This is a genomic window from Verticiella sediminum, from assembly GCF_007558815.1.
GTDB lineage: Bacteria > Pseudomonadota > Gammaproteobacteria > Burkholderiales > Burkholderiaceae_B > Verticiella > Verticiella sediminum.
Genome location: NZ_VLTJ01000005.1, coordinates 55,596 through 111,499 on the forward strand (window position 1 = coordinate 55,596; position 55,904 = coordinate 111,499).

General features: G+C 69.4%; 51 protein-coding genes (2 of these 51 cut by a window edge). 31 read left to right on the top strand and 20 right to left on the bottom strand.

What is annotated here, in order from left to right; translation table 11 throughout:
- The 8 genes from rng to FOZ76_RS03075 all read right to left on the bottom strand — a co-directional run.
- Positions 1-1,238, bottom strand: the 5' portion of a protein-coding gene (rng, locus tag FOZ76_RS03040) for a ribonuclease G (RefSeq protein ID WP_143946656.1). Its footprint begins 226 nt before the window's first position; only the first 1,238 of its 1,464 coding nucleotides appear in the window; its start codon is at positions 1,236-1,238; the stop codon falls past the left edge of the window.
- Positions 1,235-1,831 (bottom strand): Maf family protein, encoded by a 597-nt coding sequence (locus FOZ76_RS03045; RefSeq protein WP_143946657.1) that lies wholly within the window; start codon positions 1,829-1,831, stop codon positions 1,235-1,237. Before FOZ76_RS03045 ends, rng begins: the two co-directional genes overlap by 4 nt.
- 8 nt (positions 1,832-1,839) lie before the next feature.
- The gene (gene rlmH / locus FOZ76_RS03050; RefSeq protein WP_143946658.1) at positions 1,840-2,310 is read right to left on the bottom strand and encodes a 23S rRNA (pseudouridine(1915)-N(3))-methyltransferase RlmH; all 471 of its coding nucleotides are present in this window, start codon (positions 2,308-2,310) and stop codon (positions 1,840-1,842) included.
- Positions 2,311-2,313: 3 nt separating this feature from the next.
- The gene (rsfS, locus tag FOZ76_RS03055) at positions 2,314-2,661 is read right to left on the bottom strand and encodes a ribosome silencing factor (protein WP_143946659.1); all 348 of its coding nucleotides are present in this window, start codon (positions 2,659-2,661) and stop codon (positions 2,314-2,316) included.
- A 10-nt stretch (positions 2,662-2,671) separates the two neighbouring features.
- A complete protein-coding gene (gene nadD / locus FOZ76_RS03060) occupies positions 2,672-3,301 on the bottom strand; it encodes a nicotinate (nicotinamide) nucleotide adenylyltransferase (RefSeq protein ID WP_246129264.1) in 630 nt (209 codons plus the stop codon).
- Entirely contained in the window at positions 3,298-4,191 is an 894-nt protein-coding gene (gene hemF, locus FOZ76_RS03065; protein ID WP_143946661.1) for an oxygen-dependent coproporphyrinogen oxidase, read from the bottom strand. Before hemF ends, nadD begins: the two co-directional genes overlap by 4 nt.
- A 14-nt stretch (positions 4,192-4,205) precedes the next feature.
- Positions 4,206-5,510, bottom strand: coding sequence for a phosphoribosylamine--glycine ligase (purD, locus tag FOZ76_RS03070; RefSeq protein ID WP_143946662.1), 1,305 nt, complete (start codon positions 5,508-5,510; stop codon positions 4,206-4,208).
- A gap of 73 nt (positions 5,511-5,583) precedes the next feature.
- On the bottom strand, positions 5,584-6,315 hold the full coding sequence (locus FOZ76_RS03075; protein ID WP_143946663.1) for a YebC/PmpR family DNA-binding transcriptional regulator: 732 nt from the start codon (positions 6,313-6,315) through the stop codon (positions 5,584-5,586).
- A 179-nt stretch (positions 6,316-6,494) separates the two neighbouring features.
- Here FOZ76_RS03075 and FOZ76_RS03080 point away from each other — a divergent pair, with 179 nt between their 5' ends.
- The 11 genes from FOZ76_RS03080 (at position 6,495) to FOZ76_RS03130 (ending at position 19,763) form a co-directional block, all read left to right on the top strand.
- A complete protein-coding gene (locus FOZ76_RS03080; RefSeq protein WP_246129265.1) occupies positions 6,495-8,912 on the top strand; it encodes a DNA internalization-related competence protein ComEC/Rec2 in 2,418 nt (805 codons plus the stop codon).
- A gap of 66 nt (positions 8,913-8,978) precedes the next feature.
- A complete protein-coding gene (locus tag FOZ76_RS03085) occupies positions 8,979-9,803 on the top strand; it encodes an alpha/beta fold hydrolase (RefSeq protein ID WP_246129266.1) in 825 nt (274 codons plus the stop codon).
- Positions 9,804-9,876: 73 nt separating this feature from the next.
- Entirely contained in the window at positions 9,877-10,794 is a 918-nt protein-coding gene (locus FOZ76_RS03090) for an alpha/beta fold hydrolase (protein WP_342781858.1), read from the top strand.
- 240 nt (positions 10,795-11,034) lie between these two features.
- Positions 11,035-12,444 (top strand): 3-isopropylmalate dehydratase large subunit, encoded by a 1,410-nt coding sequence (gene leuC / locus FOZ76_RS03095; protein ID WP_143946665.1) that lies wholly within the window; start codon positions 11,035-11,037, stop codon positions 12,442-12,444.
- Positions 12,445-12,457: 13 nt separating this feature from the next.
- On the top strand, positions 12,458-13,111 hold the full coding sequence (gene leuD, locus FOZ76_RS03100) for a 3-isopropylmalate dehydratase small subunit (protein WP_143946666.1): 654 nt from the start codon (positions 12,458-12,460) through the stop codon (positions 13,109-13,111).
- Positions 13,112-13,241: 130 nt separating this feature from the next.
- Complete coding sequence (gene leuB / locus FOZ76_RS03105) at positions 13,242-14,324, top strand: 3-isopropylmalate dehydrogenase (protein ID WP_143946667.1); 1,083 nt, start codon at positions 13,242-13,244, stop codon at positions 14,322-14,324.
- A 3-nt stretch (positions 14,325-14,327) separates the two neighbouring features.
- The gene (asd, locus tag FOZ76_RS03110) at positions 14,328-15,449 is read left to right on the top strand and encodes an aspartate-semialdehyde dehydrogenase (protein ID WP_143946668.1); all 1,122 of its coding nucleotides are present in this window, start codon (positions 14,328-14,330) and stop codon (positions 15,447-15,449) included.
- Positions 15,450-15,459: 10 nt separating this feature from the next.
- Positions 15,460-16,014: a YaeQ family protein gene (locus FOZ76_RS03115; RefSeq protein ID WP_143946669.1), complete on the top strand. Its 555-nt coding sequence runs from the start codon at positions 15,460-15,462 to the stop codon at positions 16,012-16,014.
- A 326-nt stretch (positions 16,015-16,340) separates the two neighbouring features.
- The gene (locus FOZ76_RS27820; protein ID WP_143946670.1) at positions 16,341-16,727 is read left to right on the top strand and encodes a Rid family detoxifying hydrolase; all 387 of its coding nucleotides are present in this window, start codon (positions 16,341-16,343) and stop codon (positions 16,725-16,727) included.
- A gap of 16 nt (positions 16,728-16,743) precedes the next feature.
- Entirely contained in the window at positions 16,744-18,786 is a 2,043-nt protein-coding gene (recG, locus tag FOZ76_RS03125; RefSeq protein WP_246129267.1) for an ATP-dependent DNA helicase RecG, read from the top strand.
- A gap of 14 nt (positions 18,787-18,800) precedes the next feature.
- Positions 18,801-19,763 (top strand): LysR substrate-binding domain-containing protein, encoded by a 963-nt coding sequence (locus FOZ76_RS03130; RefSeq protein ID WP_143946672.1) that lies wholly within the window; start codon positions 18,801-18,803, stop codon positions 19,761-19,763.
- Positions 19,764-19,904: 141 nt separating this feature from the next.
- Here the strand turns inward: FOZ76_RS03130 and FOZ76_RS03135 are convergent, their stop codons facing one another.
- Together FOZ76_RS03135 and FOZ76_RS03140 are read right to left on the bottom strand one after the other, a co-directional pair.
- The gene (locus FOZ76_RS03135) at positions 19,905-20,798 is read right to left on the bottom strand and encodes an HpcH/HpaI aldolase/citrate lyase family protein (protein WP_143946673.1); all 894 of its coding nucleotides are present in this window, start codon (positions 20,796-20,798) and stop codon (positions 19,905-19,907) included.
- Positions 20,785-21,807 carry a Bug family tripartite tricarboxylate transporter substrate binding protein gene (locus FOZ76_RS03140; RefSeq protein WP_143946674.1) on the bottom strand — a complete coding sequence of 341 codons (1,023 nt, stop codon included), beginning with the start codon at positions 21,805-21,807 and terminating at the stop codon, positions 20,785-20,787. Before FOZ76_RS03140 ends, FOZ76_RS03135 begins: the two co-directional genes overlap by 14 nt.
- Positions 21,808-21,952: 145 nt before the next feature.
- Here FOZ76_RS03140 and FOZ76_RS03145 point away from each other — a divergent pair, with 145 nt between their 5' ends.
- From FOZ76_RS03145 to FOZ76_RS03160, 4 genes are read left to right on the top strand one after another with little or no spacing between them, the layout of a single operon-like run.
- Entirely contained in the window at positions 21,953-23,224 is a 1,272-nt protein-coding gene (locus tag FOZ76_RS03145) for a CaiB/BaiF CoA transferase family protein (protein WP_143946675.1), read from the top strand.
- A gap of 26 nt (positions 23,225-23,250) precedes the next feature.
- Positions 23,251-23,721 carry a MaoC family dehydratase gene (locus FOZ76_RS03150; protein WP_143946676.1) on the top strand — a complete coding sequence of 157 codons (471 nt, stop codon included), beginning with the start codon at positions 23,251-23,253 and terminating at the stop codon, positions 23,719-23,721.
- Positions 23,718-24,998: an acetyl-CoA hydrolase/transferase family protein gene (locus FOZ76_RS03155; RefSeq protein ID WP_143946677.1), complete on the top strand. Its 1,281-nt coding sequence runs from the start codon at positions 23,718-23,720 to the stop codon at positions 24,996-24,998. Before FOZ76_RS03150 ends, FOZ76_RS03155 begins: the two co-directional genes overlap by 4 nt.
- On the top strand, positions 24,995-26,125 hold the full coding sequence (locus FOZ76_RS03160; protein WP_143946678.1) for a CaiB/BaiF CoA transferase family protein: 1,131 nt from the start codon (positions 24,995-24,997) through the stop codon (positions 26,123-26,125). Before FOZ76_RS03155 ends, FOZ76_RS03160 begins: the two co-directional genes overlap by 4 nt.
- A gap of 48 nt (positions 26,126-26,173) precedes the next feature.
- Here the strand turns inward: FOZ76_RS03160 and FOZ76_RS03165 are convergent, their stop codons facing one another.
- A complete protein-coding gene (locus tag FOZ76_RS03165) occupies positions 26,174-26,953 on the bottom strand; it encodes an IclR family transcriptional regulator (protein WP_143946679.1) in 780 nt (259 codons plus the stop codon).
- Positions 26,954-27,349: 396 nt separating this feature from the next.
- Between FOZ76_RS03165 and FOZ76_RS03170 the strand changes: the two genes are divergently transcribed.
- Both FOZ76_RS03170 and FOZ76_RS03175 read left to right on the top strand, forming a co-directional pair.
- On the top strand, positions 27,350-28,516 hold the full coding sequence (locus FOZ76_RS03170) for an acyl-CoA dehydrogenase family protein (protein ID WP_143946680.1): 1,167 nt from the start codon (positions 27,350-27,352) through the stop codon (positions 28,514-28,516).
- 126 nt (positions 28,517-28,642) lie between these two features.
- Positions 28,643-29,596, top strand: coding sequence for a Bug family tripartite tricarboxylate transporter substrate binding protein (locus FOZ76_RS03175; protein ID WP_143946681.1), 954 nt, complete (start codon positions 28,643-28,645; stop codon positions 29,594-29,596).
- 45 nt (positions 29,597-29,641) lie between these two features.
- Here FOZ76_RS03175 and FOZ76_RS03180 read toward each other — a convergent pair whose 3' ends face one another.
- Entirely contained in the window at positions 29,642-30,514 is an 873-nt protein-coding gene (locus tag FOZ76_RS03180) for a M90 family metallopeptidase (protein ID WP_143946682.1), read from the bottom strand.
- A gap of 113 nt (positions 30,515-30,627) precedes the next feature.
- On the opposite strand from FOZ76_RS03180, the gene FOZ76_RS03185 reads away from it, so the two are divergent.
- Entirely contained in the window at positions 30,628-32,847 is a 2,220-nt protein-coding gene (locus tag FOZ76_RS03185; RefSeq protein ID WP_143946683.1) for a RelA/SpoT family protein, read from the top strand.
- 100 nt (positions 32,848-32,947) lie between these two features.
- Here the strand turns inward: FOZ76_RS03185 and FOZ76_RS03190 are convergent, their stop codons facing one another.
- Positions 32,948-34,255: an SAM-dependent methyltransferase gene (locus FOZ76_RS03190; RefSeq protein WP_170235274.1), complete on the bottom strand. Its 1,308-nt coding sequence runs from the start codon at positions 34,253-34,255 to the stop codon at positions 32,948-32,950.
- A 263-nt stretch (positions 34,256-34,518) separates the two neighbouring features.
- On the opposite strand from FOZ76_RS03190, the gene FOZ76_RS03195 reads away from it, so the two are divergent.
- Entirely contained in the window at positions 34,519-35,724 is a 1,206-nt protein-coding gene (locus FOZ76_RS03195; protein WP_211365978.1) for a multidrug effflux MFS transporter, read from the top strand.
- A 493-nt stretch (positions 35,725-36,217) separates the two neighbouring features.
- Here the strand turns inward: FOZ76_RS03195 and FOZ76_RS03200 are convergent, their stop codons facing one another.
- Both FOZ76_RS03200 and FOZ76_RS03205 read right to left on the bottom strand, forming a co-directional pair.
- Positions 36,218-37,099 (bottom strand): SDR family NAD(P)-dependent oxidoreductase, encoded by an 882-nt coding sequence (locus FOZ76_RS03200; RefSeq protein WP_342781859.1) that lies wholly within the window; start codon positions 37,097-37,099, stop codon positions 36,218-36,220.
- A 48-nt stretch (positions 37,100-37,147) separates the two neighbouring features.
- Positions 37,148-38,626, bottom strand: a complete 1,479-nt coding sequence (locus FOZ76_RS03205) for a flavin-containing monooxygenase (protein ID WP_143946684.1) — start codon at positions 38,624-38,626, stop codon at positions 37,148-37,150.
- Positions 38,627-38,864: 238 nt separating this feature from the next.
- Between FOZ76_RS03205 and FOZ76_RS03210 the strand changes: the two genes are divergently transcribed.
- The 5 genes from FOZ76_RS03210 to FOZ76_RS03230 all read left to right on the top strand — a co-directional run bounded on the left by FOZ76_RS03210 (position 38,865) and on the right by FOZ76_RS03230 (position 43,567).
- Positions 38,865-40,007, top strand: a complete 1,143-nt coding sequence (locus tag FOZ76_RS03210) for an AraC family transcriptional regulator (RefSeq protein WP_143946685.1) — start codon at positions 38,865-38,867, stop codon at positions 40,005-40,007.
- Between the two features lie 145 nt (positions 40,008-40,152).
- Complete coding sequence (locus FOZ76_RS03215; RefSeq protein WP_246129269.1) at positions 40,153-40,926, top strand: YoaK family protein; 774 nt, start codon at positions 40,153-40,155, stop codon at positions 40,924-40,926.
- A 50-nt stretch (positions 40,927-40,976) separates the two neighbouring features.
- On the top strand, positions 40,977-41,420 hold the full coding sequence (locus FOZ76_RS03220) for a DUF1178 family protein (RefSeq protein ID WP_143946686.1): 444 nt from the start codon (positions 40,977-40,979) through the stop codon (positions 41,418-41,420).
- Between the two features lie 74 nt (positions 41,421-41,494).
- A complete protein-coding gene (gene rlmB, locus FOZ76_RS03225; RefSeq protein ID WP_143946687.1) occupies positions 41,495-42,241 on the top strand; it encodes a 23S rRNA (guanosine(2251)-2'-O)-methyltransferase RlmB in 747 nt (248 codons plus the stop codon).
- A gap of 39 nt (positions 42,242-42,280) precedes the next feature.
- On the top strand, positions 42,281-43,567 hold the full coding sequence (locus FOZ76_RS03230) for a cystathionine gamma-synthase family protein (RefSeq protein ID WP_425473227.1): 1,287 nt from the start codon (positions 42,281-42,283) through the stop codon (positions 43,565-43,567).
- On the opposite strand, the gene FOZ76_RS03235 is transcribed toward FOZ76_RS03230, so the two are convergent.
- Positions 43,548-44,591: a sensor histidine kinase gene (locus FOZ76_RS03235; RefSeq protein ID WP_143946688.1), complete on the bottom strand. Its 1,044-nt coding sequence runs from the start codon at positions 44,589-44,591 to the stop codon at positions 43,548-43,550. The two genes, FOZ76_RS03230 and FOZ76_RS03235, sit on opposite strands and share 20 nt — an antisense overlap.
- A gap of 127 nt (positions 44,592-44,718) precedes the next feature.
- On the opposite strand from FOZ76_RS03235, the gene FOZ76_RS03240 reads away from it, so the two are divergent.
- The 6 genes from FOZ76_RS03240 to FOZ76_RS03265 all read left to right on the top strand — a co-directional run bounded on the left by FOZ76_RS03240 (position 44,719) and on the right by FOZ76_RS03265 (position 49,859).
- Complete coding sequence (locus FOZ76_RS03240) at positions 44,719-45,486, top strand: response regulator transcription factor (protein WP_246129270.1); 768 nt, start codon at positions 44,719-44,721, stop codon at positions 45,484-45,486.
- Positions 45,483-46,544 (top strand): threonine aldolase family protein, encoded by a 1,062-nt coding sequence (locus FOZ76_RS03245; protein WP_143946689.1) that lies wholly within the window; start codon positions 45,483-45,485, stop codon positions 46,542-46,544. The genes FOZ76_RS03240 and FOZ76_RS03245 overlap by 4 nt, the downstream gene beginning before the upstream one ends.
- Positions 46,545-46,571: 27 nt before the next feature.
- On the top strand, positions 46,572-47,273 hold the full coding sequence (locus FOZ76_RS03250; RefSeq protein ID WP_143946690.1) for an alpha/beta fold hydrolase: 702 nt from the start codon (positions 46,572-46,574) through the stop codon (positions 47,271-47,273).
- A complete protein-coding gene (locus FOZ76_RS03255; protein ID WP_143946691.1) occupies positions 47,270-47,851 on the top strand; it encodes a DUF924 family protein in 582 nt (193 codons plus the stop codon). Before FOZ76_RS03250 ends, FOZ76_RS03255 begins: the two co-directional genes overlap by 4 nt.
- Positions 47,852-47,969: 118 nt before the next feature.
- Positions 47,970-48,947 carry a quinone oxidoreductase family protein gene (locus FOZ76_RS03260; RefSeq protein ID WP_143946692.1) on the top strand — a complete coding sequence of 326 codons (978 nt, stop codon included), beginning with the start codon at positions 47,970-47,972 and terminating at the stop codon, positions 48,945-48,947.
- 6 nt (positions 48,948-48,953) lie between these two features.
- A complete protein-coding gene (locus FOZ76_RS03265) occupies positions 48,954-49,859 on the top strand; it encodes an aspartyl/asparaginyl beta-hydroxylase domain-containing protein (RefSeq protein ID WP_143946693.1) in 906 nt (301 codons plus the stop codon).
- Between the two features lie 155 nt (positions 49,860-50,014).
- Here FOZ76_RS03265 and FOZ76_RS03270 read toward each other — a convergent pair whose 3' ends face one another.
- Positions 50,015-51,025: a class 1 fructose-bisphosphatase gene (locus tag FOZ76_RS03270; RefSeq protein ID WP_143946694.1), complete on the bottom strand. Its 1,011-nt coding sequence runs from the start codon at positions 51,023-51,025 to the stop codon at positions 50,015-50,017.
- Positions 51,022-53,745, bottom strand: a complete 2,724-nt coding sequence (gene pepN / locus FOZ76_RS03275; RefSeq protein ID WP_143946695.1) for an aminopeptidase N — start codon at positions 53,743-53,745, stop codon at positions 51,022-51,024. Before pepN ends, FOZ76_RS03270 begins: the two co-directional genes overlap by 4 nt.
- A gap of 256 nt (positions 53,746-54,001) precedes the next feature.
- On the opposite strand from pepN, the gene FOZ76_RS03280 reads away from it, so the two are divergent.
- Entirely contained in the window at positions 54,002-54,646 is a 645-nt protein-coding gene (locus FOZ76_RS03280) for a DUF4136 domain-containing protein (RefSeq protein WP_246129271.1), read from the top strand.
- Positions 54,647-54,661: 15 nt separating this feature from the next.
- On the opposite strand, the gene FOZ76_RS03285 is transcribed toward FOZ76_RS03280, so the two are convergent.
- On the bottom strand, positions 54,662-55,672 hold the full coding sequence (locus tag FOZ76_RS03285; RefSeq protein WP_170235273.1) for a porin: 1,011 nt from the start codon (positions 55,670-55,672) through the stop codon (positions 54,662-54,664).
- A 102-nt stretch (positions 55,673-55,774) separates the two neighbouring features.
- Positions 55,775-55,904 carry the 3' end of a cytosine deaminase gene (locus FOZ76_RS03290; protein ID WP_143946698.1) on the bottom strand. 1,229 nt of this gene lie beyond the right edge of the window, so 130 of the gene's 1,359 nt are visible here — the last part of the coding sequence; its start codon lies off the right edge, out of view; its stop codon occupies positions 55,775-55,777.

Genomic DNA, 55,904 nt, shown 5'->3' on the forward strand with positions numbered 1-55,904 from the left:
CGGATGTTGCCGCGCGCCTGGCAGACGGGGCAGGGCTCCGTCATCATGTGGGCCAGGGACTCGCGCGTGCGCTTGCGCGTCATCTCGACCAGGCCCAACTGGGTGAAGCCGTTGACGGTGACGCGCGTGCGGTCGCGTGCGAGGGCCTTCTTGAGCTCCACCAGGACCGCATCGCGGTGCTCGTGGTTCTCCATGTCGATGAAGTCGAGGATGATGATGCCGCCGAGGTTGCGCAGGCGCAGTTGGCGCGCGATGGCCTGGGTGGCTTCGAGGTTGGTCTTGAAGATGGTGTCGTCGAAGTTGCGGCCGCCGACGAAGCCGCCGGTATTGACGTCGATGGTGGTCAGCGCTTCGGTCTGGTCGATGATGAGGTAGCCGCCGGACTTCAGGTCGACCCGGCGCGACAGGGCGCGCGCGATTTCCTCGTCGACGTTGTAGAGGTCGAAGAGCGGGCGTTCGCCGCTGTAGTGGGCCAGGCGCGCGAGCACCTGCGGGGTGTACTCGCCGGCCCATCCGCGCAGCGCGGCCACGGTGGCGCGCGAATCCACCTGGATGGTCTGCGTCTCGGCGCTCACCACGTCGCGCAGCACGCGCTGGGCGAGGGTGAGGTCTTCGTGCAGCAGGGTGGGCGGGGCGCTGGTGCGGCTGCGCTGCTGTACGGAGCTCCAGAGCTTGGCGAGGTAGTCGATGTCGGCGGCGATCTCCTCCTCGCTGGCGTCCTCGGCCTGGGTGCGCACGATGTAGCCGCCGGCTTCGTCTTCGGGGGTGAGGCGCTGCACGAGCTCGCGCAGGCGGTTGCGCTCGGTCTCGGATTCGATGCGTTGCGAGATGCCGATGTGCGGGTCGTAGGGCAGGTAGACGAGCAGCCGACCGGCCAGGCTGATCTGCGTGGACAGGCGAGCGCCCTTGGTGCCGATCGGGTCCTTGATGACCTGGACCTTGATCGACTGGCCTTCGAACAGCAGCTTCTCGATGGGCGTGGGGGTCTGTCCGTTGGCGCGCTCGAGCCGGTTCTCGCGGATGTCGGCGATGTGCAGGAAGGCCGCGCGCTCCAGCCCGATCGCCACGAAGGCGCTCTGCATGCCGGGCAGCACCCGTGCGACCTTGCCCAGGTAGACGTTGCCGACGTAGCCCTTGTGCGCGCTGCGCTCCAGGTGCAGTTCCTGGACGGCGCCTTGGGAAACGACGGCCACGCGCGTCTCGAACGGAGACACGTTGACGAGGATGTCTTCGCTCATGGGAGGGTGATGCCGACGTGGTTGAGCAGGCGTGCGGTCTCGAACAGGGGCAGGCCCATGACGCCGGTATAGCTGCCTTCGATGCGTTCGACGAAGATGCCGGCCAGGCCCTGGATGCCGTAGGCGCCGGCCTTGTCGTAGGGTTCGCCGCTGTCGCAGTAGCGCGCGATGTCGCGCGCGGACAGGGGGCGGAACTGGACGGTGGTGATCGACACGTCTTCGTGCAGACGGCCGTCCAGGGCGGCCAGGGCGAGCGCGGTGCGCACTTCGTGGCGGGTGCCCGAGAGGCGGCCCAGCATGGCCGCCGCCTCGTCGCGGTCGGCGGGCTTGCCGAGCACGTCGTCGCCCAGGATCACCGTGGTGTCGGCGGCAAGGACCGGGCGCACCGCGAGCCCGCGCTTGCGGATCGTGACGACCCCGCGCTGCGCCTTCTCGCGCGCGGTGCGTACGACATAATCGGCGGGCGACTCGCCCGGCAGGCGTGGCTCGTCGTCCTCGGTCGCGGCGAGCACGAGTACGTCGTGGGGAACCCGCATGTGGGAGAGCAGCTCGCGGCGGCGCGGGCTGCGTGATGCAAGATAGATGGCCGTCATACCCCGGATTATGCCCGGTGGTAGGGGTGGTTGTGCAGTATGGCCCACGCGCGGTAGAGCTGTTCGGCCAGCAGCACGCGCACCATCGGGTGGGGCAGGGTGAGGGAGGACAGGCGCACCAGGCGGTCGCAGCGCTGCTTGAAGCCGGCGTCCAGCCCGTCCGGGCCGCCGATCACGAAGGCTACGTCGCGCCCGTCGTTGCGCCATTGCCCGAGATGGGTCGCCAGGTCCATGGTGGTGAGGTCGCGGCCGCGTTCGTCCAGGGCGATGCGTAGCGCGCCGGCCGGCAGCGCGGCGTCGATGCGCTGGGCTTCGGCGGCCATCATCTGCGCGGGCGTGCGGCCGCTGGTGCGCGGCTCGGGCTTGATCTCGCGCAGTTCGATCGGGCAGTCCGCCGGCATGCGCTTGGCGTACTCGGCGTAGGCCTCGGCGACCCAGCCGGGCATGCGGTTGCCGACGGCGGCGATGATGAGCTTCATGCCTTACTGGCCGAGCTTGACCCGCACCGGCTTGCCGCCCCAGACTTCTTCCAGCGCGTAGTACTGGCGGATGGCCGGTTGCATGATGTGCACGACGATGTCGCCCAGGTCGACCAGCACCCACTCGCCGGTTTCCTCGCCTTCGGTGGCGACGATGGGCACCTCGAGCGCCTTGGCCTTCTCGCGCACGCTGTTGGCGAGCGCGCGCGTCTGCCGGTTGGAGGTCGCGCTGGCGATCACCACGCGGTCGAACAGGCCCGTCAGATGGGTGGTGTTGAAGACCTTGATGTCCTGCGCCTTGACGTCTTCCAGGGCGTCGACGACGGCGCGTTGCAGTTTTCTGAGATCCATGTAGAAGTCGTCAGGTCCGATAGAGATGGTGAGTGCGGATGTAGTCGGCGACGGCTGGGGGTGTGAGTCCGTCGATGGGTTGGCCGCGGCGCAGGCGCTCGCGGATGTCGGTGGCCGAGGCGTTGCGCGGCGCGAAAGGCACGTGCAGTACGCTGCGGCCGTGCGCGTCCAGCCATTGCTTGAGCGCGGCGGGTGCCTCGGGCGGATGGCCGGGGCGCTCGGCGACGGCCAGTTGCACGCGGGCGGCGATCTCCTGCCAATCGCGCCAGGTGTCGAAGTTGCGTAGCTGGTCGCTGCCCATGAGCCAGAACAGCGTTTGGCCGGGGTCTTCGCCCGCCTTCAGTTCGCGCAGGGTCTGCACCGTGTAGGTCGGCCCGCCGCGGCGGATCTCGCCGTCGTTGATGGTCAGGCCGTCGCGGCCCTGGATCGCCAGCGCGAGCATGGCCAGACGCTGGTCCGCGCTGGCGCCCAGGGCGCCGCGCTGCCATGGCTGCGCGGCCGGCAGCAACTGCACTTCGTCCAGCGCGAGCGCGCAGCGCGCGCTCTGCGCGAGATCCAGGTGGGTGCAATGAATCGGGTCGAAGCTGCCGCCGAGCAGCCCGACGCGCCGGGCATCGGCCGCATGCACGGGCTGGCTCAAACCCATTCGCGGGGAACGAGGAATTCGGCGAGCCCGGCCTCGGCGCTGCCGGCCTCGGGATGGTAGTCGTAGCGCCAGGCGGCGCCGGGCGGCATGGACATCAGGATCGATTCGGTGCGTCCGCCGGACTGCAGGCCGAACAGGGTGCCGCGATCGTAGACGAGGTTGAACTCGACGTAGCGGCCGCGCCGGTAGGCCTGGAAAGCGCGCTCGCGCTCGCCGTAGGCCAAGCCGCGCCGACGCTCGACGATGGGCAGGTAGGCGGCCAGGAAGGCGTCGCCCACCGCGCGGGTGATCGCGAACGATGCGTCGAAGCCGGGCTCGTTGAGGTCGTCGAAGAACACCCCGCCCACGCCGCGCGTCTCGTTGCGGTGCTTCAGGAAGAAATACTCGTCGCACCAGGCCTTGTAGCGGACATACCATTCGGCGCCGTGCGGCGCGAGGGCGTCGGCGCACACCTGGTGGAAGTGCCGCGCGTCTTCCTCGAACGGATAGTAGGGTGTGAGATCCATGCCGCCGCCGAACCAGAACACGTCGCCCGCCACGAAGGCGCGCACGTTCATGTGCGTGGTCGGGATGTACGGATTGCGCGGATGCAGCACCATCGACACGCCCATGGCCTCCCACGGGCGGCCGGCGAGTTCGGGACGCCGCGCGGTGGCCGACGGGGGCAGGGTGCTGCCGCGCACGTCGCTGAAGAGCACGCCCGCGCGCTCGAACAGCTCGCCGCCCTCGATGAGGCGCGAGATGCCGCCGCCGCCCTCGGCGCGTTCCCAGGTGTCGGTGAGAAAGGCGGCCTGGCCGGCCTCCTCCAGCGCACCGACGATGCTCGCCTGCAGGCCGGTGAAGTAGTTGCGCAGCGCGTTCTTGCGCTCGTCCTCAAGACTCATGCTGCCCTCCCGTGTCAGGACCGGGCCTGGCCCGGCTTGGCGTTGATGGCGCGCCAGCCGATGTCGCGGCGCACCTGCGAGCCCGCGAAATGGATGCGGTCGACGGCCTGGTAGGCGCGCTGCTGCGCGAGCTTGACCGAGTCGCCCAGCGCCGTCACACAGAGCACCCGGCCGCCCGAGGTGACGACCTTGTCGCCGTCCTGGCGGGTGCCGGCGTGGAACACCATGCAGTCCTGGGCCTCGGCGGGCAGGCCGTCGATGGCGTCGCCGGCGCGCGGCGTGGCGGGGTAGTTCGCCGCGGCCATGACCACGCCCAGCGCGGTGCGGCGATCCCAATCGATCTCGGCCTGGTCGAGCGTGCCGTTGACCGCGTGCTCGAACACCCTGGTGAGATCGCTCTTGATGCGCATCATGATCGGCTGGGTTTCCGGATCGCCCATGCGGCAATTGAACTCCAGCACCTTGATGGTGGCGGGCTGGGTGTCCGTGGCCGGCGCGATCATGAGGCCGGCGTAGAGAAAGCCGGTGAAGGGCGTGCCGTCGTGGGTCATGCCGTGGATGGTGGGCAGGATCACCTCGCGCATGATGCGGTTGTGCAACTGCGGGGTGACGATGGGCGCGGGCGAGTAGGCGCCCATGCCGCCGGTGTTGGGGCCCTGGTCGCCGGTGAGCAGCCGCTTGTGGTCCTGGCTGGTGGCCAGCGGCAGTACGTGCTGGCCGTCACAGAGGACGATGAAGCTGGCTTCCTCGCCGAGCAGGCACTCCTCGATCACCACGCGCGCGCCGGCCGCGCCCAGCGAGCCGTCGCCCAGCATGGCGTCGATCGCCTGATGCGCTTCGTCCGCCGTCTGGGCCACGACCACGCCCTTGCCGGCGGCCAGGCCGTCGGCCTTGATGACGATGGGCGCGCCCTGTTCGTCCACGTAGGCATGGGCGGCGGCCGGATCGGTGAAGGTCTGGTAGCGCGCGGTGGGGATGTTGTGGCGCACCATGAACTGCTTGGCGAAGTCCTTGGAGCTTTCAAGCTGCGCGGCGGCCTGGGTGGGACCGAAGATCTTGAGCCCGCGCGCGCGGAACACGTCGACCACGCCGGCGGCCAGCGGCGCTTCGGGGCCGACCACGGTGAATGCGACCTGGTTGGCCTGCGCGAAGTCGGCGAGGGCTTCGAGGTCCGTGATCTCGACATTCTGCAGGCGGTCGTCGCGGGCCGTGCCCCCGTTGCCGGGAGCGACGTAGACCGTCTCGACGCGATTGGACTGGGCCAGGCGCCAGGCCAGGGCGTGTTCGCGGCCGCCGGAGCCGATGATCAGGATACGCATGATATTTCGGGTTACAGACACGTTGAAGCCGCCGCCCCGGGTGGGACAGCGGCGGGATGCAGCGGGGCGGCGCTCAGTTCTGCTCGTCGAGCACGGCCGTGGTGTACACCTCCTGGACATCGTCCAGGGCCTCGAGAGCGTCCAGCAGCTTCTGCATGCGGACGGCGTCCTCGCCGGTGAGTTCGGTTTCGTTCAATGCCTTCATGACGATGCCGTCGACTTCGGCCTTCAGGCCGGCGGCGTCGAAGGCCTTCTTGACGGCGGGGTAGTCGCCGGGCGCGCAGATCACTTCGATCACGCCTTCGTCGTCGGTCTGGATGTCCTCGGCGCCGGCTTCCAGGCCGGCCTCCATCACCGCGTCCTCGGAAGTGCCGGGGGCGAAGATGAACTGGCCGCAGTGCTTGAACATGAAGGCCACCGAGCCTTCCTGGCCCAGGTTGCCGCCGTTCTTGGCGAAGGCGTGGCGGACTTCGGCCACGGTGCGGGTGCGGTTGTCGGTCATGCAGTCGACGATGACCGCGGCCCCGCCGATGCCATAGCCTTCGTAGCGGATTTCGTCGTAGTTGACGCCGTCGGCGCCGCCCGTGCCGCGCGCGATGGCGCGCTGGACGTTGTCCTTGGGCATGTTGGCGTCGGTGGCCTTGTCCCAGGCCAGGCGCAGGCGCGGATTGGCATCCGGGTCGGGCCCGCCCGCGCGCGCCGCCACCGTGATTTCACGGATGATCTTGGTCCAGAGTTTGCCGCGCTTGGCGTCTTGACGCCCTTTGCGATGCTGGATGTTCGCCCACTTCGAATGCCCTGCCATGAGTCGCCGTATTGCCTCGTTCACGTTTGGTGATTGGCGCGTATTTTACCGTGTGCGGGGCAGGGCGCGCGCAGGTGCCCGGTCCGTCGGGGTGCAGTGTGTGGGAATGCACGCACGTCCTGCGCGCAGCCCCGGGCGCGTCGCTAGGATGGGTTCCTCGTGGTAAAGCCGGGGGACGCATGTGGCGATGGATGGCGCTGGCCTGGGTAGCGGCAACGGGTTGTGTGCAGGTGCTGCCCGCGCTGCCGGGTGCTTTGGTTCGCACCATGCTCGCGGGCGGGGCGGTCGTGCTCGTGCTTGCCTGGCTGGGCCTGGTCCGGCCCCGCGCGCAGGGACGGGCGGCGCGGACGGCGGGGCGGGCGCGCGTTTTCGCCTGCGCGTTGCCCGTGCTCGCCGCCGGCCTGATGGCCGCTGCGCTGGCGCTGCAGCGCGCCGAGCTGCGCCTGCAGGAGGCGTTGGCTCCGGCTCACGAGAATCTGGTCACCCGGCTGGAGATCCTCGTTACCGGGCTCTCGACCCGGCTGGATGGCGGCCAGCGCTTCGAAGCCGGGGTGCTGGCCTCGCCGGTGGCCGGTGTGCCGGGGCGCCTGATGGTGAGCTGGTACGACAGCCGCGAGCCCGGAGCGCCGGCGGCGGCGCTGGTGCGGCCAGGCGAACGCTACAGCGCCGCCCTGGTGCTGCGCCGCCCGCATGGGCTTGCCAACCCGCATGCCTTCGACGCCGAGGCCTGGTTCTTCGAGCGCGGCCTGCGCGCGGTCGGCACCGTGCGCGGCACGCCCGAATGGTTGGGCGACGAACCCTGGGCGCGCGTCGGCACGGCGATCGAGCGCGTGCGCCATCGGCTGCGCGAGGCTATGCAGGCGCGCCTGGGCGAGCGCCGCCATGGCGGCGTCGTGCTCGCCCTGGCAGTGGGCGACCAGTCGGCCGTGCCCGCGCCAGACTGGGAGGCTTTCAACCGGATCGGCATCACGCATCTGGTCTCGATCAGCGGGCTGCACGTCACGCTGCTTGCCAGTATCTTCGCCTTGGCCACGCGCTGGCTGTGGCCAAGGCTGCGCTGGCGCGGGGTGGCCTGCGCCGAGCGCGTGCCGGCCCAGGTGCCCGCCGCACTGGTCGGCCTCGTCGTGGCCGGGCTCTATTGCCTGATCGCTGGCTGGGGCGTGCCGGCACGGCGCACGTTCTTCATGCTGGCCTGCGTCGCGGGCGCGGCGGTATCAGGCCTGCCCTGGCTGCCGTCGGCCGTGCTCGCCCTGGCCGCGGTGGCCGTCACGGCCATGGACCCTTGGGCGGTGCTGGCGCCCGGCTTCTGGCTTTCGTTCGGGGCGGTGGCCCTGCTCATGCTGGCAGCGGCCGGCCGCTGGCGCCCGGCGCGCGGCCCGCATGGGTGGCGCGGCCTGTGCCTGGCCGCGCGCGCGCAGCTTGCCATCTCGCTCGCGCTCGCGCCCCTGCTGGCCTGGCAGTTCCAGGTCGTCAGCCTGGCCGGGCCGCTGGCCAACGCGCTGGCCATACCCCTGGTGAGTTTCGTCGTCACACCGCTGGCGCTGGCCGGCATGCTGGCGGCGCCCGGGCCCTGGGCAGGCCTGGCCGATGGGATGCTGCTGACGGCGGAATGGCTGTTCGGCCTCCTGATGCGGGTGCTGCAGCCGCTGGCCGACGCGCCATGGTCGGCGTGGTCGGTCGCGGCCCCGGGCGTGGGCGCGCTGGCCTTGGGCCTGGCGGCCGTGCTCTGGCACCTGCTCCCGGCCGGCGCGCCCGGCCGCCTGGCTGGCCTGATCGCGCTGGCGCCCCTGGTGCTGCCGCGGTCTGCGGAGCTGGCGCCGGGCGAGTGGCGGCTGGCCGCGCTCGACGTGGGCCAGGGCGGCGGCGTGGTGATCGAGACCCGGCATCACGTGGTCGTGTTCGACCCGGGGCCGAGCTATGGGCCGGGCCGCGACGCCGGCGAGCGCGTGCTCTGGCCGTATCTGCGCGCGCGCGGCTGGCGCGAGCTCGACGAGGTGGTCGTGTCGCACGCGGACACGGATCATGTCGGCGGGCTGGCCTCGCTGCTGGCGCGCCTGCCGGTCCGCCGCGTGCGCGCGTCGGACGCCGGCGCGGCCGCCGACCGGCCGAGCGCGCCCTGTCGCGCCGGCCAGGGCTGGTGGGCCGATGGCGTGGCGTTCCGCTTTCTGCATCCCGGCGGCAGCGCGCCGGCGCCTGCCTCCGACAGGAACGCACGCAGTTGTGTGCTGATGGTGCAGGGCCTGCATCATGCGGCGCTGCTGCCGGGCGACATCCACGCTGCGCAGGAGCGCGCGCTCGCCGATGCGCACGACGGCGCGGTACGCGCCGACCTGGTGCTCATGGCGCACCACGGCTCGCGTACGTCCTCGGCACCCGCCTTCGTCGCGGGCACCGCGGCGGCGCACGCAGTGGCGCAGGCCGGCCATCACAGCCGCTTCGGCCATCCGCATGCCGACGTGCTCGGGCGCTGGGAGCGCGCCGGCGCCCGCGTCCACCGCAGCGACCGCGACGGCGCGGTCGTGGCCCATTCGCGCGCCGGCGGCCTGCGCGTCGAGCGCCAGCGCGAGCAAGGCCGCCGCTACTGGCATGGGCAGTAGGGGGTTTGGCCGATATACTCGGCATTCCCACGGCTTTCCCTGTCCATCGTCGTGCCGCCACGTCCCTTGCTCTTCTTTTCGCACGCCAACGGGTTTCCCGCGGGCACCTATCGCAAGCTCTTCGCGCAGCTCGAGCCTCACTACCGGGTCGCGGCCCCCGACTGCTACGGCCACGACCCGCTCTTTCCCGTGACCGACGGCTGGCGGCACCTGGTGCGCCAGGCGGCACACGAACTGGCCCTGGTGCGCCAGGGCGACGAGCCGGTCATTCTGGTCGGCCATTCGCTGGGCGGTTTTCTCTCGCTGATGCTGGCGGCGAGCGAACCGGCGGCGGTGCGCGCCGTCGTCATGCTCGATTCGCCCGTGCTGCACGGCTGGAAGGCCGGGGTCATCCGGGCCGCCAAGCGGGTCGGCCTGGCCGCGCGGGTGCCGCCGGCCAGCGTGGCGTGGCGGCGGCGCGACCGCTTTGCCTCGCCCGACGATGCGCTGACGCATTTCGCGAGCAAGCCGGTGTTCGCGCGCTGGGACGCCGACGTGCTGCGCGACTATGTCGGCTGCGGCGTGTGCCGGCGCGAGGACGGCGCCGGGCTGCGATTCGCTCGCGATGTCGAGGCGCGCATCTACCAGACCTTGCCGCACGATCTGGGCCGGGTGGCCAGCCGCTTGCGCCAGCGCGTACCGGGCCTGCCCGTGGGCTTCATCCGTGGCACCCGCTCGCAGGAGGTGCGGCAGGTTGGCCTGGCGGCCACGCGCCGGCTGGTCGGCGAGCACATGCGCCAGATCGAAGGCGGCCATCTGTTCCCGATGGAGCGTCCCGCCCAGACGGCGGGCGAGTTGTTGGGCCTGCTTGCGGCCATGGGCGTGGCCCCGAGTCTGCCGCGCGCGGCCTGAGGCCCGCCGACCAGGCTCGTGCCAGGCCGCAGGCATCCCGCGCGCATCCATCAACATCCCGGAGGTTTGCACCGTGTCCCAGTCTCTCGAAGAACCGCGCCTGCTCCACGTCTCCTGCCTCAGCCCCGCCGGCCTGCATCGCATGGCCTACTGGGAATGGGGCGACCCGCAAAACGACCGCGTGCTGCTGTGCGTGCATGGCCTGACGCGCACCGGACGCGACTTCGATCGGCTCGCCCGGCGCCTGGCGGGCCGCTATCGCGTGGTCTGCCCCGATGTGGTGGGCCGCGGACGCTCGGACTGGCTGGGCGAGCCGGCGTACTACACGGTGCCGCAGTACGTGGCCGACATGGTGACGCTGATCGGCCGCCTGGATGCTCGGGTACTGCACTGGTTCGGCACTTCGATGGGCGGCCTGATCGGCATGGGGCTGGGCGGGCTGCCGGGCGCCTCGGTGGCGGCCGACGGCGACGCCGGTAAGCTGTCGCCGCCGATCTCGCGCATGATCCTGAACGATGTCGGGCCGCAGATCGCGCCCGAGGCGGCCGCGCGCATCGGCAGCTATGTCGGACTGACTTCGTCGTTCGCCAGTTTCGACGAAGGGGTGGCCTACATCCGTCAGGTCGCGGAGACCTTCGGCGAGCACAGCGACGACGAGTGGCGCGAGCTGGCGCGCCACGTCATCGTGCAGCGCGACGGCCAGTGGGTGCGGCACTACGATCCGGGCCTGGCCATGGCGCTGCTGAACACCACGCCGCAAGCCATGGCGGCGGGTACGGCGCTTACCTGGCAGTTCTACGCTGCGCTGCAATGCCCGGTCCTGGTGGTGCGCGGCGCCGAGTCGGATCTGCTCACCCCGGACACGCTCGAGCGGATGCGCGCGGGCAACCCGCGCACGCAGACGGTCGAGATCGCCGGCGTCGGCCACGCGCCCACTTTCATGAGCGACGACCAGATCGACATTGCCGAGCGGTTCCTGTCGGCTTGCTGAGCGCGCTCGCGGCGTGCGGATCACAGGGCCGTGCGCCGCAGTGGGGCACGGGCGCACCAGCGCCAGGCGAGATGCCCGGGAAATCAACGACTTTGCCCCTCTCTGTGGCATAATTGGAAGCTTCCCCCTTTGATACAGGCGGGCCGTACAGGCTTTCCTCTGCCAGGAGCCGCTCGCACAGCGCGCGATCGGCGGCTTCGGCATAGTCCGCATGACAGGCCCGCCACGCAGGCGAGCGCCATGGCACAGACTCTGTACGACAAGTTGTGGAACGATCACATCGTTCACCAGGAAGAAGACGGCACCTGTTTGCTCTACATCGACCGGCACCTGGTGCATGAGGTCACGAGTCCCCAGGCCTTCGAAGGTCTGCGCATCGCCGGGCGCAAGCCCTGGCGCATCAGCGCCAATCTGGCCGTTGCCGATCACAACGTACCCACGCTCGCCGCCGACCGCGCGAGCGGCATCGCCGATCCCGTCTCCAAGCTGCAGGTCGACACGCTCGACGAGAATTGCGAGACCTTCGGCATCACCGAATTCCGCATGAACGACCTGCGCCAGGGCATCGTGCACGTGGTCGGCCCCGAGCAGGGCGCCACGCTGCCCGGCATGACGGTGGTCTGTGGCGATTCGCACACCAGCACCCACGGCGCCGTGGGCGCGCTGGCCTTCGGCATCGGCACCTCCGAGGTCGAGCACGTGCTCGCCACCCAGACGCTGCTCATGAAGAAGAGCCGCAACATGCTGGTACGCGTCGAGGGCAGGCTGCCGGAGGGCACTACGGCCAAGGATCTGGTCCTGCACGTGATTGGCGTGATCGGCACGGCCGGCGGCACCGGCTGCGCGATCGAATTTGCCGGCAGCGCCATCCGCGACCTTTCCGTCGAAGGCCGCATGACGGTGTGCAACATGGCCATCGAGGCCGGTGCGCGTTCGGGCATGGTGGCGGTCGACGACAAGACCATCGAATACTTCCGCGACCGTCCCTTCGCGCCCAAGGGCGCGGCCTGGGACCAGGCCGTCGAATACTGGCGCACGCTGCATTCCGACGAAGGCGCGCAGTTCGACCTCGTGGTGGAAGTCGACGCGGCCGACATCCGGCCGCAGGTGACCTGGGGCACCTCGCCCGAAATGGTGCTGCCGGTGGATGCCGCCGTGCCGGACCCGGCCAGCGAGGCCGACGAGGTCAAGCGCTCGGGCATGGAGCGCGCGCTGGAGTACATGGGGCTGCAAGCCAACACGCCGCTCACCGAGATCGCCATCGACCGCGTGTTCATCGGTTCGTGCACGAATTCGCGCATCGAGGATCTGCGCGCCGCCGCCGAGGTCGCGCGCGGGCGCCGCGTGGCGGGCAGCGTGCGCCAGGCGATGGTGGTGCCGGGCTCGGGGCTGGTCAAGGCCCAGGCCGAGGCCGAGGGGCTGGACAAGGTCTTCCTCGAAGCGGGCTTCGAATGGCGCGAGCCGGGCTGCTCGATGTGCCTGGCCATGAACGCCGACCGCCTGGAACCGGGCGAGCGCTGCGCCTCGACCTCCAACCGCAACTTCGAAGGCCGCCAGGGGCAGGGCGGACGCACGCATCTGGTAAGCCCGGCCATGGCCGCGGCCGCCGCGATCGCCGGCCATTTCGTCGACGTGCGCACGTTCAACTGATCCGGGAGCTCACATGCAGGCATTTACCGTACACGAAGGCTTGGTGGCCCCGCTGGACCGGTCCAACGTCGACACCGATCTGATCATTCCCAAGCAGTTCCTGAAGTCGATCAAGCGCACGGGCTTCGGCCCCAACCTGTTCGACGAGTTGCGCTATCTGGATCATGGCGAGCCGGGCATGGACAACAGCCAGCGCCCGCTGAACCCGGATTTCGTGCTCAACCAGCCGCGCTACCAGGGCGCGAGCATCCTGCTCGCGCGCAAGAACTTCGGCTGCGGCTCGAGCCGCGAGCATGCGCCCTGGGCGCTGGAGCAGTACGGTTTTCGCGCGATCATTGCGCCGTCGTTCGCCGACATCTTCTTCAACAACAGCTACAAGAACGGCCTGCTGCCGGTGATTCTGCCGGAAGGGGACGTCGCCGCGCTGTTCGAGGCGGTCGAGGCCAGGGAAGGCTACACCCTCACCATCGATCTCGAGCGGCAGGTCGTGCTCACGCCCGAGGGCAAGGAACTGGCCTTCGAGATCACCGCGTTCCGCAAGTACTGCCTGTTGAACGGGCTGGACGACATCGGCCTGACCCTGCGCCACGCGGACAAGATCCGCGAGTTCGAGGCCAAGCGCCTGGCCACCCGCGGCTGGCTCGCCACGCAACCCGCCGGCCTGTAATTCCCATCTCGCAACGACGCTAGCCGCGAACACCCCCGGGCCGGCGCCGGGGCGAGGTCCAAGACCCCTATCTGCGCCGGCCCCGCTCGTGAGGGCGGGCGCCGCGGCAGCAGAGACTCCCAGGACCATCATGACCAAGAAAATCGCGGTTCTTCCCGGTGACGGCATCGGGCCCGAAATCGTCGAACAGGCCGTGCGCGTGCTGCGCGCCCTGGACCTGAACCTGGAGCTGACCGAGGCCGCCGTCGGTGGCGCGGCCTTCGACCAGTTCGAGCATCCGCTGCCGCCCCTCACGCTGGAACTCGCGCAAGCGTCCGACGCCGTGCTGTTCGGCGCCGTGGGCGACTGGAAGTACGACGAACTGCCGCGCGAGTTCCGTCCCGAGCAGGCCATCCTCGGGCTGCGCAAGTCGCTGGGCCTGTTCGCCAACCTGCGTCCGGCGATCCTGTATCCCGAGCTGGCCAATGCGTCCACGCTCAAGCCGGAAGTGGTGGCCGGGCTGGACATCATGATCATCCGCGAGCTTACCGGCGACATCTATTTCGGCACGCCGCGCGGCGTGCGCAGCGCGCCGGACGGCAGGTTCGCCGGCGAGCGCGAGGGCTACGACACGATGCGCTACGCCGAATCCGAGGTACGCCGCATCGCGCGCATCGGCTTCGAGACTGCGATGAAGCGCAGCCGCAAGCTGTGCAGCGTGGACAAGGCCAACGTGCTCGAGACCTCGCAGTTCTGGAAGGACATCGTGATCGAGGTGGCGCGTGACTTCCCGGAGGTGGAGCTGTCGCACATGTACGTGGACAACGCCGCCATGCAGCTCGTCAAGGCGCCGCGCCAGTTCGACGTGATCGTCACCGGCAACCTGTTCGGCGACATCCTGTCGGACGAGGCGGCGATGCTCACCGGCTCGATCGGCATGCTGCCCTCGGCCTCGCTCAACGAGAAGGGCCAGGGCCTGTACGAGCCCAGCCACGGTTCGGCCCCCGACATCGCGGGCCAGAACGTGGCCAACCCGCTCGCCACGATCCTGTCGGCGGCAATGCTGCTGCGCTACTCGCTGGGCTGCGCGAGCGAGGCCGAGCGCGTCGAAGCCGCGGTCAAGGCCGTGCTCGCGCAAGGCCTGCGCACGCCGGACATCCACGAGCCGGGCACCACCCGCGTCGGCACGGCCGAGATGGGCGACGCGGTTCTGAACGCACTTCAAAGGAGTTAATACATGGCACAAGCCGTTGGCCTGGTCGGCTGGCGCGGCATGGTGGGATCGGTCCTCATGCAGCGCATGCGCGACGAAGGCGATTTCAACCTGATCGAACCCGTTTTCTTCTCCACCAGCAACGCGGGCGGCAATGCCCCCGAGTGGGCGCCGGGCGCCGGCAAGCTGCAGAACGCCTTCGACATCGAAGCGCTCAGGAAGCTGCCGATCATCGTCACCGCCCAGGGCGGCGACTACACCACCGAGGTGTACGGCAAGCTGCGCGAAGCCGGCTGGGACGGTATCTGGATCGACGCGGCCAGCACGCTGCGCATGAAGGATGACGCCATCATCATCCTCGACCCGGTCAACCGCAACGTGATCGACGCCGGCCTGAAGAACGGCATCAAGACCTTCGCCGGCGGCAACTGCACGGTGAGCTGCATGCTGATGGGCCTGGGCGGCCTGTTCCAGAACGGCCTGGTCGAGTGGATGACCGCCATGACCTACCAGGCGGCCTCGGGCGGCGGCGCGCAGCACATGCGCGAACTGCTCACCCAGTTCGGCCTCATCAACGGCCAGGTCAGGACGCTGCTGGACGATCCGTCCTCGGCCATCCTCGACATCGATCGCGGCGTGCTCGCGCTGCAGCAGGGCGGCACACTGCCCACCGAGCACTTCGGCGTGCCCCTGGCCGGCAACCTGATCCCCTGGATCGACAAGGACCTGGGCGACGGCATGTCGCGCGAAGAGTGGAAGGGCGGCGCCGAGACCAACAAGATCCTCGGCCGTACCGGCGCGGACATCATCCCCATCGACAGCCTGTGCGTGCGCATCGGCGCGATGCGCTGCCACAGCCAGGCGCTCACCATCAAGTTGAAGCGCGACGTGCCGCTCGACGAGATCGAGGACATGCTGCGCGCCGCCAACCCCTGGGCCAAGGTGGTGCCGAACACGCGCGAAGCTTCCATGCGGGATCTCACGCCGGTGGCCGTCACCGGCACGCTGCAGATCCCGGTCGGCCGCCTGCGCAAGCTGGCGATGGGCCCCGAGTATCTGTCGGCCTTCACCGTGGGCGACCAACTGCTGTGGGGCGCGGCCGAGCCGCTGCGCCGCATGCTGCGCATCGCCCTGGGCGAAGCCTGAGGAGCGGAGCATGGCGCTGCCTTCCACGGTCTTCAAGGCGCAACTGCAGGTGGCGGACATGGATCGCCACTACTACGCCGAGCACGCGCTCACCGTGGCGCGCCATCCTTCCGAGACCGACGAGCGGATGATGGTCCGCGTGCTGGCCTACGCCCTGCACGCGGACGAGGCGCTCGCCTTCGGCCCCGGCCTGTCGTCCGAGGGCGAACCGGACCTGGTCCTGCGCGACCTGACCGGCGCCATCTCTCTGTGGATCGACGTCGGCCTGCCGGACGAAAAGGCCCTGCGCAAGGCCTGCGGGCGTGCCGAGCGGGTGGTGCTGTACGTCTACGGCCGCGGCGCGGACGTCTGGTGGCAGAACCAGCGCAAGGGCGTGCTCAAGCTCGACAACCTCACCGTCGTGCAACTGCCCGCGGAGGCCACGCGCGCCCTGGGCGAGATGGCGGCGCGCAGCATGCAACTGCAATGCAACGTGCAGGATGGCGCCATCTGGTTCGGCGACGGCGAGAGAAACGTGGACATCCATCGCGAAGTCCTGCACGCGCCGGCTTCCACGCGCGCCTGAACGGGGACGCGACGCGCCCTCAGCCGGCAGGGCCGCCGGCGGCGGCCCGCAAGCAGGCAAGCCCTCGCGTTCTTGCGCAGGACGACGCCAGTGGAAGCTGACCGCGCCGTTTCGCGGCCGCGCAAGCCGCGCCGCCGGCGCGCTTCGCCGAGACCTCCGGTAGCGTTGCCGGCACCCGTTGCCGGCATCCGCTGTCTGCTCGCGCCGCCGCACGCCGCGTGTATCGGTTATGCTGCTTATTCGGCTATCGAAACAGCCGATGTGATAGTTTTCCGACGCATATCGCGTGGCCCGGCGCATGCCGGCCCACGCCGCCGAGAGGATTCATGAAAGACATCATCCATACCGAGCAGGCGCCCGCCGCCGTCGGTCCGTATTCGCAAGCCGTTGCCGCGCCTGCCGGCGCCCGCACGGTCTACCTGTCGGGCCAGATCGGCCTCGATCCGGCCACCGGCGAGCTGGTCAGCGATACCTTCGATCACGAAGTGCGCCAGGCTTTCGCCAACATGAGCGCGGTCGTCGCGGCCGCCGGCGGCAAGCTGGAGAACGTGGTCAAGCTCACGCTGTTCCTCACCGATCTGGGCAACTTCGCCCAGGCCAACGCCATCATGGCCGAGCTCATCCCGCAGCCGTTCCCGGCACGCTCGACGGTCGGCGTGGCCGCGCTGCCCAAGGGCGCCCGGTTCGAGGTCGAAGCCATCCTGGCGCTCTGACCGCAGCGAGGCAGTCGTGTCGGCCGTGGTGGACCCGGGCAGCCAGATCGAGCGCAAGCTGCACAAGCTCGGCCTGCGCACGCCCGCCGACTGCCTGCTGCACCTGCCGCTGCGCTACGAGGACGAAACCCGCGTCACCGACATCGGGCGCCTGCTGCCGGGCGTGTTCGCGCAGGTCGAGGGCGAGGTGACGCGCTGCGAGGTGCAGATGCGTCCGCGCCGCCAGCTCGTCGCCGCCGTGGCCGACGAGACGGGCGAACTGGCGCTGCGCTTTCTCAACTTCTATCCCAGCCAGCAGCGCCAGCTTGCGGTGGGCAGTCGCGTGCGCGTGCGCGGCGAGCCGCGCGGCGGGCTGTTCGGCCTGGAGATGGTGCATCCGCGCGTGGGTGGGGCGGATGCGCAACTGCCGCAGCGCCTGACGCCCGTCTATCCCACGACGCAGGGGCTGGCGCAGAGCATTCTGCGCCGGCAAATCGCCGCCGCGCTGGCCCAGGCCGACCTGTCCGACTCGCTGCCGGACGTTGTGCGCGAACGCTGGGGGCTGTGCGGCTTCGCCGACGCCTTGCGCGAATTGCACACGCCGGCGGCCGATGCGACGGTCGAGGATCTTGCCCAGCATACGCATCCGGCCTGGCGCCGCGTGAAGTTCGACGAATTGCTGGCGCAGCAGCTTTCGCTTGCCCTGGCGCGGGCGGAACGCCGTTCGCGGCGCGCGCCGGCGATGCCTCGGGCGGCGGGAGCCGACACGCTGTTCGAGCGGCTGCTCGCGCAACTGCCGTTCCGCCTGAGCAAGGCCCAGCAACGCGTGGTCGCCGAGATTTCGGCGGACCTCGGCCGCGCCCATCCCATGCAGCGCCTGCTCCAGGGTGACGTGGGCGCGGGCAAGACCGTGGTGGCGGCGCTGGCCGCCGCCCAGGCCATCGACCATGGCTACCAGGTGGCGCTGATGGCGCCCACCGAGATCCTCGCCGAGCAGCATCTGCGCAAGTTCGGCGAGTGGCTGGCGCCGCTGGGCGTGAACATCGCGTGGCTCTCGGGCAGCCTGAGCGCCAAGGCGCGCCGCGAGCCCCTGGCCGCCCTGGCGAGCGGCGAGGCCCAGTTGATCGTCGGCACGCAGGCGCTGATCCAGGAGCATGTGCAGTTCCACCGCCTGGGGCTGGCGATCACCGACGAGCAGCACCGTTTCGGGGTCGGCCAGCGCCTGGCCTTGCGCGAGAAGGGCGTCGCCGGGGCCGATGGCATCCACCAGTTGATGATGTCGGCCACGCCCATTCCGCGCACGCTGGCGATGACGGTGTATGCGGATCTGGACGTGTCCGAGATCGATGAATTGCCGCCCGGGCGCACGCCGGTGCTCACCAAGCTCGTCAACGACGTGCGGCGCGACGAGGTCGTCGCGCGCATCCACGTGGCCGTCGAAGCGGGCCGCCAGGCCTACTGGGTCTGTCCGCTGGTCGAGGAGAGCGAGGCGCTCGAGCTGCAGACCGCGGTCGACACCTTCGAGACGCTGCGCGCGGCCTTGCCCCAACTGCGCGTGGGGCTGGTGCACGGCAAGCTGCCCACGGCCGAGAAGGCCGAGGTCATGCGCGCCTTCAAGGCCGGCGAGCTCGACCTGCTGGTCGCGACCACGGTGATCGAGGTGGGCGTGGACGTGCCCAACGCCTCGCTGATGGTCATCGAGCATGCCGAGCGCTTCGGCCTGGCCCAGTTGCACCAGCTACGCGGGCGCGTGGGCCGCGGTTCGGCCGAGTCGATCTGCGTGCTGATGTACCAGGCGCCGCTGTCGCGGGTGGCCAAGCAGCGCCTGCGCACCATGCACGAGACCACCGACGGGTTCCTGATCGCGCAGCGCGATCTCGCGCTGCGCGGGCCCGGCGAGTTCCTGGGCGTGCGCCAGTCGGGCGAGGCCTTGCTGCGTTTTGCCGACCTGCGCGAGGACGGCGGGCTGGTCGACGAGGCGCGCGAGGCGGCTGCCTGGATGCTCGCCGAGTATCCCGATGCGGTTCATGCACACCTGGCGCGCTGGCTGCGTGGCCGGGAGAATTTCCTGAAGGCCTGACCGATGGAGCAGCCATGACCCTGACTGAACTCAAGTACATCGTCGCCGTCGCGCGCGAGCGTCACTTCGGACGCGCGGCCGAAGCCTGCTTCGTGAGCCAGCCGACGCTGTCGGTCGCGATCCGCAAGCTCGAGGACGAGCTGGGCGTCGTGCTGTTCGAGCGCGGCGGCGCCGAAGTCGGCGTCACGCCGATCGGCGAGCGCATCGTCGCCCAGGCCCAGAAGGTGCTCGAAGAGAGCGCCAACCTGAAGGAGATCGCGCGCCAGGGCCACGACCCGCTCTCCGGGCCGCTGCGCGTGGGCGTGATCTACACCGTCGGCCCGTACCTGCTGCCGCGTCTGATGCCGGTGCTGATCGAGCGCGCACCGCAGATGCCGCTGCTGCTGCAGGAGAATTTCACGGTCAAGCTGCTGGAGCTGCTGCGCCAGGGCGAGATCGATTGTGCCGTCATGGCGCTGCCCCTGCCCGACACCGGCCTGACGGTGCACGAGCTGTATGACGAGCCCTTCGTGGCTGCCGTGCCGCGCGAGCATCGCTGGGCCGGGCGCAAATCGATCAGCGCTGCCGAGCTCAAGGAAGAAACCATGCTGCTGCTCGGCGCCGGCCACTGTTTTCGCGACCAGGTGCTGGAAGTCTGTCCCGAGTTCGCGCGGTTCTCGCCCTCGAACGACGGCATCCAGCGCACCTTCGAGGGCTCCTCGCTCGAGACCATCCGGCACATGGTGGCCGCGGGCATCGGCGTGACGGTGCTGCCGGCTTCGTCGGTACCGTCCGAGCCGCGCAAGGACGACCTGCTGCGCTACTTGCCGTTCACCGAGCCCGTGCCTTCGCGCCGGGTGGTGCTCGCCTGGCGCAAGAGCTTTCCGCGTACCGCGGCGATCCAGGCGCTGGTCGCGGCGATCGAGGATTGCGAACTGCCCGGCGTGACCATGCTGGATGGCATGACCGGCGAAAGCCGCGCACTCGCGCCGGCCTGAGCGCGGCCCGCCCGCGCAGTCGACCTGCACGGTGTCGAACCCGGCGGAGCCGAGCGGCATGCACGCCGCGTGGACTGGCACGCCCCCCGGCAGGATGGTGCCACCGTCGGCGCCGGGGCGGCCGTGCGTCTGGATTCGCGATCAGGCGGGGCTGCTGCGGCCGAGCGTCGACTGTGTGCGCAACAGGCGCTCGGCGCGCCTGAGCAGCGGGGTGTCGATCATCCTGCCTTCGAAATCGAACGCGCCCAGGCCGCGTGCGCGTGCTGCCTCGTACGCGGCGACCAGACGCTGCGCATAGTCCAGTTCCTTCGCGGATGGTGAGAAGGCCTGGTTGGCCAGGGCCGTCTGGCGGGGCGTCAGGCAGGTCTTGCCGTCGTAGCCCAGGTTGCGGCTCGCCGCGCAGTCGCGCAGGAAGCGTTCGTCGTCGCGGATGTCCACCACCGCCTGATCGATGGCCAGGATTCTCGACGCCCTGGCGGCCAGCAGCACCATGGAGCGCGCCGCCAGCACTTCGTCGCCCCGATCCGTACGCTGCGCCCCGATGTCGGCCGCCAGATCCTCCGCGCCGAAGAACACCGCTTGCAGAACACGAGTGCAGGCGCAGATCTGCGGCGCGTGCAGTACGCCGGCGGCGGTTTCGATGCCGGCGAACACGGCGATCTCCCGGCCGCCGGCCTGGATGGCCGCGGCCAGACGCAGCACGTCCTCGACGGCTTCGGCCTTGGGCAGCAGGATGACGTCGGGTGCGCAGGTCACGGCAGCAGCCACGTCTTCGGCGAAGAACGGCGAGTCGGGCGCGTTCACGCGCACGCCGAGCGGCCCGGACAGGCCGGCAGCGCGTACCTGTTCGACGAGGTTGCGCAGATCTGCCCGCGCCGCCTGCTTTTCGGCGAGCGCAGTGCCGTCCTCCAGATCGATGACCGAGCAATCCGCGGCTGCGCGGGGAAACTTCAGGACCAGGTCGGGCCGGTTCGCCGGCGCAAACAGCAGCGAACGCAGCAGCGGCTCGCCGAGTGCTGTCTCATTGGGGTTCAAGGCCGGCCTCCTTCACTTTGTCGCCCCAGGCCCGGAGCTGTTCCTGCACGAAAGTCCCGAACTGCGCACTGCCGGCCGGGTAAGCCTCGAGCCCGAGCGCGGCCATCCGGGCCTTGAGCTCGTCGTGCCGCAGGATCGCCACGGTGATCGAACCGAGTTTGTCCGTGATTTCCGACGGCAATGCCTGAGGGCCCATCAGCCCGCCCCAGGGAACGTAGTCGAAGCCTGGATAGGTTTCGCCCAGGGCCGGCAGTTGCGGCATCAAGCTCGAGCGTTGATCGGCCATCACGGCCAGCGGGCGGACCTTGCCGCTCTCGATCAGCGTCTGCGACGACGCGATGTCGACGAACATGAAGTCGAACCGGCCCCCGATGAGATCGACCAGCGCCGGCGGGGTGCTTCCGTAGGGAACCGGCAAAGCCTCGAAACCCGCGACTTTCATCAGGTGGGCGCCGGCGACCTGGCCCGTCGCATTGCCATAGCCCATGGTCAACTGGCTTGCTCGGGCCCTGTCCAGGAAGTCGTCGAGCGTGCGGATCGAGGACGACGCACTGACGACGAGCACGAAGGGAAAGTTGGTGGTGCGCGCAATGGGGGTGAAGTCCCGCACCGGGTCGTAGGAGACGGCCTTGAGCAGCCAGGTATTGGTCGACCAGCCCGAACTGGTGGCCAGCACGAGCGTATAGCCGTCCGGCGTCGCCTTGCGAACGAACTCCGCCGCGACGGCGCCGTTGGCGCCCGGCCGATTGGCGATGACGACCGGCGTGCCCAGCGCTTTCTGCAGGTCTTCCGCAAGGGCGCGGGCCATGGTGTCGGTGCCGCTGCCGGGTGCGAAAGGCACGACGATCTGGACGGGTTTGCCGGGGGCGGGGTAGGACGGTTGCCCGGCCTGGGAGCCGGCGCTGGCGCCTATCGCCAGCGCCGCGAACGCCAGCGCCTTCCTCAGCGTCGATGACGATGTTTTCAGGGTAGCCGCTGACCGCCAGAGTTTGATCTGGTTCGAGTTCATTGTCGTGTCCTATAAATTCATGCAAATGAATGATAGGAAGCAATCGGAACACCTGTCTACCCCCCAATACCCTTGGGACTAAGTTGTTCTGTCGATAGAGGTTGTGTAGAATCTGTTCATTCTAATGAATTTATATAACAGATATATGAACAAAAATCATCGGCCTCTGGAAGGGGTGCGGGTGGTCGACATGGCCACGGTGCTGATGGGGCCCGTCGCCACCCAGATCCTGGGCGACTACGGCGCGGACGTGATCAAGGTTGAACCCCCGGAGGGCGATGTCATGCGCCACGCCGGCGACGGCCGCCATGCGCGCATGGGGCCCATGTACCTGGCGACCGGACGCAACAAGCGCAGTGTCGTTCTGGACATCAAGAAGCCGGAAGGCAGGCGGGCCCTGCTCAAGCTGTGCGAAACCGCCGACCTATTCATCCACAATGTGAGGCCGGCAGCGATGCGCCGCGCCGGCTTGTCCTACGAGGACCTGTGCGCGCTGAACCCGACCATCGTGTATGTGTCGCTGGTGGGCTTCGGCCAGGACGGGCCGTATGCCGAACGGCCGGCATTCGACGACATCATTCAGGCAGCCAGCGGCCTGGCCGGGCTCTTCGTACGCGCGGGATATGACGAACCGGCTTTCGTGCCCGCCAACCTGTGCGACCGGATGACCGGGCTGGCCGCGGCGCATGCCGCCATCGCCGCGCTGCATCTGCGCTTGCGCACGGGCGAGGGCCAGGCCGTCGAGGTGCCCATGTTCGAGACCCTGGCGCAGATGGTCCTGGGCGATCACCTGAACGGCCAGGCCTTCGTGCCGCCGATCCGCGAGGCCGGCTACAGCCGGCTGCTCAACGCCTACCGGCGTCCGTTCCGCACCCGTGACGGGCACATCGCGGTGACGCCCTACAACGACAAGCAGTTCCGCGCGTTCTTCTCGGCCATCGGACGCGAGGCAGCATTCGAGGCCGACGCGCGCATCAACACGCATGCGGCGCGGGCCCGCCATTACGACGTGGCATACGCCGCGCTCGCCGAGATCCTGGCCAGCCGTACGACAGAGGCCTGGCTCGCCCTGTGCAGTGAGCACGAGATTCCGTGCCAACGGGTGAGCACGCTCGAAGACCTGCTGCAGGACGAGCACCTGCGCAGCGTCGGCTTCTTCCAGGAAATCGAGCATCCTTCGGAGGGACGCATTCTGCAGATGCGGCACGCGGCGCAATGGAGCACGGCCGACGTCGGCGTGCGCCGGCTGCCCCCGCGCATCGGCGAGGACAGTGTGGAGGTACTCCGGGAGGCTGGCTTCGGCGACGACGAGATCGCCGGCCTGCTGGCGTCGGGTGCCACGGCGACGCCCGACGCGCACGGCGTCCGGGAAGCGGGGGCCAAGGCCGCCCCGGCCGCGACCGGCCGGGACATGTGATCGATCAACGCAAGGAGGGAATCCGCATGGCAGGACTTTATTTCGATCAGTTCGAGGTAGGGCAGGTCTTCAGGCACTCCGTCACGCGCACGATCACCGAGACCGACAATCTGCTGGCCACGGTGCTCAGCATGAACCCCCAGCCGCTGCACCTGGACGCCGAGTTCGCGGCGCAGACCGAATTCGGCAAGCCGCTGGTCAACAGCATGTTCACGCTGGCGCTGGTGGTCGGGCTGTCGGTGCACGAAACCACGCTGGGAACCACCATCGGCAATCTGGGCATGAAGGAAGTGAGCTTTCCCAAGCCGGTGTTCGCGGGCGACACCCTGCATGTACAGACAACGGTGGTCTCCAAGCGGGCTTCGAACAGCCGCCCCGATGCCGGCATCGTGGAGTTCGAGCACCGGGGCATCAACCAGCGCGGCGAGGTGGTCTGCATCTGCCTGCGCGCGGCCTTCATGAAGCGCGACGCGCAGGCCGTGGACGCCGCGCCATGAGCCAGGCGCCCTGCATCGAGGCCGACCGCTTCGCTTTCGGCGCCTTGCTGCAACCCGGCGATCACGTCGTGTGCGCACAGGTCTGCGCCGAGCCGCTGACCCTTACGCGCCGCCTGGTCGAGGAGTGCGCGGAGCGCCGGCTGCCCACGCAGGTCTTCGTCGGTACGCTGTTTGGCGATGCCTTCGACCATGCGCCGCAGCACATGCGCTTCCTGTCCTATGGGGCCATCGGCCGCGCCGCGGCGATCGCCGACCGGGGCGCGCTCGATGTGCTGCCCGAGCGCTACAGCCGCCTGCCGGCGCTGTTCGCGCAAGGTGCGCTGCGGGCCGACGTGGCCCTCCTGCAGGCAGCGCGGGCGCAGGACGGCACGCTGAGTTTCGGCCTGGCGAGCGACTATGCGATCGACGCTGCACGCAGGGCGCGTGCCGTGATCGTGGAGGTCAACGCATCGACGCCGTGGACGCATGGCACGCCCTGGCCGCGCGATCTTCGGGTGGATGCCTGGGTACAGGCCGCTTATCCGCCCTTGACGCTGGCGCCCCCCCGCCTGGGCGCGGTGGAGCAGGCGATCGCAGCGCATGTCGCCAGCCTGGTGCCCGACGGGGCCGTTGTGCAGGTCGGCGTGGGGGCGCTGCCGGACGCCACGCTGGACGCGCTGAGCGGCCATCGTGCGCTGGGCCTGCATTCCGGGGTGCTGGGCGACGCCGGCGTGCGCCTCATCGAGGCCGGTGTGATCGACAACAGCCGCAAGACGCGGGATGCCGGCATCAGCGTCACCAATACGGTATGCGGCGGGCCGTCGAGCTACCGCTTCGTGCATCGCAACGCCGCGGTGCACGTGCGGCACAGCGACGAGACGCATGGCCTCGATGCGCTGAGACATGCCGAGCGCCTGCACGCGATCAACGCAGCGCTGGAAGTGGACCTGAGCGGGCAGGTCAATTGCGAGCAAGTGCAGGGACGCCAGCGCGGCGGAATCGGCGGGCTGCTGGATTTCGCGCGGGCGGCGCGCGCGTCGGCCGGTGGGCGCTCCATCACAGTGCTGCCGGCGACGGCCGCGGGCGGCGCGGCCAGCCGCATCGTCGCATCGCTGGACGGGCACCCGGCCACGATCGGGCGCGCGGACGTGGACGTGGTGGTGACCGAGTACGGCGTCGCGCACCTGCGCGACGTGCCCCTGCGCGAGCGCGCCCGGCGACTGATCGCCATCGCCGCGCCGCAGTTCAGGGACGCGCTCGAGGCCGGGCTGAGGTGCAGGCAAGGGAGCGGGGCATGATCGAACGCTATCCGCGGGGCCCTTTGGCGGGCGTCCGTATCGTCGAGTTCGCCGGTATCGGGCCGGGGCCGGTCTGCGGCATGTTGTTGGCGGACATGGGCGCCGACGTGCTGCTCATCGAGCGCCCGGACAGTGGCGAGCTGGGTATCCCCCGGCCGCGGCGCTGCGAGGTCGGGCATCGGGGCAAGGCGTCGCTGGTGCTGGACTTGCGGCAGCCCGAGGCCCTGGAGACGGCGCGGGACCTGCTGGCCCACGCCGACGCCCTGATCGAAGGCTTTCGGCCGGGCGCCATGGAGCGGCTGGGGCTGGGGCCGGACGAGTGCCTGGCGGCCAATCCGGGGCTGGTCTACGGCCGCATGACGGGCTATGGCCAGCGGGGTGCGCTCGCCGCGCGCGCCGGACACGACATCAACTACATCGCGCTGAGCGGGGCCTTGCATGCCATCGGCCGTGCCGGCGGGCCGCCGACGCCACCGCTGAACCTCGTCGGCGACTATGCCGGCGGCTCGATGCTGCTGGCGTTCGGCATTGCGGCTGCGCTGGTGGAGCGTGCGCGTTCCGGTCGGGGCCAGGTCATCGATGCATCCATGGTGGAGGGTGCCGGCCTGCTCATGTCGTCCTTCTTCGGGATGCGGGCGGCGGGCCTGGCGCCGCGGCCGCGCGGGGAGAACCTGCTCGACAGCGGCGCGCCCTTCTACGATGTGTACCGCTGCAGCGACGGCGGCTACGTGGCCTTCGGCGCCATCGAACGCAGGTTCAGACGCGTCTTCGCGGAACGCACCGGCTTTCCGCTGGCGCTGCTCCTGGATGACGACCCCGTCCATTGGCCCAGGCTGCGCGAGGCGCTCGCGGAATTCTTCGCGCAGCGTACGCGTGACGCATGGTGCGCGCTGCTCGAAGACAGCGATGCCTGCGTCACACCCGTGCTGGCTCCCGAAGAGGTGGGCGCCCATCGCCACAATGCCGGACGGCGCTCCTTCCTGGCGGTGGACGGCGTGCTGCAACCCGCGCCTGCGCCACGCTTCTCGCGCAGCGACCCTGCGATGCCGGGCCGTCCTCCCGAGCCCGGCGAAGGCGGTGCGGCGATGGCCGAATCCTGGGGCACGCAGCGCCCACGCAGTCTGTGATCCGGCGTCGTCCGGTTGGCCGATGCGGCGCCGGTACGGTTTGCGGGATCAGCCCGGTGCCGCCGTGTTCCCGTTCTCCCGGGTTTCGCCCGGCAGCGCGCCGGGCAGGTGGCGGTCGATCTCTTCCTGCATGATCTGCAGGATCTCCGCCTGGCGCGGATGCACCCGATGCGCCGGGCCGGCGACCAGCACCGCGAGGTGCCGATCGGCCACGTGCAGCGGCAGGGCGATGCCGCCGAGGTCGTGCGTGTATTCGCTCGCGCCCTCGAAGTAGCCGCGCTGCAGGGATAGCGCGATCTCCTTTTCCACCGCATCGACGCTGAGCAGTGTGGCGGGCGTGTAGCGCTCGAACACGGCGCGCCGCAGGATCGCGCCGCGTTCGTGTTCGGGCAACTGCGACAGCAGGGCGCGCCCGGTGGCCGTCGCGTGAATCGGGACGAGCTTGCCGACCGCGGCGGTGTAGCGGATGGCCTGGCGCGATTCCGCGGCCGCAATGAAGACGGCGTGCATGCCGCTGGTAGCGGCCAGGACGGCCGTCTCATCGGTTCGCCGGCACAGGGTCGTGATCAGGTCCTGCAGCTCGCTGGCTATGGGTGCAGCGCGGTCGATCCGCTGGATCAGCGACCACCAGCTAGGCGAGGGGTAATAGCCCTCGCGTGCGCGCGGCTCGTACAGGTAGCCGCGATTGACCAGGGTGCCCAGCAGGTTGAAGGTGCTCGAGCGCGGCCAGCCAAAGTGTTTGGAGACCTCGGCGAGCGTCGCCGGACGCCCTCTATCCGCGAAGTACTCCAGCAGTTCCAGGGCGTTGACGACTTGACGGACATCCACGTTTCTTTTCCTCCCGAGCGAGGCCCGCGGCGATGCGGCACAGCGAAGGGTCGACGGGGCTGGCCTTGCGCGGGCGTCCGGCGCGATCTTAACACCCATTCATGAGCATGAATAAAACGCTCTTTGTTCATGGGAGTGAATGATGCGTTTGGATCCGTCTTCGAGGTTGGGTGCTCGCTCGCAGTCTTCATCCAGCGCCATGGTGTGCAATCCCTGGTTGACGATTCAAAGACATGAAAATCGGCTTGCAGCCTGTCTCATCATTCTCTATCATGGACAATAAGTTCATAATAGAGAATGGTTGGCTGGGGCCTAAACCTCAGGCGCTCCACCGCCATTCGTTCCGACCACTGCGCCACGGGATGGCAGGGGCTGTGCGCCCCGACGGAGACCCAGATGCATTTCCAGCTCACAACGGAACAGGAATCGATTCGCGACTCCATCGAGAAAATCTGCCGCCAGTACGACGACGCATACTGGCTCGAGCGGGACCGGGAAGGCGGGTTTCCCGAGGCGTTCGCCGCCAGCCTGGCCAGGGACGGCTGGCTGGGCATCTGCATCCCCGAAGAATATGGCGGCTCGGGCCTGAGGATCGCGGATGCGGCCGTCATGATGCGCACGATCGCCGAATCGGGCGCGGGGATGTCGGGCGCTTCGGCGGTGCACATCAACGTTTTCGGGCTGAACCCGGTCGTGGTGTTCGGCAACGAGGAGCAGAAGCGCCGCATGCTGCCGCCCATGGCGCGCGGCGAGGTCAAGACCTGCTTCGGCGTCACGGAGCCCAATACCGGGCTGAACACCACACAGTTGAAGGTGCGCGCGACGCGCCGGGATGACCGGTACGTCGTCGACGGCACCAAGGTCTGGATCTCGACGGCGCAAGTCGCGGACAAGATCCTGCTGCTGGCGCGCACCACGCCGCTGGAGGAGGTCCGCAACCCGACGCAGGGGCTGTCGCTGTTCTACACCGACTTCGATCGCACCCGGGTGCAGGTGCACGAGATCGAGAAGATGGGTCGCAAGTGCGTGGATTCCAACGAGCTTTTTTTCGAAGGCTACGAGGTGCCGCTGGAGGACCGCATCGGCGAAGAGGGCAGGGGCTTCGAGTACATCCTGCACGGCATGAATCCCGAGCGCGTGCTGATTGCGGCGGAAGCTGTCGGTCTGGGCAAGCTCGCGCTCGAGCGCGCCACCGCCTATGCCAAGGAGCGCATCGTCTTCAACCGGCCCATCGGGCGGAACCAGGGCATCCAGCATCCGCTGGCGCGCAACTGGATGGAGCTGGAGGCGGCCTGGCTCATGGTGATGCAGGCGGCCTGGCTGTACGACAACGACCAGCCTTGCGGCGCGGCCGCCAACGCGGCCAAGTTCCTGGCCGCGGAGGCGGGGTTCAGCGCCTGCGAGCGCGCCGTCATGACGCATGGCGGCTTCGGTTACGCCAAGGAGTTCCAGGTCGAGCGCTACATGCGCGAGATCATGGTCCCGCGCATCGCGCCGATCAGCCCGGAACTGATCATGTGCTTCATCGCGGAAAAAGTGCTGGGACTGCCCAAATCCTATTGATCCGCCGCTCCGGCGGCGCTTGCCCCCAAAGCGGGCGTCCGCCATCCGGGGACGCCCAACGACCATAAATATCCGATCGTCGGCGGGTGGGTATCCCGTGAGGGCGACGGAACAAGGAGAGAGGCTATGCAACGCAGGATATTCATCGGCGTGATCGCCGCCATGGTTGCCACCGGTGCGCTCGCCGAGGAGCGCTTCCCATCGAAGCCGCTGACGCTCATCGTTCCGTATGCGGGCGGGAGCTCATCGGACGCGCAGGCCCGGATTTTCGCGGACCAGCTATCCAAGAGCCTGGGGCAGAGCGTAGTGGTCGAGAACAAGCCGGGCGCCAACGCAGCCATTGGCATGCACGCGCTGAAGGTCGCGCCCGCGGACGGACATACGATCGGCATGGCGGGCGGCTCGCCGATGGTCATCAATCCCTTCGTGACGAAGAGCCTGAACTACGACCCGGACGACTTCATCCATGTGCGCGGTATCGCGCAAGCGCCTGCCGCATTCGTCGTCGGCCAGGCATCGCCTTACAAGACGCTGGCCGAAGCCGCCGCCGCGGCAAAGGCCGAGCGCAGGCCGATCAATATCGGCACATACGCAGCCATCTACGAACTTGCGGTGACCGCGCTCGCGCTGCAATCCGGCAGCCAGACGCAGAATGTCTCGTACAAGGGTGCCGGCAACGTCATCTCGGACCTCATCGGGGGGCACCTCGAGATGGGATTCATCGACATCAGCGGAGCGCTGCCTTTGATCCGCGATGGGCAACTACGCGTGCTGGGCCTGGCTTCGTCGACGAGGCCAGAGGCGCTGGGACAGGTGCCGCTCGTGAGCGACACCTACCCCGGCTTCGAAATGACGCCCTGGACCTCGTTCGTCGTGCGCAAGGAGACGCCGGCCGGCGCCCTCGAGAAGCTCGAAGCCGCGCTGGGCGAGACGCACGACAGTGCGCAGGTCAAGAACTACTTTCAGGAGAGCGGCCTCATTCCCTTGAACTTCGATCACGCGCAGATGCAGCGCTTCCAGGAAGAAGAAAAGGCGCGCTACCAGGCGATCGTCTCCAAGGGAAACATACAACCCCGATGAGCCGGACCCGGCGCCTGGCGGCACCGGCGGCGAGGCAGAGCAGCGCTAGCTGTCGTCGGTGCCGCCGGGCGCCGGGAGTCCGGACGCGCGCAGCCGCAGCAGCGGATCCTGGCGATAGTAGCTGCGCAACAACCCATACCAATCGGGCAGCGCCGTCGCCAACGGTTCGGGATCGACGAAAAACGCTTCCGAGCTGACGGCGAAGAATTCGGCTTCGTCGGTGGCCGCGTAGGGGTCCAGGGGCAGGGCGGCATACCAGGCGTCGGCCTCGGGCCCTTCCGGGTCCACGTCGCGGGGGATGGCCGCTTCGACGGCGTCCACCGCATCCACGAAACGCGCATAGCTCTCGTCCAGCACCCGGCGCCACTGGCGCGCCGACAGCGCCGGGTGGCGTCCGAGCCACGGCATGCCGTCGGCCTCGCCCGCCTGCAGATCGAGCTTGTGCGCGAACTCGTGAATCACGACGTTCATCGCGCCGTCGCTGCGGCCGACATCCTCCCAGGACAGGATCACCGGGCCGCCGTCCCAGGCTTCGCCGGAAGCGTCCTGTACGTACTCATGGACGACGCCGGCCTCGTCCATGTCCTGGCGCGGGATGCGAAAGCCGCCGGGGTAGACGATGATCTCGCGCCAGCCTTCGTAGAGTGCCGGATCGAGCCCGAGCACGGGCAGGGCGGCCTGGACGGCGATGGCGAGCATGATTTCATCGGTGACCGCGAGGCCGGCGGCCCCCGCAAACGACTTGCTGGCGAGCAGCCAGGCCGTGCGCTGCTGCAGCGCCTCGGTCTCGGCCGGCGAGAGCCCGCGCAGAAAGGGGTGGCGCTCGAGCAGCCCGCGCCAGGCCTCGGGCGGAATGCGGGCGGCGGTGCGCGCGACGTCGCGCGCGTTCGCGCCGCGGCCCATGAGCCATTTGAACATGCGTAATCCCGGGGTATTGAAATACAGCCTCAATGCTACATTTGATGCTGGATGCCGGCCCTCGTTCGATAGCCTTGGCCAGGTTCCGTCCTCACCTTCTCGTCGTCGCCGTCATGAATCCCGCAGTGCCCGATCACCCCGCTCTGAGCCTGGACTGGCAGAGCACCGCCTTTTCCGGCCTGGCTCCGGAGGCGCAAGCGCTGCTGGAACGCTCGATCGGCTGGGCGCTGCCGCGCATGCGCGATATGACCGGCGGCGCCGGCGAACCCACGGTGGAGCATGCCGCGGCCCTGGTCGGCATCCTTGCCGGCATGCATACCGATGGCGCCACGCGCGCGGCCGCGTTCGTGGCGGGCGCCTTGCTGGGCGAGGAGGCCGCGCCGCGCTCGCGCGCCGACCCGCTGGCGCAGGCGGTCGGGGCCGAGGTGGCCCGTCTCGCGCGGGGTTATCGCGCGGTGCTGCGCGTGGGGCAGGCCGCCCGCGAGTCGGGGCACCACGCCGGCGACGAACCCCAGGTCGAGAAGCTGCGCAAGATGATGCTGGCGATGGCGGTGGACATCCGCATCGTGCTGATGCGGCTCGCCTCGCGCCTGCAGACCTTGCGCTGGCATGCCGCTCACAAGCAGCCGCCGGAGCGGGCGCTGGCCGTGGAAACGCTGGATCTCTACGCGCCGCTGGCCAACCGGCTCGGCGTGTGGCAGATCAAGTGGGAGCTCGAGGATCTGGCCTTTCGCTTTCTCGAGCCGATCCGCTACAAGGAAATCGCCAGCCTGCTGGAGGACAAGCGCGCCGGGCGCGAAGCGCTGATCGGCGAAGTCACCGAGCGGCTGCGAAGCGCGTTGCGCGAGCAGGGCATCGAGGCCGAAGTGTTCGGCCGGCCCAAGCACATCTACAGCATCTGGAACAAGATGCGCACCAAGCACCTGGCCTTCTCCGATCTCTACGATGTGCACGCCATGCGCGTCATCGTGGCCGACGAGCGCACCTGCTATGCAGTGCTCAGCCTAGTGCACGAACTCTTCGCGCCCGTCACCCAGGAGTTCGACGACTACATCGCGCGTCCCAAGCCCAACGGCTACCGTTCGCTGCACGCGGTGGTGCGCGACGGCCAGGGCCGGCCCTTCGAGGTGCAGATCCGCACCCGCGACATGCACGCCTTCGCCGAGTACGGGGTGGCGGCGCACTGGCGCTACAAGGAGGCCGGTGCCAAGGGGGGCCAGGCGCGCGCCGATTCGGAGTACGACCGGCGCCTGGCCTTCATGCGCCAGTTGCTGGCCTGGGGCAGCGAGCAGGCGGCGCAGGCGGGCGAGGTGCCGGCCACGGGCGCCGCGCCCAAGGTCGAGGACGACCGCATCTACGTGCTGACGCCGCAGGCGCGGGTGGTCGAGCTGCCCGCCAAGGCGACGCCGGTGGATTTCGCCTACCACGTGCATACCGATCTGGGGCATCGCTGCCGCGGCGCCAAGGTCGACGGTGCCATGGTTCCGTTGCACACCCAGCTCAAGACCGGGCAGACGGTCGAGATCATTTCGGCGAAGTCGGGCGGCCCCTCGCGCGACTGGCTCAATCCCCAGCTCGGCTACCTGGCCAGCTCGCGCTCGCGCGCCAAGGTGCGGCAGTGGTTCAACGCCATCGAGATGCAGCAGCGCACGGCCCAGGGCCAGGCGATGCTCGAGAAGGAGCTGCAGCGCCGCGGCAAGACCGCGGTCAACCTGGAGCAGCTCGCCCAGCAGTTGGGCTTTGCCTGCGCGGACGACCTGCACATCGCGCTGGCCAAGGACGAGTTCAGCCTGCGCGCGCTGGACCAGGTGTTCCACGAAGGCGCGGCCGAGCTCGAGGCCGACGAGGTGGTGGCGCGCCAGGCGCGCCCGGACAGCACCGAGCGCAGCGGCAAGAGCGGCGTGCTGGTGGTGGGTGTGGACTCGCTGCTCACTCAGCTCGCGCGCTGCTGCCGGCCGGCGCCGCCCGACGCCATCGGCGGTTTCGTCACGCGCGGGCGGGGTGTGTCGGTGCACCGGGCGGATTGCCCGAGCTTCGCCGAGCTTTCTCGGCGCCATCCGGAACGCGTGATCGAGGTGAGCTGGGGCGAGACCGGCGAAACCGTGTATCCGGTGGACGTGCAGGTGACCGCGCAGGACCGTGCGGGATTGCTGCGCGATCTGTCCGAAGTGTTCGCGCGCATGCGGCTGAACGTCGTGGGCGTGAACACCATCAGCCGCCAGGGTACGGCGCGCATGGCGTTCACGCTGGAGATCAACAACGGCCAGCAGCTCTCGCGCGCGCTCACTGCGTTGAGCGAAGTGCCGGGCGTGGAGAGCGCGGCCCGGCGTTGAGGATCGGCCAGCGCAAGCCTCGCTCGCCTGGGCGAGCGCGAGCGAGGCAAATCCGCCTTGGGCGCGTCACCGCGGCCGAAGGCCTGCTGCCGGCCGCGATTCAGGCCGCCGCCACCTGCGGCGCCTTCGGAGGGGCGGCCTCGGCAGGCTGGGGATCGAGACGCGGCTGGTACATGTAGTCGCGGCGGAACGGATACTCGCGGTCGGCGGGTTCGTCCAGTTCGTTGCTGGCGCCGGTGGGCAGCGTCTGGCACAGCACCTGGTGCAGCGAGATCCAGCCGTGCTCGAAGCTCATGGCGCAGCCGGCCAGGTACAGGCGGTAGGCGCGGATGGCTTTCTCGCCCTGTTCGCCGGGCAGGATGCGATGCGCCGCCTCCAGTTGCGCTTCGAGCCCGTCGCTCCAGGCCCACAGCGTGCGCGCATAGTGCGGGCGCAGGTTCTCGACGTCGACCGCCTCCAGCCCGCCGTTGGTGACCGACTCCATGACCTGGCCGACGTGCACCAGCTCGCCGCCGGGGAAGATGTATTTCTCGATGAAGTCGCCCATGCCCGCGCCGAGCTGGGTGTTGCGCGTGCCGCCGGCCGTGATGCCGTGGTTCATGACCAGGCCGCCCGGGCGCAGCAGGTTGCGTACGCGGGTGAAGTAGCTGTCCAGGCGGGCGCGGCCGACGTGTTCGAACATGCCCACCGAGGCGATCTTGTCCCAGGGCTGCGTGGGCTCCACCGTGCGGTAGTCCTGCAGCAGCATGCGTACGCGGCCCGACAGGCCGCGCTCCTCGATCAGGCGGTTGACGTAGGCGTGCTGGTTGCGCGAGAGCGTGATGCCGGTGGCGTCCACGCCGTAGTTCTCGGCGGCCCAGAGCAGTAGGCCGCCCCAGCCGGCGCCGATGTCCAGAAAGCGCTCGCCCTCGCGCAGGCGCAGCTTGCGGCAGATGAGATCGAGCTTGGCCTCCTGGGCCTGGGCAAGCGTGCTCTTGGGCGTGGGGTAGTACGCGCAGGAATAGACCCGGCGCGGATCCAGCCAGAGCGCATAGAAGTCGTCGGACAGATCGTAGTGGAACTCGATCTGCTTGGCGTCCCGATCGATCGTGTGCCTGGCCATCGAGATGCCGCGCTTGAAGAGCGAGGCCAGCCAGTGCGCATGCGAACCGTCGATGGGCGAGTGGGGCAGCAGCACCTGGGCCGCGGCCATGACGTCGCGCATGTTGCCATCCAGGCCGACCCGGCCTTCGACGTAGTCCTCGGCGAGATGGCCGATGTTGCCCGAGGCGACGCGGGCAAGCGACTTGAAATCCTTGACGACCAGACGCACGCGAAAGTTCGGGTCTCCCACGGTGGAACCGTCAGGCATGACGACCTGGAGGGGGAACGGAATCTGTTCGAGCTTCTTCTCCACCGACGCGAGTATGGGATTGACCACGGAACATCTCCTAGCAAGCAAGCGAAACCAGCAACATCCTTGCCAGCAATCGTATCCAAATTCGGCCAATGCCTCAAAAGCGGGGACGGGCCAACAGTGTCGATATCGCAACGTGCCGTACACTGCGGCTGGCCGTCATCGCGCGGCAGAGCCCCCTCGCGGTGCGCTGCCGTGCCGTTCGGCGCCGCCGGCACGCTGGTGTGCCGCGCTTTCGCATCAAGGTGTTTTCGATGAGTCCCGCAGTCCCCCGTATGAGCCGCTGGCTCGCGCTGATGGGGTTGTTGACGATGACCGGCCCGCTGGCCATCGACATGTACCTCCCGGCCTTTCCTTCCATGACCGAGGCGCTTGCCGCGCCGCCCGGCGCGGTCGAGCGCACGCTCGCGCTGTACCTGATCGGCATGGCGGCCGGGCAGCTCCTCTACGGGCCGGCGAGCGATCGCTTCGGACGCAAGGCGCCGCTGTACGTGGGGCTGGCTCTGTTCACCATGGCGTCGATCGGGTGCGCGACGGCGAGTTCGATCGAGACGCTCACCGTCTGGCGCGTCGTGCAGGCGCTGGGCGGCAGCGCCTGCATGGTGGTGCCGCGCGCGGTGATCCGCGATCACTACGACACCCAGGGCGCCGCGCGCGCCATGTCGCTGCTCATGCTGGTGATCGGCGTGGCGCCGGTGCTCGCGCCGATTCTCGGCGCCCAGGTGCTGCTGGTGGCGAGCTGGCGGGCGGTGTTCGGCATCCTCGCCCTGATCGGTGCCGGCCTGCTGGTGGCCCTGCATTTCGGCATGCGCGAGACGCTGCCCGCGGAGCGCCGCGTCCAGGTGAACCTGCGCTCGATGTTCGTCACCTACGGCGAACTCCTGCGCCATCGCCATTTCCTCTTCATGGCGCTGGCCGGCGGGCTGGGGATGGGCGGCCTGTTCGCGTACGTGGTGGGCGCGCCGCGCACCCTGATCGAGTACTTCGGCCTGTCGCCGCAGATGTTCAGCCTGCTCTTCGCGCTGAATGCGATCGCCATGACCGTGGCCTCGCAGGTCAATGCCCGCCTGCTCACCCGCCTGCATCCGCAGCGCGTGGTGCGCGTCGTGCTCTGGGTGCTGCCGCTGGTCGGGCTGACCGGGCTCGCGTTGTCGCTCGCGGGCTGGCTCACTGTCCCGCTCTTCGTGGCGGTGATCATGGCCTACATGGCCTGCCAGGGCTTCGTTGGCCCCAACAGCGCGGCGCTGGCATTGCAGGGGCAGGGCGGGCGCCTGGGCGCGGCCTCGGCGATGCTGGGTACCCTGCAGTTCACCAGCGGTACGGTGATCGGGCTGGCCGTGAGCGCCTGGGATTCGGGCAACGCCACCTCGCTGCTGGCCATCATCGCGACCGCCGGCACGCTCGCCTGCCTGTCCGGCCGGTACGCGCTGCAGGAGTCGGCGCGCGCCGCGCGCGAGGCGGCGCAGGCGCGCTCGGCCTGACGCCGCGGCAACGTACGCACCGGGTAGGCGCGGCTTTCTTGCTAGAATCGCGCCTTTGCCGCTGCCCGAGTGGTGAAATCGGTAGACACAAGGGACTTGAAGACTATTTGAGCCCTCGCGGGGAAACCGGCGAGGTGTAGCCCGTCAAATTCGGCGAACGCCCTGGCCCGAGTGCCGCGCCAACGCCGAGCCAAGCCCGCGCCATCCAGGCCGCGGGAAGGTGTAGAGAGCAGACGGCGGGCACCTAAGGCCGCGAGGCTAGGGTGAAGGCGTGCTCCAGACCACGAACGCGGCGCAAGGCCGCGGCGGCGAAAGCCGAAGTGGTACGAAAATCCCTCGGCCTCGCGGCCGTGCCGGTTCGATTCCGGCCTCGGGCACCAACCAATTGAAGATTGTCGACGCGGGCAGCGCCGCCGCGTAGCGGTGGTGTGGGAACTCACCGGCGCATCAGGGCCATGGCGTCAGCAGGCCCCAGGCGCCCGCCGCTGCGTGTTCAGCCCGCCTGCATCTTGTTGAGCGGGTGGTCGGGAGGGCGCTGGAAATCGGGGTCCCAACTGTGCCGCGGGCCGACCATCAGGCCACCGTCGACCAGCAGGTGCGCCCCGGTCACGAACGCCGCGGCGTTGCTCGCGAGGAACATCACCACCTGGGCGACGTCTTCGGGCATGCCGGGCTTGCGCAGCGGCTGGGTAAAAGGGGCTGTGTGGGTCAGGTACTCCTGCATTTCGGCGGCGAGTTCGGGCTGTTCGGCGGCATAGCTCGCGGTGAAGATCCCGGTCAGGATCAGCCCCGGGCAGATCGCGTTGACCCGGATATTGTGGCGGGCAAGCTCGGCGGCGGCGACTTTCGTGAAATGCAGGACACCGGCCTTTGCCACCGAATAGGCGAGGGGCGCATTGCCTGCCGACAGTGCCGCCACCGACGCCGTATTGACGATCGAGCCGCCCCCTGCCTTTTTCATGAGCGGCACGGCCAGCTTGGTGCCCAGCGCGACCGAGCCCAGCAGCAGCGACATCGTTGCGTCCCACGCAGCCATCTCCATATCCGCGATGCCGAGCGGCGTGCCGCCGGCTCCCGCGTTGTTGAACAGGATGTCGAGACGGCCATGGCGCTGCTCGATCGTCGACATGACTTCGGCGAACTGCGCCTCGTCGGTCACGTCGAGCGCCATGGCCTGCATCCTGCCCGCGGACCCGCGCGCGGTCTCTTCGGCGCCGTCGAGGTTGCGGTCGCCGATCACGACGGTCGCGCCGTTGGCCGCCATCGCGCGCGCGGTGGCGCGGCCGATGCCCGAAGCGCCGCCGGTCACGAGTGCTATTTTTCCATCCAGTCCAGTCATTTGCGCAACGCCGGTGGTGTCGGGATCAAGAGGCATCGAAGAAGTCTCGGTCAGGGTGGTCGAGTCGGGGCGCAAGGCGGCGCCTCATCGGTAGGCGAGTGCGCTTTCGCCGGGGTGCACGGCAGGCAGGATGGCGCGCTCTTCGTCGTACTCCAGATCGTGCCGCCAGGGGTGGCGATCGCCTTGCCGGTACATGCGTTCCTGGGCGCGCATCACGTAGCCGGCGTTGAAGTTCTCGGGCTCGATCCATGGCCGGCGCGGCATCCCGGCATCTTCGCCGGCGATCGTGGGCACCACCACCGTGCGGCCTTGCTGGTACATATGCTTGACGATGCGGCAGATCAGCTCGCAGGCCAGGTCCACGCGCAGCGTCCAGCTAGAGCGGAAATAGCCCTGAAGGTAGGCCATGTTGGGCACGCCCTCGATCATCACGCCCCGGTAGGTGACGTGCCGGGTGAAGTCCACCGGCTCGCCGTCAAGGTTGAAGGGCACGCCCCCGAAGAGCTTCAGGTTGAAGCCGGTGGCAGTGACGATGATGTCGGCATCGAGGTGCTGGCCGCCGGTCAGTTGGATGCCCGTGGCGTCGAAGCGCTCGATGGTGTCGGTGACCACCGAGGCCTTGCCGCTGCGGATGGCGGCAAATAGATCGCCCTCGGGCACCAGGGCCACGCGCTGCTGCCAGGGGCGGTAGCTGGGGTTGAAGTGCCGGTCCACGTCGAAGCCTTCGGGCAGGTGGCCGCGGATCTGGTCGATCAGGTAGGCGCGCAGCTCCTGCGGGTGCTCGAAGGACATGCGCACCACCTCGGCGCTCCTGGCCAGGTGCGCGCGCTTGAGGATTTCATGCATCCACTCGTCGGGCAGGTCGAGCGCGCGCAGCGGTGCCTCCAGCTCGTGCGACCAGGGCTGGGCGGAGAAAAAGGTCGGAGAACGCTGCAGCATGGTGATGTGTTCCACCTGCCCGGCCAGCGCCGGGATCAGCGTGGCTGCGGTGGCGCCCGAGCCGATGACCACTACCCGCTTGCCGCTGCAGTCCAGGTCCTGCGGCCAGTGCTGCGGATGCACCATCTGGCCCTGGAAGTCGCGCAGGCCCGGCCATGGCGGCGTGTAGCCCTGGGCGTGGTCGTAGTAGCCCGAGCACATCCACAGAAAGCGGGTGGCAAGGGTCAGCGTCTCGCCCGAGCCGGTACGCGTGACCTGCAGCGTCCAGCACCGATCCGCGGACGACCAGTTGGCGGCGCTCACCTGGTGGCCGTAGTGGATGTGCGGCGCCAGGCCGTCCTCCTCGATCACCTCGCCCAGGTAGGCGCGGATTTCGTCGGCCATGGCGATCGAGCGTCCGCGCCAGGGCTTGAAGCCATAGCCATAAGTGTAGAGGTCGCTGTCGGAGCGGGCGCCCGGGTAGCGGTGGGTCCACCAGGTGCCGCCGAAGCCCTCCAAGGCGTCGAGCAGGGCGAACCGGCTTTCGGGGAAGCGCTCGCGCAGGTAGTGGGCCGCACCGATGCCGGAGATGCCGGCGCCGACGATGAGAAAGTCGAACGTTTCGCCGTCGGCGGGCAAGGTCATGAGCTGGTCTCCTGCGAAGCGCCATGCAGCGCACCTGCTGCGGCGCAGGCCGCGTCGCCGGCAGAACGGGCCAGGGTTTGCCATGCATCGTCTTGCATGCGTTGTCTCCTTCTTTTTTCATGGGCGCAGCCCGTCGCGCGGGCGGCCACGCCTACTATAGGAAAGGGTTCGCGCGCGGTCTTGTCATTTTCAAGGTGCGAACTATCATTTCCCGACAGATTCCCGCCGGCCGCTTCCGATGCCCACCATTGCCCGCCCCCTGGTGCCCGCCCGCTACTTCCTGTTGATGGAAGATTGTCTTCAGGCGGCCGGCACGTCGCTGGACGCCCTGGTGCGGGAAAGCGGCATCGATCCCGGGCAGTTCAGGCAAACCCATTTCGCCCTCACCCCGCCGCAGTTCGAGCATCTGCTGGCCCGCGCCGTGTGCGTGACCGGGCGCAGCGACTTCGGCTTCGAGTGGGGGCGACGGCTGCGGCAGAACTCCCACGGCATCCTGGGATACGCGCTGATGTCGTACCCCACCCTGGACCAGGGGCTGCGCCAGAGTGCCCGCTATTTCACGCTGATGAACCCGATGTTCCGGATGGTCTACCAGCGCACGGGCCGGCACGCCGAGATCGTCTACCGGCCCGCGCTGCCCATGCGCGGGCAGACGCTGAACCAGATGCTGGAACTGCTGCCCGTGTCCGCGCACACGCACTGCCGCCCCCTGCTGCGCGACCCGCACGTGCCCTATGACATCTATCTGCCGATGAAGGCACCGCCGCATGCTTACCGCTACCGGGAGCTGGCGCCGGCGCGCGTGCATTTCGGCGCGTCGTCCGTACCCGAGGTCCGCATGGTGGTGGACAACTGGAGCCTGGACGCGCCTTCGCCGACCCACAGCCCGCACGCCGTGCGTCTCGCCGAGGAGCAGTGCGAGCTGTTGATGCGTCGCCGGGACGACCCCATGGATTGGACCGAATGGGTGGGCATGGTGCTGAACGAGGTCGAGGGCGGCCAGCTATCCCTGGAGGGCTGCGCCCGGCTGCAGGGTATCTCGGCCCGGGCGCTCGAGCGCCGCCTGAAGAAGGAGGGCAGCCACTTTCGCGACCTGGCCATCGAGGCGCGCCATGCGCGCGCGCGCCGGCTGCTGGCGCAGCGCAATGCGTCGGTCTCGCAGATCGCCTATCAGCTCGGCTTCACCGACGTGGCGAACTTCAGCCGTGCCTTTCGTCGCGTCCACGGCGTCACGCCGTCCGAATACCGGGCCGGCATCACCGCGGCTCAAAGCGCAAGCCGTTCCCCCTCGGCGCTTGCAAGCGCCTCGGATGCGCCAGGCACACCAGCGTCCGCAGGGGCTATGGTGTATCCGGACTCATCCATCGAGGGGGAAGGCTAGCGAGGCCAGCCCGTCCTGGCGCAAGGGCCGGGCGCAGCCGGTGCGCGAGGCATGGCCGGCGGGGGAGTGGACGGGCGCCGGTGCTACCATCCTTGTCGGGCATGCTGCCCGTCCGTATTTCGCGGCCGCCGGCGGTGCCCGCTTCATGCAGGATTCACGCGTGTTTCTCGATCTCATGCGCAGCATGGCGGGGCCGCAGCGCACCCCGAGCGGCAACCGGCGGCTCGGGGTGCTGCTGGCCTTCGTGGCCGGCGCGGCCAATGCCGGGGGCTTTCTCGCCATCGGCCACTACACCTCGCACATGACCGGCATCATCTCGGCGATGGCCGATGCCCTGGCCCTGTGGCAGGTGCCGCTGGTGCTGGGCGGCTTCGCCGCGCTGGGCTTTTTCGTCGGGGGCGCGGCCACGGCGGCGATCTGCATCAACTGGGCGCGCCGCCAGCGCCTGTACAGCGAGTACGCGCTGCCCCTGGTGATCGAGGCGGCGCTGCTCCTGGCGTTCGGGCTGTTGGGCGGGCTCATCGACGCCGTGCGCTGGTGGTACACGCCGCTCACCGTGCTGCTGCTCTGCTACACCATGGGCCTGCAGAACGCGCTCATCACCAAGGTGTCGCGCGCCGAAATACGCACCACGCACGTGACGGGCATCGTCACCGACCTCGGCATCGAGTTCGGCAAGTGGGTGTACTGGAACCGCAACCGCCAGGCCGAGTATCCCCTGGTGCGCGCCGACCGCCAGCGCATGCGCCTGCTCGGCGCGCTGCTCGCGGCCTTCTTCGGCGGTGGCGTGGCGGGCGCGCTGGCGTTCTCGCACATGGGGTTCAGCGCCACGCTGCCCCTGGCCGCTCTCTTGCTGGCCGTGGCCCTGCTGCCCCTGCTCGATGACGCGCGGCGGCTGCGCCGCGGCGGCGTGTCCTGAACCCTGCGGGCCGGACGGCAGCCGCGCGGCCGATCGCTTACAATATTTGCATGGCGCTCAAAGTATTCGATTTGGCCTGCGCGGCCGGGCATGTCTTCGAGGGATGGTTCGCCTCGCGTGAGGACTATGACACCCAGCGCGAGCGCGGCCTGTTGCAGTGCCCCGTCTGCGACAGCCGAGAGGTTTCGCGCCAGGCTTCCGCGGCGCGCCTGAACGTCTCCGGCGCGCGCGAGCCGAGGCAGGCCGAGCCCGCCCAGCACGCCGAGCTGTCCCAGGCGCAGGCCGAAGTCCTGCGCCAGATGCGCCGGGCGCTGCGCGCCGCCGAGAACGTGGGCCCGCGCTTCGCCGAGGAGGCGCGCCGCATGCACGAGGGCGATGCGCCCGAACGCATGATCCGCGGCACGGCCAGCCAGGCCGAGAGCCGGGCACTGCTCGAGGAAGGCATCGCGGTCATGCCGGTGCCCGACATCCTCGACGACGACCGTTTGCAGTAACCGCAGCGCGCGGGCCCGCCGGCCGCGCGCCGTTCTTCCGTTCATTCTTCGCTTTCAACGCCACTTCGCGCCTCATGTCCTCCACTCAGCTCCTGGTCGGTTTCCATGCAGTCACGGCGCGCCTGCGCCACGGCCCGGAGACGATCCGCGAGGTCTACGTCGACGCCACCCGGCGCGATCGCCGCATGACCAGTCTCGTCGAACAGCTCCAGGCCGCCGGCCGGCGCGTGCATCCGGTCGCCGTCGAGCGCCTGGACGGCATGGCCAAGGGCGGCCGCCACCAGGGGGTGCTCGCCACGGCCGAGGCGGTCGCGCTCGCGCACGACCTGGACGAAGTCCTGGACGAGCTGGACGGCACGCCGGCGTTCCTGCTCATCCTCGATGGCGTGACCGACCCGCACAACCTGGGCGCCTGCCTGCGCACTGCGGACGGGGCGGGCGCGCACGCCGTGGCCGCACCGCGCGACCGCGCCGCGGGCCTGAACGCCACCGTGCAGCGCGTGGCCTGCGGCGCGGCCGATACGGTGCCCTACATCACCGTCACCAACCTCGCGCGCACGCTGCGCAGCCTGAAGGAGCGCGACGTCTGGGTCGTCGGCACCGACGACCAGGCCATCGACACGCTCTACGACGTCGACGCCACCCGGCCGATCGCCTGGGTGCTGGGCGCCGAGGGCGAGGGCATGCGCCGCCTCACGCGCGAGACCTGCGACCAGTTGGTGCGCATCCCGATGCAGGGCGCGGTCGAGAGCCTGAACGTCAGCGTGGCCTCGGCCGTCTGCCTGTATGAAACCGTGCGCCAGCGCACCTCCCGTCGATAAAGCAGGGCAGCGCCTGCCCTGCGCCAGGAAAACTTGATCATGTCTTACGGACTCACCACCCGCGTGCTGCACGCCGACCGCCAGGGCGACATCGAACACGGCGCAGTGCACAAGCCCATGCATCCCTCGGCTGCCTATCGCTACGACGACGTCAACGACCTCGTCGGGGTATTCCAGAACACGCGCGCGGGCTATTCCTACGCACGCCAGGGCACGCCGACCACGGCGGCGCTCGAGGCCAAGGTCAACCTGCTCGAGGGCGGGCGCGGCACGGTGAGCTTCGCCACCGGCATGGGCGCGCTGGCGGCGCTGTTCACCACGCTGCTGCGCGCGGGCGATCACCTGGTCAGCAGCCAGTACATCTTCGGCAACACCAACAGCCTGCTGGGCACGCTGCAGGCGCTGGGCGTGGAGGTGTCGATGGTCGACGCCACCGACGCGCAGGCCGTGGCCCAGGCCATACGCCCGAACACCCGCATGGTGTTCGTCGAGACCATCGCCAATCCGGGCACCCAGATCGCGGACCTGGCGGGCATCGGTGAGCTGTGCCGCGAGCGCGGCCTGCTCTACGTCGTGGATAACACCATCTCCACGCCTTACCTGTATCGTCCGGCAGTGCACGGCGCGGGGCTGGTGATGAACTCGCTCACCAAGTACATCTGCGGGCACGGCAATGCGCTGGGCGGCGCCATCACCGACACGGGCTGCTTCGACTGGTCGAACTATCCCGGCATCAGCGAGGTGTACCGCAAGGGCGATCCGGCCAACTGGGGCCTGATGCAACTGCGCAAGAAAGGCCTGCGCGACATGGGCGCGACGCTGTCGTCCGAATCGGCGCACCGCATCGCGGTGGGCGCCGAGACCCTTGCCCTGCGCATGGAGCGCGCCTGCCACAACGCCTTGACGCTGGCGCGGCGGCTGGCCGAGCACCCCGGCGTGGCCCGGGTGCACTATGCCGGCCTGGCGACGCATCCGCAGCATGCGCGGGCCACCGAGTATTTCGGGGTCGGCGTGGGCGAAGGCCGCCGCGAACCGCGCTACGGGGCGCTGCTCAGTGTGGAGCTGGCCGAAGGCCTGGACTGCCTGGCTTTCCTCAATGCGCTGGACATCGTGGTGCTCTCCACGCACCTGGGCGACAGCCGCACGCTGGCCCTGCCTGCCGCGCACACCATCTATCACGAGATGGGGCCCGTCAAGCGCGCGCAGATGGGCATTCCCGACAGCCTGGTCCGCGTCTCCGTGGGCATCGAGGACACAGCGGACCTGGTCGCCGACTTCGAGCGTGGCCTGGCCGCGGTGATGGACGTCAGGCGGCCTGCCGCCTGAGCGGCATACGCAGCACGAAGCGGCATCCGCCCTCGGGGCGGTTGTGCGCCTGCAGCGTGCCGCCGTGGCTTTCGGCGATGCGCCGGGCCACGAACAGGCCCAGGCCGGTGCCGGGCTGGCCGACGGCGCCGCGGCCGCGGTAGTGGCGATGGAACACACGTTCGCGCTCGGCCTCGGTCAGGCCCGGGCCATGATCGAGCACGTCGATGCAGGCCTCGTCCCCGTCGACGCGGGCCGACATCTCGACCGGCGCTCCCGGCGCGTACTTGAGCGCGTTGTGCACCAGGTTGGAAAGCAGGATCTCGAGCAGCGCGGCGTCGGCCTCGAGCACGATGTCTTCCACGTGCGCTGCGCGCAGCCAGCCGGGCGCGCCATGCGCCTCGATCACCTGGCGCACGAGCGGGGCGAGCGCCACCGCCTGCAGGTCGGGGGCCACCGCGCCCGCCTGTTCGATGCCCGGGTGCAGTTCGTCGACGAGCTGGGCCAGCCGCCCGGCGGCCCGGCGCAGGCGCGCCAGGCGCGCCTGGGAGGCCGCTTCCCGGGGCGGCGAGGTGTGCGCCAGCGCGTCGACGGCCATGTCGATCACGCTGAGCGGTGTACGCATTTCGTGCGCGATCATGGCCAGGCGGTCGGACTGCCCGGCCACGCTGCGGTAGAGCTGGTCGACGCGCTGCTGCAGCTTGCGCTGTACCGCTTTGCGCGCATCGATTTCGGCCTGCCGCGTTTGCGTGCGCCGCAGCAACTGGCGCGCGGCGATGCGCTCGATGCTCTCGAGCAGTTGCCGGCGCATGGCTTGCGTGAGGCCTGCGCTGCTGCGCTGGCGCAGCACGGCGCCGGTCAGCCATAGGCAGAGCAGGGCGATGTAGCCCAGGGCGATCGCGCCCAGCTCCCACGCCAGCCGATCGAAGAGGGCGAGCGCGGCCAGGCCGAAGGCGAGCACGCCGGCGGCCCATGCGATGAGCAGCGAGGTGGCGCCCGTGGTGGCGAAAGTGACGCCCGGGGCGCCGCGAAAGTGTTCTGGCATACTCTTGAGGTTTGATCGGTCCGGATGGCCCGGTTCGCGCGCGCAATGCGCCGGGCAGGCCCAAGTCTGCCACGCGCTCGCCCTTCATGCGGAGCACGGGCGTCGTACGCAGGAAAAGCACTCACGCATGAGCTCAGACACCATGATGCCGGAACCGGCGCTATTGCCGGCCGCTATCCGCGCGCAACCCGTCGTGGGGCTGCTGGAGGACGACGACGATCTGCGCGAGGAACTGCGCACGGGCCTGGAGCGGATGGGGTTCGCCGTCTGGGACTGTGCGACGGCGGCGGATTTTCACGCCGAGCTGGGACGCCGGCCCTGCCACGTCGCCATCATCGACGTCGGCCTGCCCGACGAGGACGGCTTCTCCGTCTCCGCGCGGCTGCGCGTCCTGAGCCAGGTCGGCATCGTGATGCTGAGCGGGCGCAGCGCCATCGAGGACCGCGTCCGCGGCCTGCAGGGCGCGGCCGACGCCTACCTGGTCAAGCCGGTCGACCTGCGCGAGCTCGCCGCGGTGCTGACGGCCGTGCTGCGCCGGGCCTGGGCCGGGGCGGATACGCCGACGGCGCGCAGTGCGTCGGCCCAGAGCGACGATTGGCGCGTCGATGTGGCCGAGCGCGCGCTGGTTGCGCCCGGCGACGCATGGCGGTTGCGCTTGACGCAGTCCGAGTCCGCCATGCTCGTGCACCTGCTCGGGCGCGGCGGCGAGCCGGCTTCCCGACAGCAGATCCTCGAAGCCATCGATCCCCTGGCCGGCGGCGAGCACGAACTGCATCGCGTCGACATGCTCGTCTCGCGCCTGCGCCGCAAGGCCGAATCGGTCGGCGTCGAACTGCCGATCCGTTCGGTGCGCGGCCATGGCTACCGTTTTGCCCTCAGCAGGAACGACGAATGATATTCGGCAGCGACAACATGGTCGGCGCCTCGCCCCGCGTGCTGGCGGCGATCCAGGCGGCGAACGAAGGCACGGCGCCCTCGTATGGCGCGGACCCGTGGTGCGCGGCCGCGCTCGCTGCGCTGGGCGAGGTCTTCGAGCGGCCGGTGCAGGCATACTTCGTGAGCACCGGCACCGTGGCCAACTCGCTGGCGCTGGCCGCGCTCGTGCCGCCCTGGGGCGCCGTGCTGTGCCAGCGGGACGGGCACGTACTGGCCGACGAGTCGAGCGCGCCCGAGTTCTTCACCGGCGGCGCGCGCCTGGTGCCGCTCGCGCCCGTCGCCGGCAAGCTCACCCCCGAGGTGGTGGCGGCCCGCCTCGCCAACACGGGACACCCGCCGCACCATGCCGTGCCGCGCGCGCTGTCGATCACGCAGGCCAACGAGCGCGGCCTGGTCTACACGCCGGACGAGGTGGCGGCGCTGGCCCGGTGCGGACGCGGGCACGGGCTGCGCATGCACATGGACGGCGCGCGCTTTGCCAACGCGGTGGCGAGCCTGGGCTGTTCGCCGGCGGAACTCACCTGGAAGGCCGGGGTGGACGTGCTGTGCCTGGGCGCCTCCAAGAACGGCGCGCTGATGGCCGAGGCGGTGGTGTTCTTCGACGCCGCGCTGGCGCGCGACTTCGAGTTCCGCGTCAAGCGGGCCGGGCAGATGGCCGCCAAGGCCCGTTTCTTCGGCGCCCAGTTCGGCGCCTGGCTGGCCGACGGACACTGGCTGGCGCTGGCGCACGGAGCGAACGCGGTGGCGGCGCGTCTGGCGGCGGGCCTGGATGGCGTGCCGGGCGTGCGCCGCGTGTGGCCGGTGCAGGCCAACGAAGTGTTCGTCGTGCTGCCGCGCGCCCTGGGCGAGCGTCTGCGCGCGCAGGGCGCGGTGTTCTACGACTGGCCCGAGGACACGCTGCCCGAAGGGCAGGCCCTCGGCGCGCACGAGATGCTGGTACGCTTTGTGGCGTCCTTCGCCAGCCGGCCGGAGGATGCGGATGCATTGATCGCGGCCGCCGCGGCCGCGGGCGCCTGAGGGCGTCCTCACCAAGGAGACGGGAAGATGAGCAAACCCTGCCTGCTGCTGTTGCCGGGCATGTTGAATACCGAGACGGCATGGTCGCGCGTCACACCGCTGCTGCGCGATGTGGCCGACATCCGGATCGCCGACTTCACGACGCAGGACAGCATCGAGGCGATGGCGCGCAGCGCCTGGGCGCTGGCCGAGGGGTACGACAAGGTGGCGATCGCCGGGTTCTCCATGGGTGGCTTCGTGGCCGCCGAGATGCTGGCCCAGCAGCCGGCGCGGGTGGGCCGGCTGGCGTTCATCGACACGTCGGTGCGCACCGAATCGCCCAAGCAGGCGGCGATCCGCGAGAAGGCGATCGCCGCGGCCAGCCAGGATTTCGAAGGCACCATCGTGGCCGGAGGCGGCAACAACCTGCACCCGGACCATCGCGCCGACGCGGTGCTGATCGGACTCGTGCGTGGCATGGCGCGGCAGGTGGGCCTGGATGCCTTCGTGCGCCAGAGCCGGGCGCTGATGCAGCGCAAGGACTACCGGCAGCTACTGGCGGGGGTGACCATGCCCGTGTCGATTCTTTGCGGCAAGAGCGACGAAATGACGCCGCCGCGGCTGTCCGAGGAGATGGCCGAGCTCGTGCCCGGCTCGCGGCTGGAGTGGATCGAGCCCGCCGCCCACATGACTCTGCTCGAACAGCCGGGCCAGGTGGCCGAGGCCCTGAAACGGTGGCTGGCGCGATGACGGCCCCCTGGCAGTCGGTGCTCGATTTCTGGTTCCTGCCGGCCGGTCAGCCCGGCCACATGGGCCAGCGCCAGGCCTGGTTCGCCAAGGACCCGGTCTTCGATGCCGAGGTGCGCGAGCGCTTCGGCCCCTGGGTCGAGCAGGCCCTGACGGGCGGGCTGCGCGACTGGGAGGCCCAGCCCGAGGGGGCGCTCGCCCGCGTGCTGCTGCTCGACCAGTTCCCCCGCAACGTCTTTCGCGACACGCCCCGGGCCTACGCCGGCGACGTGCCGGCCGTCGAGCTGGCGCTGCGCATGATCGACGCCGGCTGGGACCTGATGCTGCCGCCGGTGCAGCGCCAGTTCGTCTACCTGCCGCTGATGCACGCCGAGGACATCGCGCTGCAGGAGCGCTGCGTGGCGCTCTACACCGCGCTCGCCGCGCAGGCGCCCGAGCACCGCAGCGCGCTCGACTTCGCGTATCGCCATCGCGACATCGTCCTGCGCTTCGGCCGCTTTCCGCACCGCAACCAGGTGCTGGGCCGCGCCGGCACGGCCGACGAAGCCGAGTTCCTCAAGACGCCGGGTTCGTCGTTCTGACGGCGCAAGCGCGCGCGCACGATTACAATCGACGGTTGCACCGGGCGCCCCCTGCGGCGCCCGGCAGGCTTTCGTTCCCGCCGCTGTCGAACCCGCGGTCCCATCCAGGAGGCGTTTCATGTCCAAGGCCATACGCATCACGCAGAATGGCGGTCCCGAAGTGCTCAAGCTCGTCGACGTCGAAGTGCCGGCGCCGGCCGCCGACGAAGTCACGGTGCGCCATCATGCGGTCGGCCTGAACTTCATCGACATCTATTTTCGTTCCGGTCTCTACAAGCATCCGCTGCCGCACGGCCTGGGCAACGAGGCCGCCGGCGTGGTCGAGGCCGTGGGCAAGGACGTCGGGCACGTCAAGGTGGGCGATCGCGTGGCCTACGGCCAGAGCCCGATCGGCGCCTATGCCGAACGCCACAACGCCAAGGCGCTGCAGGTGGTCAAGCTGCCGGATTTCATCAGCTTCGAGCAGGCCGCGGCGATGATGCTCAAGGGCCTGACCGTGCAATACCTGTTTCGCCAGACCTACCGGCTGCAGGGCGACGAGACCATCCTCTTTCACGCGGCCGCGGGCGGCGTCGGCCTGATCGCCTGCCAGTGGGCGCGGGCGCTGGGCGTCAAGCTCATCGGTACGGTGTCCAGCCCGGAGAAGGCGGCCATCGCGCGCGAGCACGGCGCCTGGGCCACGATCGACTACACCCGCGAGAACATACCCGAGCGCGTGCGCGAACTCACCGGCGGGCGCAAGCTGCCGGTGGTGTACGACAGCGTGGGCAAGGACACCTGGGAGGCCTCGCTCGACTGCATCGAGCCGCGCGGCCTGATGGTCAGCTTCGGCAACGCGTCCGGGCCGGTCACCGGGGTGAACCTGGGCATCCTGGCCGCCAAGGGCTCGCTGTACGTGACGCGTCCCACGCTGGGCGCATACGCGGCCAGCCAGGAGAAGGTGCAGGCCGCGGCCGACGAGCTCTTCGGCCTGGTCGAGTCCGGGCGCATCAAGGTCAACATCGGGCAGCGCTACGCGCTTGCCGACGCGGCCAAGGCGCAGGAAGCGCTTGCGGCGCGCAAGACCACGGGCGCCACCGTTTTCATCGTGGACTGATACATCATGATCAAGTGGACCATCATCGGCCTCTGGCTGGCTGCGATCGCCTACGTGTATTTTCGCGGCCGGGTTCGCGTCAACTTCTTCCGGACCGTGGTGGACCACTCGGCAGTCCTCGCGCCGGTCAACGCCTTCATGTATCTCTTCTCGGCCGTGCCGGCCAGGCCCTACATCGCGGCGCAGGACATGCCCGCGGGGCTGCGCAAGCTCGACGACAATTGGGAAGTCATCCGGGAAGAGGCGCGCCGGCTGGCCGAGGCGCAACGCATCAAGGCGGCCGAGGCGAACAACGACGCGGGCTTCAACTCGTTCTTCAAGAGCGGCTGGAAGCGCTTCTACCTGAAGTGGTATGACGCCCAGCATCCGTCCGCCGAGGAGCTGTGCCCGCAGACCGTGCGCCTGTTGCGCGAGATTCCGCAGGTCAAGGCCGCGATGTTCGCGGTGCTGCCGCCGGGCGCCAAGCTCAACCCGCACCGCGACCCGTTCGCCGGCTCGCTGCGCTATCACCTGGGCCTGGATACGCCGAACAGCGACGCCTGCTTCATCGAGGTCGATGGCGAACGCTATAGCTGGCGCGACGGCCAGAGCGTGGTGTTCGACGAGACCTACATCCACTGGGCCGAGAACCGCAGCGACGAGATCCGCACCATCCTGTTCTGCGACGTGGAGCGCCCGCTCAAGTACGGCTGGGCCCAGCGTTTCAACCAGTGGTTCTCGCGCACGTTCATGACCGCTGCCAGTTCGCCCAACGACGCCGGCGACCAGACCGGCTGGGTCAACAAGCTGTTCCACGTCTCATGGGTGATGGGGCAGTACCGGCGCCGCTTCAAGCGCTGGAGCCCGGCGCTCTATCAGATCACCCGGGTGCTGGTGATCGTCGCCATCGTCGCCGCGATCATCTGGCTGTAGAGGCAGCGACTGTCGGAACTGACAGAACGCCTGCCGCTGGCGTGCATCGACGCGAACTGCCCGAGGGCCCCGGCTCAAGGCTCTTGTTCCGGCGCGGGTGTTGGAGCGCTGGCGGCCCGGACGAAGGGCCGCCAGCGGAGGCGATCGCCTGCCCCTCAGCCCTCGGCGTGATACGCCGTGACCAGCTCGACCTCGTTCTTCGAGCCCAGGAGCACGCTGACCCGCTCGTGCAGCCCTTGCGGCTGCACGTCCAGGATGCGCTGCTGGCCGTTGGTGGCGGCGCCGCCCGCCTGCTCGACCAGGAAGCTCATCGGGTTGGCCTCGTACAGCAGGCGCAGCTTGCCCGGCTTGCCGGGCTCGCGCGCATCCCAGGGGTACATGAAGATGCCGCCACGGGTCATGATGCGGTGAATGTCGGTGACCATCGAGGCGACCCAGCGCATGTTGAAATCCTTGCCGCGCGGGCCGGTCTTGCCGGCCAGGCATTCGTCGACGTAGCGGCGCACGGGCGGTGCCCAGTGGCGCGTGTTCGAGGTGTTGATGGCGAACTCCGCAGTGTCGGCCGGGATCTGCATGCGCTCGTGGGTCAGCAGCCACGAGCCCATTTCGCGATCCAGCGTGAAGCCGTACACGCCCGTGCCCACGGTCAGCACCAGCATGGTCTGCGGGCCGTAGAGCGCGTAGCCCGCGGCGACCTGTTGTCTGCCCGGTTGCAGGAAGTCGGCCTCGGTGGCCTCGCGGCCGTCGGCATCGGCCGGCATGCGCAGCACGGAGAAGATGGTGCCGATCGAGACGTTGACGTCGATGTTGGAGGAGCCGTCCAGCGGATCGAAAAGCAGCAGGTAGCCGCCGCGCGGATAGGGGTTGGGAATGGGGTGGATGGTGTCCATCTCCTCGGACGCCATGGCCGAGAGGTTGCCGCCCCATTCGTTGGCCTCGAGCAGGATCTCGTTGGAGATCACGTCGAGCTTCTTCTGGACTTCGCCCTGCACGTTCTCGGTGGTGAGGCTGCCGAGAACGCCGCTCAGGGCGCCCTTGCCGACGTGGTGGCCGATGGCCTTGCAGGCTCGCGCGACGACTTCGATGAGCAGGCGCACATCGGCGGGCAGGGCGCATTCGCTGCGCTGCTGCTCGATCAGGAACTGGGTGAGGGACTTGCGTTTCAAGCGGATATCTCCAGGGCTTTGGATACGATTTCGGTGACGTTGCGCGACAGGCCGGCCTGGCTGCGCACGCGTTCGAGCGCGGCGTGCATGGCGTCGCGCAGCACGGGCGCGTAACGCGTCCACTGCTCCAGGCCGCGGGCCAGCCTGGCCGCGATCTCGGGATTGAACGCATCCAGGGCCAGTACCTGCTCGGCCCAGAAGCGGTAACCCGCGCCGTCGGCGGCGTGGAAGTGGCGCGGATTGTTCAGGCAGAACTGGAACACCAGGGCGCGCGCGCGGTTCGGATTGCGCAGCGTGAAGTCGGAGTGGGCGAGCAGCTTGCGCACCTGGCCGGCGTCGGTGGTGCGTGCCGTGGCCTGCAGGGCGAACCATTTGTCCAGCATCAAGGGGTCGCGCCGGCTGCGCTGGTAGAAGTCCGCCAGGGCGGCATCGGCGGCTGCGCCCGGCGCATGGTTGACCAGCGCGGCGAGCGCCGCCAGGCGGTCGGTCATGTTGCCGGCATCGCGGTACTGCAGTTCGGCGAGCTCGCGCGCCGGCGCATCGCCGCCCGCGAGCAGATAGGACAGTGCAAGGTTCTTGAGATCGCGTCGGCCGGCCGACAGCGGATCGGGCGAGTAGGCGCCCGGGGTCTGGTTGTCGTCGATGGCTGCGCGCCATTGCCCGGCGAGATCGCGGCCCAGGCGGGCGCGGACCAGGTCGCGGGCCTGCGCCAGCGCGCCCGGGTCGATGGGCGACATGCGCTCGGCCAGGACTTTCTCGGCGGGCAGGTTGAGCGCGCGCGCGCGCCAGCCGGGGTCGACCTGCGGATCGTCGAGCACCGCGCGCCAGGCCTGCACGAGCTGGGCATCGTCGGGCGGCGTCGTGGCGCCGCTCGCGTGCGCCAGGATGTGGCGCGCGGCCAGCTCCTGGCCGGCTTCCCGGCGTGCGTAGGCGTTGGTGTCGTGGGCGAGCAGCAGGGCGAGGTCGCGGTCGGTGTAGTCGTACTCGACGATCACCGGCGCGGAGAAATCGCGCAGCAGCGACGGAACCGGATGGCCGGGCACGTCGGTGAACACCCAGTGCTGGCTCGCTTCGGTGAGCTCGAGCACGACGGTGTCGCTCGCCGCCGCGTCGCTGCCCGACAGGCGCAGCGGCAGCGGATGGCCCTGCGCATCGAGCAGGCCGATTTTGAACGGGATGTGCACGGGCGCCTTGTGCAGGCTGTCGCCGGCCAGGCGTTCGACGCCCACCGGCGCGCAGTGCTGCGCGAGCGTGACCGTGCACGTGCGGGCCTGGGCGTCGTAGGCGAGCGTCACGCGTACGCGCGGCGTACCGGCCTGGCGGTACCAGCGGCGGAACGCCGTGAGGTCGCGCTCCGGGTGCTGCGCGCGATAGACCGATTCCATGGCGTCGACGAAGTCGTCGCAGGTGACGGCCTGCCCGTCGTGGCGGCGGAAGTACTCGGCCATGCCCCGCTGGAAGCCCGCCTCGCCGAGCAGGGTGTGCTGCATGCGGATGACCTCGGCGCCTTTCTCGTACACCGTCGCGGTGTAGAAGTTGCCGATCTCCTGGTAGCTCTCCGGGCGGATGGGGTGCGCCATCGGGCCGGCGTCCTCGGGGAACTGGGCCGCGCGCAAGGCGATCACGTCGTCGATGCGCTTGACCGTGCGCGCGCTGGCCTGGGCCTTGGCGAGCGCGTCGCCGGTCAGGCCGGTGTCGGCCAGGGCCGCGGCCATCATGTCGGCGGTGAATTCCTGGTCGCGGAACACCGTGAGGCCTTCCTTCAGGCTGAGCTGGAACCAGTCGCGGCAGGTGACCCGGTTGCCGGTCCAGTTGTGGAAGTATTCATGGCCGATCACCGCCTCGATGGCGCTGTAGTTCGCGTCGGTGGCGCTGTCGGGGTCGGCCAGCACGTAGGCCGCGTTGAAGATGTTGAGCCCCTTGTTCTCCATGGCGCCCATGTTGAAGTCGCGCGCGGCGACGATCATGAAGCGGTCGAGGTCGAGCTCGAGGTCGAAGCGCGTTTCGTCCCAGCGCAGCGAGCGTTCCAGCGAGGCCAGCGCCCATTCGGTCTTGCCTTCGTTGCCCGGGTCGGTGTAGACCTGCAGCAGCACGTCGCGCCCCGAGCGCGTGCGCACGCGCTTCTCGGTCCAGGCGAGCTTGCCCGCCACCAGCGCGAAGAGATAGCACGGCTTGCGAAAAGGGTCTTCCCAGACGGCTTCGTGGCGGCCGTCGGCGAGCTCGCGCTGCGCGATCAGGTTGCCGTTGGAGAGCAACTGCGGGAAATCGGCCTTGGGCGCGCGCAAGGTGACGGTGTAGCGGCTCATCACGTCCGGACGATCCGGAAACCAGGTGATGCGCCGAAAGCCCTCGGCCTCGCACTGCGTGAAGAACACGCCGTTGGAGACGTACAGCCCCATGAGCGTGGCGTTCTCGGCCGGCCGGCAGCGGCTGACCAGCGTGAGGCGGGCGCGCTCGCCCAGGCCGGGGATGGTCAGCGTGGTCGGCGCCAGTTGGTAGGCGTGGCTCGCCAGCGGTTGGCCATCGACCGCGACCGAGACCAGTTCCAGATCCTCGCCGTCGAGCACGAGATCGCCCGGATGCTGGCGCACGACCTCCAGCTCGGCGGTCACGGTGGTGAGCGCCGGCTGGAGGTCGAAGGCGAGCGCCACCGTATCGACCGCGAAGGGATAGGGCTGGTAATCCTGGCGCCGGATGGTGACTGGCGTATCGCTGCGCATGGCTGACCTCGAAGGGAATGATGCATCGATTTTACGCGGTACGCGCGCCTATGCCGGCCGCCGATTACGCCCGCCGGGAAGGGCGCATCCGCCGCGCTGGCGGGCATGGCATATGCTTCAATTATTACCGTGTACGCCGCCGCGTCCCGGCGGCGACTGCGGACGGCCTGGCCAACGGCCATCATCGCCCCCGCACCGGGCGGGGAGGAGCATCATGCAATCAAGGTCCATCCCTACAGTTACGCGTTGCTGGCGCATGGCGGGCGCCGTCCTTCTCGCCTGCGCCGCGCTGGCCGGCTGCGCCACCACTGCCAGCCCCTTCGCCGCGCGCGTCACCGCATTCCAGCAATGGCCGGCCGACGCCGTCGGCCAGAGCTATCGTTTCGCGCGCCAGGCGGAGGCGGCGCAGGGTGCCGACGACCTGGAATACCGCAGCTACGAGGACATCATCCGTGCCAACCTGGGCGGCATCGGCCTGGTCGAGGCGCAGCCCTGGGACCGGCAGCCGCGCTTCACGGTCTCGTTCCGCTACGGGTCGGAGCCCTTCCAGACCTGGGCCGAAGTGGCGGCGCCACCGCCGCCGCCGATGATGGGCTACGGCTTCTACGGTCGCCGTGGCTGGGGGTGGGGCATGGGGATGGGCATGCCGTTCGGCGGCTGGGGCTGGGGTTACCCGGGCTATTCCGGCTACCAGGCGGTGCCCGTGACCGCCTATCGCAACATCCTGGAGGTCTCGATCCGCGACAGCCAGCGCGGCGGCGCCGAGGTGTACCAGGGGCGCGCGGTGCACGAAGGCCGTGCGGACGCGCTGCCCCAGACCATGTCCTATCTGGCGGCGTCGATTTTCTCGAACTTCCCGCAGAACAACGGCGAGACGCACACGGTGCGCATCCCGCGTTGAAGCCTGCGCGCCGTTTCAGAAAGCGTGGCGCATGCCCAGGGCGTAGGACATGCCCTGGCTCTCGTCGCTGATCTTGTCGCGCATCACCATCGCGTACAGATCGGTGCGCTTGGACAGCCGGTAGTCGTAGCCGACGGTGGCGACGTCGCGCCAATAGTCCTGGGCGCCGGTGACCCGGTCGCGGCTGTAAGAGACCAGCACGCTGCCCGGGCCCACGGGCGCGGACAGGCCCACCTGGCCGATCTTGTCGTGCGTGTCGGCGTTCAGCGAGCCCGTATCGCCTTCGCGGATGCTGGTGTAGGAGAGGAACACCTTGGCGACGCCGAAATCGTAGGCCGTGCCGATCTGCCAGGTGTTCTCCTCGCCCGTGGCGAATCCGCTCTTGACCTGCTGCGCGGCCACGCCGATCGAGAAGGCTCCTTCCCGGTACGAGAGGCCGCCGCCGACGTTGGTGCGGCCATTGGCATCGGTGCCCTTGGTGCCGTAGATCAACTCGCCCGACAGGCCGCCGAACTTGGGCGTGGAGTACGCGACGGCGCTGTTCCAGGCGGAGTCGCCGGACAGGGTGCCGGGCGAGAAGATGTTGCGGATGGCGGGCGAGAAACCGAACGAGCCGCCCAGCGGGTTGAAGAGCAGGGTATTGGTAAAGAGCGGCGTGCCGATGCGGCCCAGGCGCACGGTGCCCAGGCGCTCGCTGGCGAGCCCGGCATAAGCGGCGCGCGAGAACATCGTGTCACCGGGGTAGCGCCCCGATTCGCCGGTGTTCGCGCGCAGATAGCCTTCGAGGGCGAAGATCGCCTTCAGGTCCTGGCCCAGGTCTTCCTGGCCGGCGATGCCGAAGTAGCTGGTGGTCATACCGCCCGAGTTGACCTGGGACATGCGCTCGCCGCCGCTGGTTTTCATGGAGCCGACATACACGTCTATGATGCCGTAGAGGCGTACGGAGGATTGCGCGTGGGCCGTACCGGCGGCCAGAAAAGCGACGGTGATGCAGGGCAGAAGGCGAAGGTGCGACAGTGGAGTCATCGTGTCCTCGAGGCGGAGCGGACAAAGGGAACCTGACAGGCGTGCGCAAGGCATGCCGTCAGGAAGCGGGGAACGCGGTTTGCGGGCGGTGCGGCGGCGGGCTCAGGTCATGAGTTCGTCCAGGAGCCGGTAGTCGGGCAGGCGGGTATCGATGGCGCGCCCTTGGCGCAGCACCACCCGGTCGCTCTGGTGGCGCGCGAGCAGCTCGGAATAGTTGCGCGCGCGCAGCACG

What these genes read in the sequence shown, in the direction of transcription:
- FOZ76_RS03045 (WP_143946657.1), bottom strand. Translation starts at nt 1,831, where the DNA reads ATGACGGCCATCTATCTTGCATCACGCAGCCCGCGCCGCCGCGAGCTG.
- rlmH (WP_143946658.1), bottom strand. Translation starts at nt 2,310, where the DNA reads ATGAAGCTCATCATCGCCGCCGTCGGCAACCGCATGCCCGGCTGGGTC.
- rsfS (WP_143946659.1), bottom strand. Translation starts at nt 2,661, where the DNA reads ATGGATCTCAGAAAACTGCAACGCGCCGTCGTCGACGCCCTGGAAGAC.
- hemF (WP_143946661.1), bottom strand. Translation starts at nt 4,191, where the DNA reads ATGAGTCTTGAGGACGAGCGCAAGAACGCGCTGCGCAACTACTTCACC.
- purD (WP_143946662.1), bottom strand. Translation starts at nt 5,510, where the DNA reads ATGCGTATCCTGATCATCGGCTCCGGCGGCCGCGAACACGCCCTGGCC.
- FOZ76_RS03075 (WP_143946663.1), bottom strand. Translation starts at nt 6,315, where the DNA reads ATGGCAGGGCATTCGAAGTGGGCGAACATCCAGCATCGCAAAGGGCGT.
- FOZ76_RS03080 (WP_246129265.1), top strand. Translation starts at nt 6,495, where the DNA reads ATGTGGCGATGGATGGCGCTGGCCTGGGTAGCGGCAACGGGTTGTGTG.
- leuC (WP_143946665.1), top strand. Translation starts at nt 11,035, where the DNA reads ATGGCACAGACTCTGTACGACAAGTTGTGGAACGATCACATCGTTCAC.
- leuD (WP_143946666.1), top strand. Translation starts at nt 12,458, where the DNA reads ATGCAGGCATTTACCGTACACGAAGGCTTGGTGGCCCCGCTGGACCGG.
- leuB (WP_143946667.1), top strand. Translation starts at nt 13,242, where the DNA reads ATGACCAAGAAAATCGCGGTTCTTCCCGGTGACGGCATCGGGCCCGAA.
- asd (WP_143946668.1), top strand. Translation starts at nt 14,328, where the DNA reads ATGGCACAAGCCGTTGGCCTGGTCGGCTGGCGCGGCATGGTGGGATCG.
- FOZ76_RS03115 (WP_143946669.1), top strand. Translation starts at nt 15,460, where the DNA reads ATGGCGCTGCCTTCCACGGTCTTCAAGGCGCAACTGCAGGTGGCGGAC.
- FOZ76_RS27820 (WP_143946670.1), top strand. Translation starts at nt 16,341, where the DNA reads ATGAAAGACATCATCCATACCGAGCAGGCGCCCGCCGCCGTCGGTCCG.
- FOZ76_RS03130 (WP_143946672.1), top strand. Translation starts at nt 18,801, where the DNA reads ATGACCCTGACTGAACTCAAGTACATCGTCGCCGTCGCGCGCGAGCGT.
- FOZ76_RS03140 (WP_143946674.1), bottom strand. Translation starts at nt 21,807, where the DNA reads ATGAACTCGAACCAGATCAAACTCTGGCGGTCAGCGGCTACCCTGAAA.
- FOZ76_RS03145 (WP_143946675.1), top strand. Translation starts at nt 21,953, where the DNA reads ATGAACAAAAATCATCGGCCTCTGGAAGGGGTGCGGGTGGTCGACATG.
- FOZ76_RS03150 (WP_143946676.1), top strand. Translation starts at nt 23,251, where the DNA reads ATGGCAGGACTTTATTTCGATCAGTTCGAGGTAGGGCAGGTCTTCAGG.
- FOZ76_RS03155 (WP_143946677.1), top strand. Translation starts at nt 23,718, where the DNA reads ATGAGCCAGGCGCCCTGCATCGAGGCCGACCGCTTCGCTTTCGGCGCC.
- FOZ76_RS03160 (WP_143946678.1), top strand. Translation starts at nt 24,995, where the DNA reads ATGATCGAACGCTATCCGCGGGGCCCTTTGGCGGGCGTCCGTATCGTC.
- FOZ76_RS03170 (WP_143946680.1), top strand. Translation starts at nt 27,350, where the DNA reads ATGCATTTCCAGCTCACAACGGAACAGGAATCGATTCGCGACTCCATC.
- FOZ76_RS03175 (WP_143946681.1), top strand. Translation starts at nt 28,643, where the DNA reads ATGCAACGCAGGATATTCATCGGCGTGATCGCCGCCATGGTTGCCACC.
- FOZ76_RS03180 (WP_143946682.1), bottom strand. Translation starts at nt 30,514, where the DNA reads ATGTTCAAATGGCTCATGGGCCGCGGCGCGAACGCGCGCGACGTCGCG.
- FOZ76_RS03185 (WP_143946683.1), top strand. Translation starts at nt 30,628, where the DNA reads ATGAATCCCGCAGTGCCCGATCACCCCGCTCTGAGCCTGGACTGGCAG.
- FOZ76_RS03195 (WP_211365978.1), top strand. Translation starts at nt 34,519, where the DNA reads ATGAGCCGCTGGCTCGCGCTGATGGGGTTGTTGACGATGACCGGCCCG.
- FOZ76_RS03200 (WP_342781859.1), bottom strand. Translation starts at nt 37,099, where the DNA reads ATGCCTCTTGATCCCGACACCACCGGCGTTGCGCAAATGACTGGACTG.
- FOZ76_RS03205 (WP_143946684.1), bottom strand. Translation starts at nt 38,626, where the DNA reads ATGACCTTGCCCGCCGACGGCGAAACGTTCGACTTTCTCATCGTCGGC.
- FOZ76_RS03210 (WP_143946685.1), top strand. Translation starts at nt 38,865, where the DNA reads ATGCCCACCATTGCCCGCCCCCTGGTGCCCGCCCGCTACTTCCTGTTG.
- FOZ76_RS03215 (WP_246129269.1), top strand. Translation starts at nt 40,153, where the DNA reads ATGCAGGATTCACGCGTGTTTCTCGATCTCATGCGCAGCATGGCGGGG.
- FOZ76_RS03220 (WP_143946686.1), top strand. Translation starts at nt 40,977, where the DNA reads ATGGCGCTCAAAGTATTCGATTTGGCCTGCGCGGCCGGGCATGTCTTC.
- rlmB (WP_143946687.1), top strand. Translation starts at nt 41,495, where the DNA reads ATGTCCTCCACTCAGCTCCTGGTCGGTTTCCATGCAGTCACGGCGCGC.
- FOZ76_RS03230 (WP_425473227.1), top strand. Translation starts at nt 42,281, where the DNA reads ATGTCTTACGGACTCACCACCCGCGTGCTGCACGCCGACCGCCAGGGC.
- FOZ76_RS03235 (WP_143946688.1), bottom strand. Translation starts at nt 44,591, where the DNA reads ATGCCAGAACACTTTCGCGGCGCCCCGGGCGTCACTTTCGCCACCACG.
- FOZ76_RS03240 (WP_246129270.1), top strand. Translation starts at nt 44,719, where the DNA reads ATGAGCTCAGACACCATGATGCCGGAACCGGCGCTATTGCCGGCCGCT.
- FOZ76_RS03245 (WP_143946689.1), top strand. Translation starts at nt 45,483, where the DNA reads ATGATATTCGGCAGCGACAACATGGTCGGCGCCTCGCCCCGCGTGCTG.
- FOZ76_RS03250 (WP_143946690.1), top strand. Translation starts at nt 46,572, where the DNA reads ATGAGCAAACCCTGCCTGCTGCTGTTGCCGGGCATGTTGAATACCGAG.
- FOZ76_RS03255 (WP_143946691.1), top strand. Translation starts at nt 47,270, where the DNA reads ATGACGGCCCCCTGGCAGTCGGTGCTCGATTTCTGGTTCCTGCCGGCC.
- FOZ76_RS03260 (WP_143946692.1), top strand. Translation starts at nt 47,970, where the DNA reads ATGTCCAAGGCCATACGCATCACGCAGAATGGCGGTCCCGAAGTGCTC.
- FOZ76_RS03265 (WP_143946693.1), top strand. Translation starts at nt 48,954, where the DNA reads ATGATCAAGTGGACCATCATCGGCCTCTGGCTGGCTGCGATCGCCTAC.
- pepN (WP_143946695.1), bottom strand. Translation starts at nt 53,745, where the DNA reads ATGCGCAGCGATACGCCAGTCACCATCCGGCGCCAGGATTACCAGCCC.
- FOZ76_RS03280 (WP_246129271.1), top strand. Translation starts at nt 54,002, where the DNA reads ATGGCGGGCGCCGTCCTTCTCGCCTGCGCCGCGCTGGCCGGCTGCGCC.
- FOZ76_RS03285 (WP_170235273.1), bottom strand. Translation starts at nt 55,672, where the DNA reads ATGACTCCACTGTCGCACCTTCGCCTTCTGCCCTGCATCACCGTCGCT.